This window comes from Paenibacillus jilunlii, from assembly GCF_900102965.1.
Classification (GTDB): Bacteria; Bacillota; Bacilli; order Paenibacillales; family Paenibacillaceae; genus Paenibacillus_AQ; species Paenibacillus_AQ jilunlii.
The window spans coordinates 1-57671 of sequence record NZ_FNGM01000018.1 but is presented as its reverse complement, the minus strand read 5'-3'; the positions used below and the strand labels follow the sequence as shown (position 1 = coordinate 57671).

Annotated in this window: 42 protein-coding genes (1 of these 42 running past the window's edge); 36 read left to right on the top strand and 6 right to left on the bottom strand. The window is 53.1% G+C overall.

What is annotated here, in order from left to right:
- The 5 genes in view from BLQ82_RS24520 to BLQ82_RS24500 are tightly spaced (at most 45 nt apart) and all read left to right on the top strand, a layout consistent with a single transcriptional unit that may run on beyond the window.
- Positions 1-772, top strand: partial view of an ABC transporter permease gene (locus BLQ82_RS24520; protein WP_062522859.1) — the 3' portion only. 32 nt of this gene lie to the left of the window's left edge; only the last 772 of its 804 coding nucleotides appear in the window; its start codon lies beyond the left edge, outside the window; the stop codon is at positions 770-772.
- 15 nt (positions 773-787) lie between these two features.
- Positions 788-1672, top strand: a complete 885-nt coding sequence (locus tag BLQ82_RS24515; RefSeq protein WP_062522861.1) for an ABC transporter permease — start codon at positions 788-790, stop codon at positions 1670-1672.
- Positions 1673-1699: 27 nt separating this feature from the next.
- Positions 1700-3307, top strand: coding sequence for an FAD-dependent oxidoreductase (locus BLQ82_RS24510; protein WP_074648608.1), 1608 nt, complete (start codon positions 1700-1702; stop codon positions 3305-3307).
- Entirely contained in the window at positions 3304-3636 is a 333-nt protein-coding gene (locus BLQ82_RS24505; protein ID WP_062522865.1) for a 4Fe-4S dicluster domain-containing protein, read from the top strand. The genes BLQ82_RS24510 and BLQ82_RS24505 overlap by 4 nt, the downstream gene beginning before the upstream one ends.
- A 45-nt stretch (positions 3637-3681) precedes the next feature.
- A complete protein-coding gene (locus BLQ82_RS24500; RefSeq protein ID WP_062522867.1) occupies positions 3682-4743 on the top strand; it encodes an ABC transporter substrate-binding protein in 1062 nt (353 codons plus the stop codon).
- 134 nt (positions 4744-4877) lie between these two features.
- Here BLQ82_RS24500 and BLQ82_RS24495 read toward each other — a convergent pair whose 3' ends face one another.
- Positions 4878-5441 (bottom strand): PadR family transcriptional regulator, encoded by a 564-nt coding sequence (locus tag BLQ82_RS24495; RefSeq protein WP_062522869.1) that lies wholly within the window; start codon positions 5439-5441, stop codon positions 4878-4880.
- A gap of 169 nt (positions 5442-5610) precedes the next feature.
- Between BLQ82_RS24495 and BLQ82_RS32840 the strand changes: the two genes are divergently transcribed.
- Together BLQ82_RS32840 and BLQ82_RS24490 are read left to right on the top strand one after the other, a co-directional pair.
- Complete coding sequence (locus tag BLQ82_RS32840; protein WP_244280988.1) at positions 5611-5898, top strand: hypothetical protein; 288 nt, start codon at positions 5611-5613, stop codon at positions 5896-5898.
- 64 nt (positions 5899-5962) lie between these two features.
- A complete protein-coding gene (locus BLQ82_RS24490; protein ID WP_244280987.1) occupies positions 5963-6808 on the top strand; it encodes an alpha/beta hydrolase family protein in 846 nt (281 codons plus the stop codon).
- Positions 6809-6974: 166 nt separating this feature from the next.
- Here the strand turns inward: BLQ82_RS24490 and BLQ82_RS24485 are convergent, their stop codons facing one another.
- Positions 6975-7520, bottom strand: coding sequence for a glutathione peroxidase (locus BLQ82_RS24485; protein ID WP_062522870.1), 546 nt, complete (start codon positions 7518-7520; stop codon positions 6975-6977).
- Positions 7521-7736: 216 nt separating this feature from the next.
- Here BLQ82_RS24485 and BLQ82_RS24480 point away from each other — a divergent pair, with 216 nt between their 5' ends.
- From BLQ82_RS24480 to BLQ82_RS24420, 13 genes are all read left to right on the top strand, one after another.
- Positions 7737-8411 (top strand): Na-translocating system protein MpsC family protein, encoded by a 675-nt coding sequence (locus BLQ82_RS24480; protein WP_025705325.1) that lies wholly within the window; start codon positions 7737-7739, stop codon positions 8409-8411.
- Between the two features lie 151 nt (positions 8412-8562).
- Positions 8563-8952, top strand: a complete 390-nt coding sequence (locus tag BLQ82_RS24475) for a response regulator (protein ID WP_074648606.1) — start codon at positions 8563-8565, stop codon at positions 8950-8952.
- A gap of 201 nt (positions 8953-9153) precedes the next feature.
- Positions 9154-11418: a PAS domain-containing hybrid sensor histidine kinase/response regulator gene (locus tag BLQ82_RS24470; RefSeq protein WP_062522874.1), complete on the top strand. Its 2265-nt coding sequence runs from the start codon at positions 9154-9156 to the stop codon at positions 11416-11418.
- A 493-nt stretch (positions 11419-11911) separates the two neighbouring features.
- On the top strand, positions 11912-12988 hold the full coding sequence (locus BLQ82_RS24465; protein WP_062522876.1) for a bifunctional 3-deoxy-7-phosphoheptulonate synthase/chorismate mutase: 1077 nt from the start codon (positions 11912-11914) through the stop codon (positions 12986-12988).
- A 214-nt stretch (positions 12989-13202) separates the two neighbouring features.
- Positions 13203-14654, top strand: coding sequence for a SulP family inorganic anion transporter (locus tag BLQ82_RS24460; protein WP_280140379.1), 1452 nt, complete (start codon positions 13203-13205; stop codon positions 14652-14654).
- Between the two features lie 254 nt (positions 14655-14908).
- Complete coding sequence (gene deoC / locus BLQ82_RS24455; protein ID WP_062522881.1) at positions 14909-15586, top strand: deoxyribose-phosphate aldolase; 678 nt, start codon at positions 14909-14911, stop codon at positions 15584-15586.
- 242 nt (positions 15587-15828) lie between these two features.
- A complete protein-coding gene (locus tag BLQ82_RS24450; protein ID WP_062522883.1) occupies positions 15829-16929 on the top strand; it encodes an amidohydrolase/deacetylase family metallohydrolase in 1101 nt (366 codons plus the stop codon).
- Positions 16907-18010: a DgaE family pyridoxal phosphate-dependent ammonia lyase gene (locus tag BLQ82_RS24445; RefSeq protein ID WP_062522885.1), complete on the top strand. Its 1104-nt coding sequence runs from the start codon at positions 16907-16909 to the stop codon at positions 18008-18010. The genes BLQ82_RS24450 and BLQ82_RS24445 overlap by 23 nt, the downstream gene beginning before the upstream one ends.
- A 1-nt stretch (position 18011) precedes the next feature.
- Entirely contained in the window at positions 18012-18767 is a 756-nt protein-coding gene (gene dagF / locus BLQ82_RS24440; RefSeq protein ID WP_062522887.1) for a 2-dehydro-3-deoxy-phosphogluconate aldolase, read from the top strand.
- Positions 18760-19773: a sugar kinase gene (locus BLQ82_RS24435; RefSeq protein WP_062522889.1), complete on the top strand. Its 1014-nt coding sequence runs from the start codon at positions 18760-18762 to the stop codon at positions 19771-19773. Before dagF ends, BLQ82_RS24435 begins: the two co-directional genes overlap by 8 nt.
- Entirely contained in the window at positions 19760-20506 is a 747-nt protein-coding gene (locus BLQ82_RS24430) for a GntR family transcriptional regulator (RefSeq protein WP_208810724.1), read from the top strand. Before BLQ82_RS24435 ends, BLQ82_RS24430 begins: the two co-directional genes overlap by 14 nt.
- Before the next feature lie 730 nt (positions 20507-21236).
- Positions 21237-22529: a homocysteine synthase gene (locus BLQ82_RS24425; RefSeq protein WP_062522893.1), complete on the top strand. Its 1293-nt coding sequence runs from the start codon at positions 21237-21239 to the stop codon at positions 22527-22529.
- Between the two features lie 386 nt (positions 22530-22915).
- Positions 22916-24040 carry a hypothetical protein gene (locus BLQ82_RS24420; protein ID WP_074648604.1) on the top strand — a complete coding sequence of 375 codons (1125 nt, stop codon included), beginning with the start codon at positions 22916-22918 and terminating at the stop codon, positions 24038-24040.
- 653 nt (positions 24041-24693) lie between these two features.
- On the opposite strand, the gene BLQ82_RS24410 is transcribed toward BLQ82_RS24420, so the two are convergent.
- The gene (locus tag BLQ82_RS24410) at positions 24694-25494 is read right to left on the bottom strand and encodes a polysaccharide deacetylase family protein (RefSeq protein WP_062522897.1); all 801 of its coding nucleotides are present in this window, start codon (positions 25492-25494) and stop codon (positions 24694-24696) included.
- 234 nt (positions 25495-25728) lie between these two features.
- Positions 25729-26595 carry an AraC family transcriptional regulator gene (locus BLQ82_RS24405; RefSeq protein ID WP_062522899.1) on the bottom strand — a complete coding sequence of 289 codons (867 nt, stop codon included), beginning with the start codon at positions 26593-26595 and terminating at the stop codon, positions 25729-25731.
- A 97-nt stretch (positions 26596-26692) separates the two neighbouring features.
- Between BLQ82_RS24405 and BLQ82_RS24400 the strand changes: the two genes are divergently transcribed.
- The 7 genes from BLQ82_RS24400 to BLQ82_RS24370 all read left to right on the top strand — a co-directional run bounded on the left by BLQ82_RS24400 (position 26693) and on the right by BLQ82_RS24370 (position 38856).
- Positions 26693-27358 carry a hypothetical protein gene (locus tag BLQ82_RS24400; protein WP_062522901.1) on the top strand — a complete coding sequence of 222 codons (666 nt, stop codon included), beginning with the start codon at positions 26693-26695 and terminating at the stop codon, positions 27356-27358.
- A 5-nt stretch (positions 27359-27363) separates the two neighbouring features.
- Positions 27364-31395: a glycoside hydrolase family 2 gene (locus BLQ82_RS24395; protein ID WP_074648600.1), complete on the top strand. Its 4032-nt coding sequence runs from the start codon at positions 27364-27366 to the stop codon at positions 31393-31395.
- A 31-nt stretch (positions 31396-31426) separates the two neighbouring features.
- Complete coding sequence (locus BLQ82_RS24390; RefSeq protein WP_062522905.1) at positions 31427-33901, top strand: GH36-type glycosyl hydrolase domain-containing protein; 2475 nt, start codon at positions 31427-31429, stop codon at positions 33899-33901.
- 617 nt (positions 33902-34518) lie between these two features.
- Complete coding sequence (locus tag BLQ82_RS24385) at positions 34519-36474, top strand: heavy metal translocating P-type ATPase (protein WP_062522907.1); 1956 nt, start codon at positions 34519-34521, stop codon at positions 36472-36474.
- A 203-nt stretch (positions 36475-36677) separates the two neighbouring features.
- Positions 36678-37619 carry a thioredoxin-disulfide reductase gene (trxB, locus tag BLQ82_RS24380; RefSeq protein WP_062522909.1) on the top strand — a complete coding sequence of 314 codons (942 nt, stop codon included), beginning with the start codon at positions 36678-36680 and terminating at the stop codon, positions 37617-37619.
- A gap of 424 nt (positions 37620-38043) precedes the next feature.
- Entirely contained in the window at positions 38044-38277 is a 234-nt protein-coding gene (locus BLQ82_RS24375) for a glutaredoxin family protein (RefSeq protein ID WP_062522911.1), read from the top strand.
- A gap of 144 nt (positions 38278-38421) precedes the next feature.
- Entirely contained in the window at positions 38422-38856 is a 435-nt protein-coding gene (locus BLQ82_RS24370; RefSeq protein WP_062522914.1) for a GNAT family N-acetyltransferase, read from the top strand.
- A gap of 725 nt (positions 38857-39581) precedes the next feature.
- Here the strand turns inward: BLQ82_RS24370 and BLQ82_RS24360 are convergent.
- Together BLQ82_RS24360 and BLQ82_RS24355 are read right to left on the bottom strand one after the other, a co-directional pair.
- Positions 39582-39776 carry a hypothetical protein gene (locus BLQ82_RS24360; protein WP_025705012.1) on the bottom strand — a complete coding sequence of 65 codons (195 nt, stop codon included), beginning with the start codon at positions 39774-39776 and terminating at the stop codon, positions 39582-39584.
- Positions 39777-39906: 130 nt separating this feature from the next.
- Positions 39907-41067 carry an ROK family transcriptional regulator gene (locus BLQ82_RS24355; protein WP_062522916.1) on the bottom strand — a complete coding sequence of 387 codons (1161 nt, stop codon included), beginning with the start codon at positions 41065-41067 and terminating at the stop codon, positions 39907-39909.
- Between the two features lie 701 nt (positions 41068-41768).
- Here BLQ82_RS24355 and xylA point away from each other — a divergent pair.
- The 9 genes from xylA to BLQ82_RS24310 all read left to right on the top strand — a co-directional run bounded on the left by xylA (position 41769) and on the right by BLQ82_RS24310 (position 56636).
- Positions 41769-43088 carry a xylose isomerase gene (gene xylA, locus BLQ82_RS24350; RefSeq protein WP_062522918.1) on the top strand — a complete coding sequence of 440 codons (1320 nt, stop codon included), beginning with the start codon at positions 41769-41771 and terminating at the stop codon, positions 43086-43088.
- A gap of 189 nt (positions 43089-43277) precedes the next feature.
- Complete coding sequence (gene xylB / locus BLQ82_RS24345; RefSeq protein WP_062522920.1) at positions 43278-44774, top strand: xylulokinase; 1497 nt, start codon at positions 43278-43280, stop codon at positions 44772-44774.
- A gap of 160 nt (positions 44775-44934) precedes the next feature.
- Positions 44935-46719 carry a sensor histidine kinase gene (locus tag BLQ82_RS24340; protein WP_062522923.1) on the top strand — a complete coding sequence of 595 codons (1785 nt, stop codon included), beginning with the start codon at positions 44935-44937 and terminating at the stop codon, positions 46717-46719.
- Entirely contained in the window at positions 46716-48269 is a 1554-nt protein-coding gene (locus BLQ82_RS24335; protein WP_062522925.1) for a response regulator transcription factor, read from the top strand. The genes BLQ82_RS24340 and BLQ82_RS24335 overlap by 4 nt, the downstream gene beginning before the upstream one ends.
- 662 nt (positions 48270-48931) lie before the next feature.
- Positions 48932-49867: an ABC transporter permease gene (locus BLQ82_RS24330; RefSeq protein WP_244280991.1), complete on the top strand. Its 936-nt coding sequence runs from the start codon at positions 48932-48934 to the stop codon at positions 49865-49867.
- A gap of 62 nt (positions 49868-49929) precedes the next feature.
- Entirely contained in the window at positions 49930-50835 is a 906-nt protein-coding gene (locus BLQ82_RS24325) for a carbohydrate ABC transporter permease (protein ID WP_062522930.1), read from the top strand.
- A 149-nt stretch (positions 50836-50984) separates the two neighbouring features.
- Entirely contained in the window at positions 50985-52721 is a 1737-nt protein-coding gene (locus BLQ82_RS24320) for an ABC transporter substrate-binding protein (RefSeq protein ID WP_208810722.1), read from the top strand.
- A 148-nt stretch (positions 52722-52869) separates the two neighbouring features.
- On the top strand, positions 52870-55254 hold the full coding sequence (locus tag BLQ82_RS24315; RefSeq protein ID WP_074648596.1) for a glycoside hydrolase family 95 protein: 2385 nt from the start codon (positions 52870-52872) through the stop codon (positions 55252-55254).
- A gap of 245 nt (positions 55255-55499) precedes the next feature.
- Positions 55500-56636, top strand: coding sequence for a transglutaminase domain-containing protein (locus tag BLQ82_RS24310; protein WP_062522934.1), 1137 nt, complete (start codon positions 55500-55502; stop codon positions 56634-56636).
- Positions 56637-57671 lie beyond the last annotated feature (1035 nt).

Sequence of the window (57671 nt, the reverse complement as noted above, 5' to 3'; positions counted from 1 at the left end):
CGGAAGACCGGGAAAAGCAGCCATTGCCGGACTTGGCCTGCTGCTGCCCGGAAGCATTCTAATTCTCTGGCAGGTACTGGGGCATTACGGAATGATCTCCGGCATGCTGTTTCCGACCCCCTATACGATTGCCGAATCATTCGTAACGCTGTCATCCAGCGGCGATCTATGGAGCAATCTGCGGATCAGCGCGGTCCGTGCATTGTCGGGATTCCTCCTTGGCGGGGGGCTGGGACTTCTGCTGGGGATTCTGGTCGGGCTGTTCCGCAAATCGGAGAAGCTGCTCGATCCTTCGCTGCAAATGATCCGCATGATTCCCAGTCTGGCGGTAGTGCCGCTGTTCATCCTGTGGTTTGGCATAGGGGAGGAATCGAAGGTGCTGCTGATCGCCAAAGGTGCTTTTTTTCCGGTCTATATCAATACGTTCATGGGCATTCGCGGCACTGACAATAAGCTGTTTGAGGTCTCCAAGGTGCTGGGCTTTAGCCGGATTAAGCAAATTATCCGTCTGGTACTGCCGGCGGCGGTGCCAAACATTATGCTCGGTGTGCGTCTGTCACTGGGACTCTCCTGGCTGGGGCTTGTAGTCGCCGAACTGATCGCCTCCACCTCCGGAATCGGCTATATGATGTCGGATGCCCGCCAATTTGCCGATACGCCTGTAGTATTCGTGGGTATTATTGTTTTTGCGGCTGCCGGTTTGCTGAGTGATACGATAGTCCGTCTGATTGAACGGCGTCTGCTTAGATGGCAGGACAGCTATCAAGGATAGGAGGAGATATACACCATGAGTGAAGGAATTGAGGCGATCGTCAAGACAGCCAAGGGGGTAAGGGAAGCCCGGGATTATAGCGGAACAGCTCCCGTAACTGCATATAAGAACGTAAGAACGTCATCGTCCGATAGGAAGAGGCTTTTGTCCGACTTGGGAACCAGCGCAGCCATTCCCGCCGCAGTCATTGCCGTGTGGCAGCTCGCCGGCAGTGCCGGACTGGTCTCACCGGAGTTTCTGCCAACGCCGCTGTCGATTCTCTCTGCTTTTGCTGAACTCACAGTGAGTGGTGAGCTGGCCCATCATCTGGGTGTCAGCATGGGCAGAGCCGGTACCGGTTTTCTTATCGGCGGCATTCTTGGCTTGCTGTTCGGTGTGCTGACGGGTTTGTTCCGCAGTGCGGAATACCTGCTGGACCCCAGCGTTCAGGTGCTGCGGCTGGTTCCCCATTTGGCGGTTGCACCGCTGATTATCCTGTGGTTCGGCTTTGGCGAAGTCTCAAAGATTGTCATTATCATCAGCGGTTCCTTCTTCCCGCTCTACATTAATACCTTTATGGGTATCCGGGGTGTGGACAACAAGCTGTTTGAAGTAGCTAAAGTGCTGGGCTTCAGTCCGGTGCAGAAGCTTAGGAGGCTGATTCTGCCGGCGGCACTGCCCGGCATTCTGCTGGGGCTGCGCCTGTCAATGGCAGTGGCCTGGATTGGACTGGTTGTGGCTGAACTGATTGGCTCACAGTCCGGCGTGGGGTTCCTGATTAATGAAGCGAAGCAGAATTCCAATACAGAGGTTATCTTTGTAGGCATTCTTATTTTCGCGGTAGTCGGCAAGCTGATCGATACTCTTTTCCGTGCCATTGAACGCACATTCCTGCATTGGCGTGACAGCTATCAAGGGTAAGTTAATGAAACCAAGGGGGCTATGACAATGAATCAGGCGGTATTTAAGGGAACGCTCAATCTGACGGCGGATGTGCTGGTTATTGGCGGAGGACCGGCAGGAACCTGGGCGGCACTTACAGCGGCGGCCAAGGGAGCAAGGGTCGTTCTTGCCGATAAAGGGTACTGCGGCTCCAGCGGCGCAACGGCACCTTCGGGTACAGGTGTCTGGTATGTGAAGCCGGATGCGAAGCTGCGTGAGGAGGCGAAGGCCAGCCGCTATACGATGGGCGGCCAGCTGGCCGAACACCGCTGGATGGACCGGGTGCTGGACCGCACCTATGAGAACATGAACAGGCTGGGCGTGTCAGGCTACCCGTTCCCGCTGGATGAGCAGGGCAACCAGTACCGCAGAGGCCTGCAAGGGCCGGAATATATGCGGCTGATGCGCAAGCTGGTGAAGAAGGCGGGCGTAAAAATTCTCGACCACAGCCCGGTGCTGGAGCTGCTGGCTGATGAGCACGGCGTAGCCGGAGCAGCCGGGGTGCAGACCCAGAGCGGAGAGACCTGGAGTGTGCAGGCGGGAGCCGTGGTGATTGCCACGGGCGGCTGCGCTTTCCTCAGCAAGGCACTGGGCTGCAACGTTCTGACCGGCGACGGGTACCTGTTCGCCGCCGAGGCGGGGGCCAGCCTGTCGGGCATGGAGTTCTCCAATGCCTATGCGATCTGCCCCACCTTCTCTTCCGTCACGAAGACGGCGTATTACAGCTACGCCAGCTTCTATTATGAGGACGGCAGTGTAGTAGAGGGAGCCGGTTCCAAGAAGGGGCGCTCCGTCATTGCCCGAAACCTGCTGGCCGGACGGCAGGTCTACGCGAAGCTGGACGGAGCTTCGGAGGAGCTGCAGCCGCTGCTGCGGGTGGCGCAGACGAATTTCTTCCTGCCGTTCGACCGCCGGGGCATCAATCCCTTCAAGGATGCCTTTCCGGTGACGCTGCGGCTGGAAGGCACGGTACGGGGCACCGGCGGCATCCGCATCACGGATGAAGCCTGCGGCACGGGCGTGCCGGGCTTGTATGCCGCAGGAGATGCTGCGACCCGCGAGCTGATCTGCGGCGGCTTTACCGGCGGCGGCAGCCACAATGCCGCCTGGGCCATGTCTTCCGGTTCCTTCGCCGGAGAAGGAGCGGCGGCGTATGCGGCGAGCCTGGGCAGACATGCGGCGGACCGCACGCCTGCCGGGCTGTCTTCTTCGCCGCTGGTTCACCGGCAGGTGCAGCCGGGTGCGGCTGCACGGGCAGCGGAATATACCGCAGCGGTGCAGGCGGAGGTGAAGCCCTACGACATCAACCTGTTCCGCACGGAGCAGGGGCTGAACGCTTCACTGGAGCGGCTGGACGGGCTCTGGAAAGAGCAGCGCAGCAGGGAAATCCAGCGCACGCCCGAAGGTGTACGGGCCCGTGAAGCGGAGGCCATGACGGCGACCGCCCGCTGGATGTACAGCTCCGCGCTGGCGAGAACGGAGACCCGCGGCATGCACAAGAGGGAGGACTACCAAGCAATCGACAACGGCCAGCATCACCGCCTGATTAGCGGCGGACTGGATCAGGTCTGGGTGAGAACAGAGGAAGTAGCGAAGGAGAGTGTACTGTTGTGATTGAAGTCATCAGCGCTGCCAGGTGTGTAGAATGCAACCAATGTGTGTCTGTCTGCCCGACGAATGTGTTCGACCGGGTGGAAGGCGGAGTTCCCGTTATCGCCCGGCAGAGCGATTGCCAGACCTGCTTCATGTGCGAGCTGTACTGCCCTGTAGACGCCCTGTATGTCGCTCCGGATTCCGAAGCGGTTACGGGAGTGACCGAAGAGGAGCTGGAGCAGCAGGGGCTGCTTGGCGGATACCGTGAAAAGGTAGGCTGGGGCAAGGGCAGACAGCCTGTAGCCAGTCATGATTTCATGTATAAGCTGGCCGCCAGAGCCGGATTCTGAGGCATAATCTATTATTCAGCAAAAGATTGAGGGGAGATCACATCTATGAAACAGACGTACAGAGAGACTCAGAGCGGATGGGCTAAGGGGGGCCGCCTCGCGCTTATCGCGGGTGTGGTTATGGTCATGCTGGTGCTGCAGGCCTGCGGGAATAATGCCAACCCGGCAGGAAATTCCAAGGCAGCAGCAGGGAATACTGCCGAGGCAGCGGGTGCAGATGCAGCCGGCAATGTCCCGGCGGTGCTGAATTTTGGTTTTATCGGCTCCAATAAGCTGAACCTGCCGGGCGGCGCGGAGGGCTGGGGCCTCTACAAAGGTATTATTCAGGAAGAGCTTAAGAAGCATGGCATTACCGAAGTGAAGCTCACCGGTTTCCCGAATGGTCCAGACCAGACGGAGTCACTGATCAGCGGCCGCCTGGACTTCGGCAGTCTTGGTGATACCCCGGCAATTATCGCTTATGCTTCCGGGGCCAAGACAAGATTAATCGCTCAAACCTCAGCCCACACCGTAGGCTATTTGATCGGTAAGAAGGATGGCCCCAAGACAGTGAAGGACCTGCAGGGCAAGACCATCGCTATCCAAAAGGGCTCCTTTATGCACCGCTATATAGTCGGCCTGCTGCAGCAGGAGGGAGTAACCGGTTATAAGCTGGTCCATATGCTTACTCCTGATGCCACTGCCGCATTGGCCCGCGGGGATGTGGATGCTACGACCAATACAGGGGTACCTGCGCTGAAGCTGATTGACCAGGGCTACACCCGTCTGGATGATGCCTCAAGCCATCCGGATCTGCTGGGCTCCAGTGCGACTGTGGTATCGGAGGAATATCTGAAGAAATTCCCGGATTTCCCGAAGGTGTGGAATGCGGCCCGTGAGAAGGCGCTGGCTGATCTGAAGCAGCATGAAGATGAGTATTATCAGTTCCTGGCCGAGATCGGCGATACCACACCTGAACTGGTGAAGCAGGTGAGTCCGATCAGCGACATCAAGGATACGCCGTTCACTGAGGGGGGAACAAAGCTGCTTGAAGGCACGAAGAACTTCCTGGTGGAGGAGAAGCTGGCCAAAAAAGATTTCAAGATCAGCGACTGGCAGCTGCAATAAAGGTCTTGTCAGGTCCAGAGATGAAGAAGCTTAGTGAGAAATTTATAAATTTTTGTAACTGCTAAGTACCCTTCAGAAAGGGTACTTATTTTTTGTAATGGGAAGGAATTTAACGAATGCTGTCCCTTGGGAATTTATTTTTGCTGCTGCAATGAGAGGCTTAATTTTTCAATGAGATCCTCGCACCAGGCCAGGTACAGCCTTTCATACTGAGCCCCAAATTGAATGACGGAAATACTTGAGAAATTGGGGTCGCTGGTATCAAATAACTTGAACTGTTCGGAAAGTTCAACCATTTTTCGTTCATAGATAGCCAGCCGTTCCTCATGCTGGACTTTAATGTCCTTTAGCCGTTCAATCATCTCTGCGGGTGGGATCATCCAGGAATTATAAGCCTTTATCAGAAAATCATCCCTTACTTTTTCCACTTCCTTAGGCTCGATGGTCCATTCGGCTAAGGTTGTTTTTCCTGTTTCCGTAATTTCATATACCTTTCGGGCGGGGCGGTAGCTGTGCTGCTCAACACTTATCAGTGTTACCAGCTCTTCCGACTCCATTTTTGATAACTCAGGATATACCTGGTTGCTTCCCGCTTTCCAGAAGGGGGCAAAACGATCGTTCATTTGCTGCTTGATATCATAACCGCTCAAAGGCTCCCGGGCCAGCAGAGAGAGCAAAGCGTAACGAATAAGGCTCAATAAAAACAACTCCTCTTAACATACTTATGTTCTATTTTAATCGAAAACAGGTTTCAGTCCAGCAAAAATATAGGTTAATTTTAACTTTACATCGACAGTGCTATAGGTTATATTTTCCTTAGGTTAATTTTGACCTATGGAAAATATCATACTTAGGAGGCTTTTTTTGATGAAACTTATTTTTCAGGACTCTACATTTTCTTTTGAACTCTTACGCACTATGAGCTACGCTGCGTTCGGCGGAGCTGATGTCGGCGAGTGTCTGGCTACCGCTTATCGAATTACAGAAGGCGATTTTGAAAGCTGGCATACAGAATGGCATACCACAGCGAACCGTATTCAGGCACTGGCTGCGGAGAGCATGAAGCGGGGAGAGCGGGTAAGTGCAAGAGAAGGGCTGCTGCGGGCTTCTAATTATTACCGTACTGCCGAATTTTTTCCTGCATGGCAATCCTGATGATCCCCGTCTTTTGGATACATGGGGGAAGAGCAGAAAGGCTTTCCGGGAGGCTACTGCATTGATGGATTTTTCAGTTGAGCAGGTGGAGATTCCCTATGAGGGAATCACTTTGCCCGGTTATTTCTATCATTTGAACCAAGAGCCTAAACCTGTATTAATTATCCATGGCGGTTACGATTCTACGGGGGAAGAGCTTTATTTCGGGGGGGCGTTGGCGGCGCTGCAGCGGGGCTACAACTGCCTTACCTTTGAGGGACCAGGCCAAGGCGCAGTTATCCGGGAGCAAGCCATTCCATTTCGCCATGATTGGGAACATGTACTTTCCCCTGTCATTGATTATTTGCAGTCCCGGCCTGAAGTCGATCCTGCAAAAATCGCATTGATGGGGATTAGCATGGGGGGGTATCTGGCGCCCCGGGCAGCGGCTTTTGAGCACCGTTTGGCGGCGTGCATTGCAAATGATGGATTGCTAGACTTTCAGGTCGGCGCCCTGAAAGGATTAGTGGACAAGGAGCAGGCGGAACATCCTGACAGCCTGAACCGACTCATAGAGGATTTAATGAAGAAAAATACCAATATGCGATGGGCCATCGAGAACGGTCTATTTACATTTAAAGCATCAACATTTTCAGAGCTGGCTGATAAGACGGAGCCTTTTACGTTGGCGGGTGTGGCACAGAACATTCAATGTCCGATGCTGGTGTGCGAAGCGGAGAATGATCATTTTTTCCAGGGTCAGCCGCAAAAGCTTTACGAAGCCTTGACCTGCGAGAAAACTTACATGCGGTTTACCGCAGAAGAAGGGGGAGAAGAACATTGTCATTTCGGAGCACTGCAGCTTTTTAACCAGCGGGTTTTTACATGGCTGGATGAGGTTATGAGCCGGATTGAATGCCCGGCAGTGTAACTGCCCGAACGATGTCCCGATGAAGGTTCTGAACAGAACGCCGATAATATTGGCGACCATCAGACCGCCCGGTTTTTCCGGGCGGTCTGATGGTCGTTCTAGAAGGGAATGCTTTCGGCTAGAAAGGGGAAGCTATATGAAAAGAAACCCGATGGAAGAAAAATGATTACAGCAGCCGCTGAATGGCCGGTTCAAGATCCATCGGGTCAACTGGGGATTCGTAGCGTTTCACGACATTCCCTTGACGGTCAATGAGAAATTTGGTGAAGTTCCATTTGATTTCGTCATTATCAAGCGCCGCAGGATCACGCTCCTGGAGCATAGTGTGCAGCAGTTTGCCGTTTGAATCCGTGGTATCGAACCCTTCGAACCTTGCCTGGTCTGTGAGATAGGTGAATAGAGGGTGTTGATGCTCCCCTTTGACATCCAATTTCTCGAAGATTGGGAAGCTGACCCCGTAGTTGATCTGACAAAATATATTAACTTCTTCATTAGTGCCCGGCTCCTGTTCCCCGAACTGGTTGCTGGGAAAACCCAGAATCTGCAGTCCCTGGTCTTGATACTTCTCGTACAGCTTTTGCAGATCTGCATATTGCGGGGTGAAGCCGCATTTGCTGGCAGTGTTGACAATGAGCAGAACCTTATCCTTGTATTGCTCCAGGCTGGTTTCCTTGCCCCGTATGCTGCGTGCACTATATTGATAGACACTCATTGCTGTTTCAACCTCCATATCATACAACATATTAATTTATAGTAATTTAATTGTACGCAACTAAATTTAAATAGTCAATAATCTAGACTAATTTTACTGTATACGAAGTTGTTGGATAATATTATACTTAAGAGAACTAACCGTTTCTTTCAGCAGGAAAGTTCTCCCCACACTAACAAACTCAGACAAAAGAATATAATTGCTGGAGGAAATTGAATGAGCACTACGGAACTTACTAGCCAACTATCCAGTTATGCAGGAAGACTGCTTCGGGAGCGATTCGGGAAGGGACCCGAGTCTATACATGCTTCCATCGGGAAGCAGTGCATAGCACTGCATATACGGAATTTTATCGGCCCTGTAGAGCGGTTTTTGCTTAACAAGGAAGAGGAACAGGCTTTTCGGTATACAAGGGAGCTATTGATGAAATCCCTGCTTCCCGAGCTTTCAGCTTACCTGAAGGACACGATGGCTATTGAGGTCGGCGAGCTTTTTTATGATTGGGGGATACATAACGCTTCAGGAATAATCGTTGCGCTTATCAAAAATGATGATGTAGCCATTGACGATTATGCTGGACGGGATGAGGTTCATGCCCAAATTAACGAAGTAAGCAGAAAGGTGCAGAAGGAGCCGGTACATACCGATTCCTGGTGGCTGGGTCCCCGCACCCTGATAATTAAGCGTGAAGGCATTCTGATTCCTCTGGAGAAGGAACTGATCGGCCTCGGTTATGAGAACACGCTCAAAACAACCAAACGCAAGATGGAAAAACGATACTTGGAGGATACCACCACGATTGCACCGATGCTTGGCAAGGAGCTTGCTGACATCTACGTGGATTGGGATTTCGACAAAGATACCAGCGTAATAGCCTATACTTTTCTGTAATCACCATATATGAGGCGGAAATGAGTCGGACATGCAAATGAGCCGAACATGAGCCGGAGAAGGGGGAATGGTCCCTTTCTTCGGCTTTTTATTTTTTTTTTGCGGCTGTCTCATCAGAGGGTTTACGCTGGACATTTAGGGGGACAAGCTGGTGATAGAATACAAGCAGACAGTGCTATACGTAGAAGATAATCAACTCAACATGGCCTTGATGCATCATATCTTCAAAAAAAACCTGCCTTCTGTACGATTGCTGAAAGCGGAGACGGCAGCGCTTGGTCTGCAGATCGCCCGGCAGATGCTGCCGGATCTGATTATTCTGGATATTGGTCTGCCCGACCTGAATGGATATGAAGCTATGGACCAGCTCAAGAATGACGAATTAACCCGTCCGATACCCGTGCTGGCGATCAGTGCCTTTGCCCAACGCTCGGACATCGAACGGGCCCAAAAATCAGGTTTTTCCGGATATATTACCAAACCCTTTCAAGTGAAGGCCCTGACAGAGGCTGTGGAGAAGCTTTTAGCCGGAATTGCGTGATGCTGTAGACATTTCATGGGAGAGGGAATGAAGCAGCGATAGGTGTGGATCTGGGGAGAACTCCGCCTGAAAAACGGTTTGGTTCAACTGAAACCAAGCTTAGATTACCATTTGACTTTCGCCTAATAATACAAGATATTTATATTGAAGATTTTATATAAAATTCTTGCGTTTGATACTCCACAAACGGGCGGTGACTACATGTTAAGACAGCAAGCACAAGGATATTCCCACTTTGAGCATGCGTGTAAAACGGGAGTGGTTGGAGTAGCGTTCCTTTCCGTTAACGGGCAATGGACCAGTGTGAATCCGGCTGTAACTTCGCTGCTGGGATTTACGGAGGAGCAGCTCCTGTCGCAACATCTCAGAGAGCTTGTATGCGAGGATTCATTGGAATTATATACAGCGATGGTGCGGGCTCTGGATGCTGGAGAAACTCCTTTTGCCCAGTATGCAATCCATTTGTCCTCCGCCTCCGGGACGCGGGTGCCGGTGCAGCTGCATATGACGCTTATCAGCGAACCTTCGACTGGAGAAAAGCTGTATTATTTAATCCATATCGCTGAGCTTGCTGCCGGAGAACCGGCGGATGAGCCGCTTTCGCCTGTGGACAAGCTGTACCGGCAGATTGTGGCCAACATCTCGGATGTGGTCTATTATGCGACTTCGGACAATATCTGCAGATATTGCTCGCCTTCGGTAAGCGAGGTGCTGGGCTATGAATCGGAGCAGCTGGTGGGCCGGGACATCCGCAGGCTGATCCATCCCGATGATTTAGCGGCGCTTCATTTCCCCGAAGCTCAAGACTTTTATAGAGCCCAGATGCGGGTTCTGCATACCGACGGCCGTTATCTGTGGATTGAATTCACGCTTCGGCTGATTGAAGAAGGCACGCAGTACAGTGTGCTCGCCGTAGGCCGTGATGTCACAGAACGCAAGATTGTGGAACAGAAGCTGCAGGAGTCTGTAGAACGGTATACTTCCCTGAAGAAGTATAACCATGACGCGATTATTTCCCTTGATCTCGAGGGAAGGATCATCAACGGGAATGAAAAAGCCTGCCAGCTTACAGGCTACAGCATCCCGGAGTTGGCCGGAATGAATGTGGGCCGGATCATCGGGGCAGAGCATCTTGGGGAAGTCATCACCTATTCCAAAGAAAGCAGCACAGCAGAAGTGAATATCGACCACATTTGGCATCGGGAAGGGTACTCTGTTGAGGTGCTGACGACGATTGCACCAATCATTATCAACCAGGAGACGGTGGGCTTCTATATCATCGCTAAGGATATTACCGACCAGAAGAAGCTGCTGATTGCCAAAGAGGCTGCGGAAAAAACCAACCGGGCCAAAAGCGAATTTCTGGCCATGATGAGCCATGAGATCCGCACGCCCATGAACGGTGTGATCGGAATGACCGACCTGCTGCTGGAAATGAGTGAGCCGGGTTCGCTGCAAAGAGAATATCTGGATATCATCCGTCAAAGCGGGGACACCCTGCTTGCGATCATCAACGATGTGCTGGACTTTTCCAAAATCGAGGCCGGGAAAACCATTCTTCATGAGGAGCCGTTTATGCTTATGCCCTGTGTGGATTCAGTGCTTGAGCTGATGCAGCACAAAGCTGATAAGAAGGGCTTGAAGATTGAGGTCAGCATCGGTCCGGATGTGCCGGAGCAGCTGATCGGCGATAGTGAAAGACTGAAGCAGATCCTGCTCAATCTGGTGGGAAATGCCGTGAAGTTTACCTACACTGGCGGGATCAAAGTGACGTTGCGGGCACTGAGAAGAGCTGAGGGAAGAGTCACGCTGGAATTCACCGTGGCGGATACAGGTATCGGCATTCCCGAGAGCTCCCGCGGCCGGCTGTTTGAGCCCTTCTACCAGTTGGATCATTTCATGAACCGGCGGCATGAAGGGACGGGTCTGGGACTGGCGATCACCAAGCAGCTTGTGGAGATGATGGGGGGAACAATCGCTCTGGATACTACGGTAGAAACAGGGGCGTCTTTTGTGTTCACAGTGAAGCTCCGGGAGGAAAGCGGCGGCTTACCGGATGCCGCAAGCGGCAAGGCGGGGGACGAAGCACCCGCAGGGGAACGGTCCCTGCGGATTCTGGTCGCGGAGGATAATGAAATCAATCAGATTGTGCTGCGTAAAATTCTGGAGAAACGCGGTTATTCCGTCGATGTTGCGGGAGACGGGCTGCAGGTGATGGAGATGGCCCGCGACCGGAGCTATGATCTTATTTTTATGGATGTGCAGATGCCGCGCATGAACGGTCTGGAAGCTACGCAGGCGATCAAAGAAACACTGCCGCCGGACAAGCAGCCGGTCATTATTGCCGTGACGGCCAATGCCCTCAAAGGGGACCGTGAGCTGTGCCTGGCCGCCGGTATGGATGAGTATATCAGCAAGCCGCTTAGAAGCGAAGCGATTACGAATATCGTCGGTAAATTTTTCTGAGGCAGGTTATGTTGTGCCTGGTAAAAGGGAATTCACCGGATGCTTCGGTAATTCACTGTGTTAAAGCTGGGGTGCGGTGAATAAATATCTTGCATGTGGTTCCTATTTTGATTAAGATAGCAGAAACTGGTGCATTTGAGGTGCCAGCCATAATGAAATGACGATGACGGAGAGAGTAAGCGCGGGGAACGGATCTTAACAGGGAAGGTGTGCCGGAGACTGAGAGCACCCTCAAGAGACGGTTTGCGCTGAAGTTCACTTCCGAGTCGGCCCCTGAAGTACACTGCTGCAGCAGGTATGCGTAGGGAGGCCCGCGCTCCGCGTTAACGGGTGTAAGACAGAGTTGATTCCTGCCTGAAGGGTTTGATTTGCCTAACCCTCAGAAGTGATTGATTTCTAAATTAGGGTGGTACCACGGCTCCTCGTCCCTTGCGACGGGGGGCCTTTTTGCGTTCATGTATCAAATACATTTTATAAAAAGGAGTGGAAGGTAATGAGCAACGCGGAATTGGAAGGGCTGAGAGCCCGCCTGGATGAAATCAATGGACAACTGCTGGAGCTAATCTCCGAGCGGGCCCAGGTCGTACAGGAAATTGGAGTTGTAAAAGAAAAGCAGGGTGTGCCGAAATTCGATCCCGAACGGGAAAAACAGATGCTGGAGAAGCTGGTGGCAAGCAATAAGGGGCCTTTCACAAGCGGGACCATCCGCACCCTTTTCAAGCAGATTTTCTCCGCATCGCTTGATCTGCAAAGTACGGATCATAAGAAGTCCCTGCTGGTGGCCCGGAAAAACCACGCCGAAGATACAGTAATCGTTCTGCCGGGGGGTGTAACCGTTGGTGGACTATCTTCGCTGATGGTTGCCGGACCCTGCTCGGTAGAGAGTGAATTGCAGACCCGTACCGTTGCCGCAGCGTTGCAGAAGGCCGGGGTAAAGGTTATGCGCGGCGGAGCCTTCAAACCCCGCACCTCTCCTTATGACTTCCAGGGGCTGGGAATGGACGGCCTGAGAATTCTTCGGGAAGCGGCCACAGAATACGGTCTTCTGACCATTAGTGAAATTGTTGACCCCCGGCATATTGAAGAGGCGCTTGATTACGTGGATGTGATCCAGGTTGGCGCGCGGAATATGCATAACTTCGAACTGCTCAAGGCCGTGGGGGAAGTGAACAAACCGGTACTGCTGAAGCGGGGATTGTCCGCGACGCTGGATGAGTTCGTTCATGCGGCTGAATATATTATGTCACGGGGCAATATGGAGATTATGCTGATTGAACGCGGCATCCGCACCTATGAGAAATCGACCCGCAATACTCTTGATATTTCCGCTGTGCCTATTCTCAAGCAGGAATGCCATTTGCCGGTGCTGGTCGATGTGACTCACTCTACCGGACGTAAGGACATTCTGATTCCATGCGCCAAGGCTGCGCTCGCTGCTGGCGCTGACGGCATCATGGTGGAGGTGCATCCCGATCCGGCCACCGCGCTGTCTGATGCTGCGCAGCAGTTGAATATTGATGAATTCAATACCTTCTTCAATGAAGTCAAGGCTTCGGGACTATACCGCTGAATCCGCTGAACCCAGAAAATTTCAATATATAGAATTTGGACGGATAGGACAGAAAAAGCGAGAATATCGTCATAAATAACGCTTACAACACCAGATTGAACTTTTGTGGAGGGTATGGCCGGTCAAGTACAATGAGTAACATTGGCGTTGCACCGGGCCCGGACTTTTGTAGAAAGTCCCGAATACCATACCCAGACACAGGAGGAATAAGGTTTTGAAGCAGCTTAGTTTGAAGCACGTGTGGTTTTCCAACACACGAAGCGATGTTCTATCGGGGATGACCGTGGCCATTGCCCTGATCCCGGAGGCGATAGCCTTTTCCATTCTTGCCGGAGTCAGCCCGATGGTGGGTTTATATGCCTCATTCTGCATTGCAATTGTTACGGCATTTGCCGGAGGAAGGCCCGGCATGATTTCGGCGGCCACCGGGGCTATGGCTCTTTTGGTCGGCAGCCTGGTGCTGAATCACGGCATAGAGTATTTATTCGCAGCCACGGTACTGGCGGGAATCCTGCAAATTGTAATGGGGATGCTGAAGCTGGGGAGATTTATCACCTTTTTGCCGCAGCCGGTCATGACCGGGTTTGTCAATGCGCTGGCGATTCTGATCTTTATGGCGCAGCTGACTCATTTCAGCGGACAAGGCTGGGTGATGTATGCGCTAGTGGCGCTTACGCTGCTCATTATCTATACCGTTCCGCGGTTCACCAAGGCGGTGCCTTCGGCGCTTGTGGCGATTATAGCAGTGTCCGTGCTCAGCATCGTGCTTCAACTGGATGTGAGGACCGTTGGCGATATGGGAGACATCTCCTCGGCACTGCCGGTATTCCATCTCCCGCAGCTGCCGTTTACCCTGGATACGCTGCTGGTTATTTTGCCCTACTCCCTGTCGCTTGCCGTTGTCGGACTGCTGGAATCGCTGATGACCGCGACCCTCATTGATGACATTACGGGCACCGGAAGCGACAAAAACCGTGAAGCAAAGGGACAGGGGCTGGCGAACATTGTCACCGGCTTCTTCGGAGGTATGGCGGGCTGTGCAATGATCGGCCAATCCATGGTCAATATGAAATCGGGCGGACGAACCCGGTTGTCCACTTTTGTATCGGGGATATTCCTGCTGTTTCTGATTCTGGTCCTGGGCGATGTGGTGAAGCAGATCCCGATGGGAGCCTTGGTCGGAGTGATGTTCATGGTTTCGATCAGCACCTTTGAATGGAAGTCGCTCACTTCATTGCCGAAGGTTCCTTTAAGCGATGCTCTGGTGATGCTGGTCACCGTCGTTACAGTGGTTGCTACCGACAATCTTTCGATAGGCGTGCTGTTTGGTGTCCTGCTCAGTGCTCTTGCCTTTGCCTGGAAAATCGCCTCCATCCGCATGACCGTTCATACGGCGGCGGTTTCCACCCAGTATATGGTGCATGGCCAGCTGTTCTTCGGCACGACAAGCCAGTTCATCCATCAATTTATGGTGGATAGCGACCCGGACCAGATTATCATCGATTTCACCCATTCGCATATATGGGATCAGTCGGCGGTAGGCGCAATTGCTAAGATTATGTCCAAGTATGATGCGTTAGGCAAAAAAGTAACCCTTACCGGACTGAACGAAGAAAGCGCGCAGCTCATGAAGCGGATCGGGCTGTCGCCGTCCGGCGGCCATTAAATTAGTTATTGTGAGGAAAAGGGGCTGTCCCAAATGCCGGAAAAATGGCTGCTGGGGCGGTCTTTTTTATGATTTGGAAATCATGATTTCTTAGGTGAACAACTGCAAGTTGGGAAAAGGGAACTTATTCCCCCTACAAATCAACAAACCGGAGAGCAGCGGGAGGGTGCCGTACAGCTTTCCAAAGGGTTGTACTATTGGTATGATTACAAAGAATGCGAAGTCTACTACCGATTATTATGGAGGAATTCACAATGAGTACACACACACTATCCGGGATCATTGACCACACCCTGCTGAAGGCGGATGCCCGTAAAGAAGATATCATCAAGCTGGCGGAAGAGGCCAAGACCTATAAATTTGCTTCGGTCTGCGTGAATCCGGCCTGGGTTGCTACAGCCTACGGAGTTTTGAAGGACACGCCTGAAGTGAAGGTCTGCACCGTTATCGGGTTCCCGCTGGGTGCTTCGACACCGGAAACTAAGGCATTTGAGACCACGAACGCGATTTCGAACGGTGCGGGGGAAGTGGACATGGTTATCAATATCGGCGCACTGAAGGACGGTGACAATGAGCTGGTGAAGCGGGATATCGCTGCAGTTGTCAATGCGGCCCGCGGCAAAGCGCTGACCAAAGTGATTATTGAAACCTGCCTGCTTACGGATGAAGAAAAAGTCCGTGCCTGCAAGCTTGCTGTAGAAGCCGGAGCCGACTTCGTAAAAACGTCGACCGGCTTCTCCACCGGCGGCGCAACGAAGGAAGACATCGCGCTCATGCGTGCCGCGGTTGGCCCTGACATCGGCGTCAAAGCTTCCGGCGGCGTGCGCAGCGCAGAGGATGCGCTGATCATGGTTGGCGCAGGGGCAACCCGCATCGGCACCAGCGGCGGGGTGGCTATCGCCAAAGGCGAGCAAAGCCAGAGCAGCTACTAACACCATACTTTCCATAAAAAAGCGGCTGCGGCCTCCTTGTATCAAGGATGGGGCAGCCGCTTTTACTTTAAATATAGCAGTCTCTCCAGTGTTAAAATGTGCGGATTTCTAAATCACTGTTCTCAGCTGGTTCATATTTGTGCTAATATAAACTTAAACATTATAACATTATAATCTTTAAGTTGAAGCAATCTCAGGTTTGAATTTTCTTAATCCGGGGATGAAGAAGGAGATGGGAACAAGTGGGCACAGAGAATGTGCTGCGCAATTTGCAGCTGGTTGACGGGCGGACGGTTGACATCGCCATTCGGGACGGAATTATCAGCGCGATTACACCGGCAGGCCAAGCTGAAGGAAAGACAGTGCTGGACGGCTCCGGGCTATACGTATCCAGCGGATGGATTGATTTGCATGTGCATGCCGTGCCGGAGCTGCATCCTTATGGCGATGACATTGATGAAATTGGTGTAAAACAGGGAGTAACAACCCTCGTCGATGCCGGGAGCTGCGGTTCGGACCGAATCGGGGCTTTTTATGCTGAAAGCCTGCTCACTGCTACCAATGTGTTGGCTTTTCTGAATATCTCCCGCATTGGTCTGGAGCGTACGGATGAGCTCTCGCAGCTGAAATGGATTGACCGGGACAAGGCTGTGCAGGCGGCAGCGGCTTATCCTGATTTCATTGTGGGGCTGAAGGCGCGCATAAGCCAAAGTGTTGTCAAAGAAAACGGCATTCAGCCGCTCAAGCGGGCCCGGGCGCTGTCGGGTGAGACGAAGCTTCCGCTGATGGTGCATATCGGCTCCGCTCCGCCGGATATCTCCGAGGTGCTGGAGCTGCTGGAGCCGGGGGATGTCATTACCCATTATCTTAACGGCAAGTCCAATAATTTGTTTCATGCGGATGGTACGCCGCTGCAAGGGCTGCTGGATGCAGCCGCCAAGGGAGTTCATCTGGATGTGGGTCATGGCACCGCGAGTTTTTCCTTCCGGATTGCGGAGCAGGCCAAAAAGGCAGGCATTGCGCTGAATACGATCAGCACCGATATCTACCGGGGGAACCGGCTGAACGGGCCGGTGTACAGCATGTCACATGTGCTGTCGAAATTTCTCTATCTGGGCTACAGCCTGGAGGAGGTAATCTATGCGGTCACCCGGAATGCGGCATTGTGGCTTAAGAGGCCCGGGCTTGCAGACATCAGTGTAGGGCAGCAGGCGAATCTGACATTGTTTGCCCTGGAAGAAGGCCGGAAGGAACTGACGGATTCGGAAGGCGATGTCCGGGTTGCGGACCACTATATTGAGGCTAAAGGAGTCTTTGCAAATGGGTCACTCATTACATGCTAGATATGGACTGAAACGCGTAATTAACGCCAGCGGAAGAATGAGCATCCTTGGAGTCTCTGCTCCAACGGATACTGTCATGGAAGCGATGAAGCGAGGCGGACAGCAGTATGTGGAGATCGCGGATCTCGTGGATAAATCGGGGGATTACATTGCCCGGCTGCTCGGGTCGGAGGCGGCGGTTGTCGTGAATTCGGCATCCAGCGGCATTGCGCTGTCGGTGGCGGCGGTCGTAACCGGCGGTGATCCGCGGCTCAGCCTCCGCCTGCATCAGGAGCCGGTGCTGAAGAATGAAATCATTCTGCTGAAGGGCCACAATGTGCAGTACGGCGCTCCGGTGGAAACGATGGTTTTCCTGGGCGGCGGCCGGGTGGTGGAAGCGGGATATGCCAACGAAGGCCGCAAGGAGCATATTGAACAAGCCATCTGTGACCGGACTGCAGCCATCCTCTATATCAAATCCCATCATGCCGTCCAAAAAAACATGATTTCCGTGGAAGAAGCCTGGGAGGTTGCCGAGCGCAGTGGAGTTCCGCTGATTGTCGATGCGGCTGCGGAAGAGGATCTGCGCAAATACGTCCAATATTCCGATCTTGCCATCTACAGCGGCTCCAAAGCCATTGAAGGCCCAACCTCGGGAATCGTCGCCGGCAAAAAGAAATATGTCGAATGGGTAAAGGTACAGCTGCACGGAATCGGCCGCAGCATGAAAGTCGGCAAAGAGACCACCTTCGGGCTGCTCCAGGCGCTGGAGGAATACCAGGATAAGGCTGACAACAGTGAAGTGGAGAAAAAAGCGCTTGAGGCGCTCCAGCCGCTGGCCGCACTTCACGGAGTTTCGGTCCGCATCGTGCAGGATGAAGCGGGCAGAGCCATATTCCGGGGACGCATCCAGATCGATGCCTCCGCAGCTGGAGTGGATGCAAAGACCGTCAATGACCAGCTGCGCGAGGGTGAGATCGCGGTGTATACCCGGGACTATGGGGTGAAGCAGGGATATTTCGATATCGATCCCCGGTCTTTGCAAGGGGATGATCTTCAGGTGATCGTAAGCAGAATACATGAAATTGTGGAGGGCAAATAGAATGAGTCAAATTCAGCAGCGTTGGTACAGAAACAGAGCCGCACTTAACGTGCTGGCAGGCAGTATTGAGAATGCCAGGGAGGTCTATGCGGCTGCGGAAGGGCATGTTCTGGTAGGCGTGCTCTCCAAAAATTACGCGACAGCGGAGGAAGCCGCAGCAGCCATGACAGAATACGGCCAGGCCATTCAGGATGCCGTATCCATCGGACTGGGGGCCGGCGACAACCGCCAGGCGGCGGTTGTGGCGGAGATTGCGAAGAGCTACCCGGGAAGCCATATCAATCAGGTGTTTCCGGCGGTAGGGGCAACCCGCGCCAATCTTGGGGCCCGGGACAGCTGGATTAACAGCCTCGTTTCTCCCTGCGGGCAGGCGGGTTATGTGAACATATCAACCGGTCCTGTCAGTTCGGGGATAACACCGCAGGCGATTGTTCCCGTGGAGGCCGCCATTGCCCTCGTGCGGGATATGGGCGGCAATGCGCTCAAGTATTTTCCTATGCAGGGTCTGAAGCTGGAGGAGGAATACCGTGCCGTCGCCAAGGCCTGCGGAGAAGCCGGATTTGCCCTGGAGCCTACAGGCGGCATTGATCTGGATAATTTCGGGCCGATTCTGGAAATTGCCCTTCAGGCAGGGGTGCCGCAGGTCATTCCGCATGTCTATTCCTCCATTATTGATGCCGGCACAGGTAATACGAACGTGCAGGATGTCCGCAAATTGCTTGGTATCATGAAATCGCTGGTGGACCAATATGCCTAGGATTGCTGCTTTTGGCGAAGTGATGATGCGGCTGCAGGTGCCGGGCTATGAAACGCTGGTTCAGAGCAGCAGGCTGGAGTACTCTTTTTCCGGGACCGGGGTTAATGTTACGGCAGCGCTCGCCAGATACGGTCATAACGGAGCAATTATTACGACCTTGCCGGAGACTCCGCTAGGCGATGCGGCTGTCGCTTATCTGCGCAAGCTGGGGATCGATACATCTCTGGTCAGCCGGGGCGGCAAACATCTGGGGATGTATTTTCTCGAAAATGGCTTCGGCGTCCGCCCCGGCAGGGTCACCTATACAGACCGGCTGGGGAGCAGCTTCAACACCGCAGCGGTGAGCAATTATGATATGGCTGCTCTGGCTTCCCGTATAGATGTCCTTCATTTGTGCGGCATCACGCTGGCTATGAATGAGGATGTGCGCAAGCAGATGAAGCGGCTCGCTGGAGAGGTGAAAAGCGCTGGGGGAAAGGTCGTCTTTGACTGCAACTACCGCCCGTCGCTTTGGGGTGCGGACGGCTATGCTCTTGCCCGCCCGCATTATGAAGAGCTGCTGCAGCTGGCGGATACCGTGATGATGAATGAGCAGGATGCGCAGTTTATTCTTGGCATCGGAACGGGAGAATATGATAGAATAACACAGTTGAAGCATGCCATTCCCGAAGTGGCGGAGCGCTTCGGCATCGGAACAGCAGCGGGAACCCACCGCGAGATTAACGATAACAATACGCATTCTTTAACCGGATATATTTATCATCAGGGCAGGTTCGAGTTTTCCCGGAAGCTGGCCTTTCCCGTGCTCGACCGGATCGGCGCCGGAGATGCTTTTGCCAGTGCCGTCATCCATGGGGAATTGCAGAAGTATCCGCCGCAGCAAACGGTCAATATGGCCGCGGCGGCGGCAATGCTGGCTCATACCATTGTAGGAGATACTGCACTTTTTACAGAGGGTGAGGTGCTCCGGGCGCTGTCGGAACATACCCTGGATGTTGAAAGGTAGTGAACGGCCCGTGTCCCTGAAACGCAAGCAAGGTCCTTTATATCAGCAGATCCAAAAAATCCTCAAAGACCGGATTCTGCACGGCATCTATCCGCTGGGCAGTATCATTCCTTCCGAGCCGCTGCTCGAAAAGGAATTCGGGGTCAGCAAAATGACCGTCCGCGGCGCTGTCCAGGCGCTGGCGCAGGAAGGTTATGTGCAGAAACGAAGCGGCATCGGCACGATAGTTACCCGCAATACCTCTTATCAAAAGCTTTCCAAGGGCAAGAGATTTACGGAGCTGCTGGTAGAGGAGGGCCATAGGCTTGAAAAAAGACTGCTGTCCTCCGAGTTCATTGTGAACGAAGCCGGGACGGAGGAATACAACCGGTATGGACCCTACTGCCAGCGGATCGAACGTCTGTATATTCTGAACGGACAGCCGTATATTCATCTGATGCACTTCCTGACTGCAGCTGCGCTGCCAGAAGGCGGGGCCAACGAGATGGATACGGATATCCAATCGCTCTATGACTCCCTGGAGGAGAACAACATCGTGCTGGAGAATTTTAAAGACCGCTTCTTTGTGGAGCCGGCTGCTGCCGAAGCCTGTCTGCTGCTGGAGCTGCCTCCGGGCACACCAGTGCTCAAGCGCCTGCGCAACTCCTACGACGGGGAAGGCCAACTGATCGAACACAGCATTGGCAGCTATAATACCGCGCTTCATCATTACCTGGTCAGCTACGATGCTTAAGGCCGGTTGTGAACAGATAGACTGGTCAGATAGATGGGTTTCGAAGACAGACAGCTAAAAAATAGGCAAGTTGAAAAGAATGACGAATTAAGCGTATGACGAAATAAGCGTATGGCAAAACAAGCGTGACGAATTAAGCGTATGACGAATTAAGTGTATGGAGAGATATGATGTGGGGCAATGCTTCCTGTCAGGCTCCCGCCATTTGCGGCGGGGGCCTTTGTGTGCGAAAATTAGCAGATAACGTTCGGTGATACATAAACGCGTGTGAGGAAATGAGAGGTAAAAGTGCCTTGGAATTCGGCGGAAGCGAGGGTATGGTGAAACAAGAGGTAAAGTACCTTGGAACGGTGGATACGGGGATATGGTGAAACAAGAGGTAAAAATAACTTGGAATTCGGTGGAGGGCGGGCTACATCGCTCGTTTCAAGGAGTTGGTGTAAATGAGTAACATTTCTTCTCGGGGCTTCGCTAGCGGGCTAAGTGGATAGTTACAACGGGAGGAATTTGCAGGAGCCAGTGAAGGTTAAGGGGAGACGTTCATTCAAACCAATTTTGCAAGCGGTTTCCTAAATGTTTAATAAGCTTAATTGACTGTTTTGACTAAAATAATAAATCACATTGGATTAATGAGAATTTTTTCTTCCCAAATGACATGGTTTGTGAGAGAATAGGTACAATTCTTAGTTGTTAAGGTTTACCATTACACATTTAAAGGGAGGAAAACCCATTGTCAGAAGACCGCAAGCTGTCCTTTGAAACGTTAGCCGTGCATGCAGGCCAAGAGATTGATCCGACTACCTTTGCACGTGCAGTGCCGCTGTACCAGACCACTTCTTATGGATTCCGAGACGCCGAGCATGCGGCCAATTTGTTTGGGCTGAAGGAATTCGGCAATATTTATACGCGTCTTATGAATCCGACCACCGATGTGTTTGAGCAGCGGCTTGCCGCGCTGGAAGGCGGAGCGGGTGCGCTTGCGACAGCTTCCGGGGCAGCGGCGATTTCTTTTTCCATCCTTAATATTGCCGGGGCCGGAGATGAGATCGTCTCTTCAGCAAGTCTGTATGGCGGCACTTATAATCTGTTCTCAACAACACTTCCCAAGCTGGGAGTTAAGGTGCATTTTGTGGATTCCGACAACCCGGAGAACTTCCGCAGTGCAATCACGGACAAAACAAAGGCGCTCTACGCCGAAACGATCGGCAATCCACAGGGAAACGTGCTGGATATCGAAGCTGTCGCAGCCATCGCCCATGAGCATGGAATTCCGCTGATTGTGGATAATACGTTCCCGAGTCCGTACTTGCTCCGTCCGATTGAATTTGGGGCGGACATCGTTGTCCATTCAGCTACTAAATTCATTGGCGGACACGGAACATCTATCGGTGGCGTGATTGTGGACAGCGGCAAGTTCGATTGGAAAGCGAGCGGCAAATTCCCCGGCCTGACTGAGCCGGATCCAAGCTATCATGGTGTGGTGTATACGGAGGCTGTAGGGCCGATTGCCTATATCATCAAAGCACGGGTGCAGTTGCTGCGTGATTTGGGCGCAGCGATTTCGCCGTTCAACTCCTGGCTGCTGCTGCAAGGGCTTGAGACTCTGCACCTGAGACTAGAGCGCCACAGCCAGAATGCGCTGAAGGTGGCTCAGTATCTGGACCAGCATGAAGCAGTGGAATGGGTCAGCTATGCCGGATTGCCGAGCCATCCTTCCTATAAGCTGGCCCAGAAGTATCTGCCCAAGGGACAAGGGGCAATTCTCACCTTTGGGATCAAGGGTGGAGCGGCTAACGGTGTTAAACTGATTGAGAACGTAAAGCTGTTCTCCCACCTGGCCAATGTCGGTGATTCCAAATCGCTGATTATCCATCCGGCGAGCACCACGCATCAGCAGCTATCGGATGCGGAGCAGATTACAGCAGGGGTAACCCCGGAATTGATCAGGCTCTCCATCGGCACGGAAGCCATCGACGATATTCTCTATGATCTGGAGCAGGCTATCGCGGCCAGTCAACAGTAATCAACACGTCAATAACAAATGACATTAACTAATAGCATCTAATAGCTTCTAATGCCAGACATATACAAGCAGGATTACGTCTGGCGGTATAAGATTTTTTTACCCGGATTCAATATCAGTATCAGGAGATCCGGATTCATCGCATCGTGCAGTCCACTGTTCATATACACAACCGTTCACCGGAAGAGGAGCGGGGTATTTGGATAGTGGCTTTTTGCTGATCTGCTGCAATACTAACTCATATCGCTTGCCCTGTAAGCATATGCCTAAAAAGGGTGGAGCGGCGGCAGAACGTCATTGTTCTCCTGATTTGTTGCCCCTGTTTAATTGGTAACGCTTGCATATTTTGCTTAAGGTTCCCGTATTTATAAAATGAGTGTTATCCCATGCCGGCGGCAGCATCAAGCCAAGAGAACACCGGCAGTAATCCAAAGCTAAAAAAGGTGGGTGCGGAGATGAAGGGTGAACGTGAGCAGGATCAAAACCGGAGTAAGGATGAGCGCCCGTTCAAGTATCTTGCCGGGGACCGGACCATTGGGGTGGAGATGAGCCAGTCAGCGACAGTGGCTTCTGCGGCTGCGGAGTTTATTGCTGAAGGAGAACGCGCAAGTGTAAGGGAGCCGCTGAACCGTGCTTATTTCAGACGTCCGGGAGAACGTCCGGCTTTTCTTGTGCTGCGGGATGGGCGTGAGGAACGGCCAACTCTGCGGGAGGATGCCGGAGCCATGCCGGCAGGCCCCTGTCTGATCCGCAGCGGCGAATGGCTGCTTGCTCCTGAGGTGAACGGGCTCTATGCCAGCTGGCTGTTCAGCGAAACTGTGGAGCAGGAGGAGCGGATTCTGCAGCGGATCTACTACCGGCTGCGCGCATCGGCTGCGGCGCTGCTGGATTCGGCGGACGGTCTCTGGGCCGCCGTCATGCTGCCCTTTATGCCGGAGCTGGCCGATCAACCGGCCAGGCTGGCTGCGCTGCAGGATGCGCAGCTTGAAGCGCTGTTCGCGGCGGTCGCTGAGCGCCAGCGCCTGGGCGGCGACTGCCGCGTGGACCTGCTGGCGCCGTATCCCGCCAGCGCAGCCGAATTCGCGGCGCAGCGCGAATTCATCGAGGGCGTGGCCGAGCAGACCCTCGGCCACGCTTACGCGGCGGCGTGCCGCATCGGGGCGGTGATTCCGCCCGATGTGGAGCGCACCGCTGCCGGGGAAATCGCGCGCATCGCCGATTTCCTGGTGCTGGACGGCGCGGCGGGCGAAGCCGCGCCGGAGGACGCCGCCGGAGGCTTCGCCCAGGCGGCTGAAGAGATCCTGGCCGCCGCGCGCAGCGTGAAGCCGGCGGCGGCACTGCTCGCCGCGGGGGCACCGGCGGCGTACGCGCTGGCCGATCTGTACCGGATCGGCCTGAGCGGGATCTTTTGCAGCGCGGGCCAGCGGACCGAGGCGCTGCTGAGGGCAGCCTGCCTGACGTGGATCGCCCGGCAGGATCATGCGGATACTGCCGCCGGAGGAAGGCTGTAGCGGCCTGGCCGTCCACCCGTCGCCCGATCGTCCATACGTCTGCGGCCATGCACCCGTCTGCCTGTCCGGGTGGGATGTTCTGCTCCGAACGGAACAATAGTAATGGGACTATTCCTCTAGCCTGCAGTCCGGAAGCTTTTCATAAAAGCCAAAACCCCGATTTCTCCTGCATTCAAAGCAACGGAGAAATCGGGTCTCTTTTTATTTAGAAGTATGATTTTTGTTTTTGTGAGTAACGCAAATCGGTCTAAGGACGAATTTTTATAGAAACAACGGCAGAAATGCCGTTGTTGAAGCGCCAGCGGCACGGTTGCCTCGAAACAACGGCAGAAATGCCGTTGTTGGAACGCCAGCGGCACGGTTGCCTGGAAACAACGGCAGAAATGCCGTTGTTGAAGCGTCAGCGGCACGGTTGCCTGGAAACAACGGCAGAAATGCCGTTGTTGGAACGCTAGCGGCACGGTTACCTCGAAACAACGGCAGAAATGCCGTTGTTGAAGCGCCGCAGGTCGCTTTGTTCGTGTGATGGGGCTATGAGGGATAAACAGTACTTATTTCGAGTATCAAAAACAGCAACGCTCCTCTTGCTTATACATTCCTGTTTAAGTATTTCTACCGGAGACCCGCTCCTATGTCCCACTCCCAGCTCTGCTCTAGCCCAACTGCACAGTAGCGCCAGCGGGAATCCGGCGGGCTTGATCCTCTGCCGTAACCCATACATCCACTGCGGACGGATTATAGACGAAGGACCGGGAAGCGGAGAAGCGCAGCCCCCGGACAGCGGCCAGATAGTCGGCGATCTCGATATTTGTGGCATACCAGATATCTTTACGGCCGCCCATCATGCTGGCGAATTGCTCTAATTCCCCCCAGTTATTGTTATCGTTGAATTCATAGCTGTGCCCCCAGACATACAGGAGCTGCATTCGCGGGTATTTAGGCTTCTCCTCCAGGAATTGCTGTCCAAGCGCCAGCATATCGCGGTGATGACAAGTGGGATGCCAGGCCAGCAGGTTGTCCGGCAGGGTGAAGCCGCCATGGGACCGTACGGTTCGTGAATACTCGATACCCAGTGCAGGAAGCAAGCTCAGCACATCGTCATTGTAATCACCGAACGGATAGGACATGCCCCTTACGGGATACCCGGCGATTTGCTCCAGCTGCTCACGGTCCTTCAGAACCTCACCGGCAATGCCTTCACGGGGGGTCATGGAAAGAAAGGGATGAGTGCTGGTATGCGCGGAAATTTCATGCCCTTCATAGAGGGAGGCCACTTCTTCCCGGGTGATATAGCTGTCCTTGCCAAAGAATCCCGAATTCAAATGAAAAGACCCTTTCAGGCCATGCCGGTTCAGGATCGCAACCAGCTGTCTGTCATAGACTCTGCCGTCATCCCAGCTTAGTGTGAGCGCTTTCGCAACTCCGCCCGGGAAAAGATCAAGTTTGATTTTCATAACATTGTGCCCTCCTGATTATTCAATAGCTTTCATTATGAAGAATGCCAGAGTCGGCAGGGATTGGCAAGTCTTGTTCATAGAAGGAAAACCGTCGCTTAACTTCAATGAGGTCACAAAATAGGCATTTCAGGCAGCAAAGAGCTTTAGACAGCTGAAAAGATGAAATTTGTTCCTTAAAACGGCAGGAATGCCGTTGTTAAGCCTCAGCATAGCTCTGCTTCCAGCCTGCCTTCACAGCCCGGCCTTATGTGTCCGGTATTCGGAAGGCGTGCAGAGGAACACTTTTTTGAATTGTCTGGAATAGTAATTATGGTCCCGGAATCCGCTATCCATGGCTACTTGAGAGATGGATAGTTCCGGATTGCGCAGCAATGTGCAGGAGTAGTCCAGCCGTTTGCGGATGATGTAATCCATAGGCGTCGTATGATAATTCCGGGTGAACACGCGGAGGAACTGGCGCCTGGACATATAGGCCAGATCGGCCAGATCCTGCAATGAGACAGGCTGCAAAAAATGCTCCTCAATATAGGTAATCGCCTCTCCGATCCGCAGCGCCTTGTTCTCCGTCCCGCCGCCATTCTGCCGGTAATACCGTGACAGGGTGCCGACGAGCGCGGTGAAATAGGTACGGATCATCAGCCGGTACCCGTCCGACTGCCGGTCATGCTCCTCCAGAATCCGGTCCAGCAAAAGATTCACCTCGTCCAGCTGCCTTGGCTCCAGCGAGAGCATCCCTTTGAAGAACATTTCCTTGCGGAAGAACGGCTCCAGATAGAACAAGGCCTGAAATCCCGGCAGGAGCTTCAGCTCAGGCAGCTGCAGCAGCTGATCGGGATGGAACATTACATTGACGTATTGAATATTCTGCACATTTTTGTAGCCGTGGGAGATATCGCTGTGAATAAAAAATACCTGCCCCGCAGAAACGGGATACTCCCTTCCTTCGATGATATGAATCGCACTCCCCTCCAAAATGACCACCAGCTCCGAGAAGTCATGGGAGTGAACATAATAGTCATGGGTAAGCGGGCATTTCTGAATACGGAACGTAAAGCCGGGCTCCAGTCCCAAATCCCGGGCATAAAGTTTTTTTGTCATGTCGTTATTATGCTAAATAAGGGCCTGATCGTCAAGGAACCGGCCGGCCGGATGCGCTAATCTGAAGAGGTAGATGACACAAGGTTGGAGGGTGCTTATGCAGCGTTGTTTGTACAGGGGCGAGTGCAGGGAAGGCGGAGTTCCGGAGTCTTTTTTCCGCTCCCGGCTTCCACTGCTGAATGAACGTATGGAACTGCTGGCCGTTACCCGGCTCAGCATATTTAAGGACGGCAAAGATCTGTTCCTTTATTATGAATGCGGCGGAGAGCTGCATGAACCGGAGGAGCTGTTGGCGGATACCGGGGAACTGCTCAAGGTCTGGCCGGGAGGGGAACAGCCGAGAGGGTGGGTGCCCATGATGGATATTTTTCATTATCAGCAGCCCGTTTCTGAGCAGCATTGGAAGCGCAGCCAAAATGGCAGCACACCTTATGGAAGGGTGGCGGTTTTGAAGCCGGAGCAGGTTTCAAGCTATGTCTATTACCATTATCAATATCAGGAGGAGCGTCCCGGAGACGGGGACAAGTATGGAATCATCGGGCTTCATGAGAATTTGCTGTTCTTCTATTCCGAGCTGCCCGCGACGGTGGAACCTGTGCCGTATTCCGGAAAGCTCTCAACGAATCTCAGGCCGGAGCATTGGGGGGAAGTTATGGAACCGCATTTTATCAAGTGGGGGGATGCGCTGCCTGACCAGGAAATTTGGAAAAAGCTCACTATGGTGCTAAACGCAGCCGTTCCCGCAGGTAAAAAGGAGGAGTGAACAGGATGCGCACATCGATATGTTTGAACGGGGAATGGGATTTCATGCCGCTCTATGACCAGCCCCTCTGCCGGACTCTTCCTGAGAGACTGGTGTACGAAGCACGTAAGGTACAGGTTCCTTCCAGCTGGCGCCACAGCTATCCGCAGCCATCCGGCACAAGATTCGGAGAGGTCGCAGAGCATGGCTTCGCGCCGCTGGATGTATACGGCTATCCGAGGGAATGGGATACGGCGGAGGCTGGTGTGCTGCACCGGACTTTTCAGGTGCCTGAGGTTATGCTGGGGCAGCGGGTTGTCCTGCGGTTTGATGGGATTATGCAAAAGGCGGCTGTTTATCTGGACCGCGAGCGGATCGCTGTCTGGGAGGACGGGTACCTGCCCCTGCGGCTGGATATCAGTTCATGGGTGAAGCCGGATGAGGAGCAGCACCTGCATGTGGTCTGCGGAAACTTCGATCAGACGGTGCTGCCCTCCGGGGACAGGAAGATTACGGGGCTTGTAGGCTCCTGGTTCGGCAGAATCGCAAGGGGAATATGGCAGGATGTATTCCTTGAAAGCTATCCGCTTGTAACGCTGGAGGATATTACGATCCGCACCTTCTTCCGCCAAGGCCTGCTGGAGGTGGACGCGCTTATTGGCACGGAATCCGGCAGCTCTTATACGGAACCTCTGCAGGTATTCCTTAAGGTGAACGACCGGAAACCAGGGTCGCTGCCGGTGCTTGAAGCGGAAGCTGGTGCAGAAGCCGCACCTCTGCAGGCAAGGGACGGCCGGCAATTATGCGAGAACGCGGACAACAGGGAGTGGCAGGAAGCCCGGTTTGTGCTGTCGTGGCCGGATGCCAAGCTGTGGAGCCCCGAAACTCCTAATCTGTATGAACTGGAGCTTGAGCTGCGGGCAGGAGGGGAAATTCTCGACCGCCGCACCGAAACGTTCGGCTTCCGGGAATTCTGGTGTGAAGGCCCGCAGTTTATGTTGAACGGAATTCCGATTAATCTGCGCGGGGATTCCTGGCATTTCCAGGGTGCGGCCCAGCAGACAGAAGGCTATATCCGCAATTGGTACCGCATGTGCAGACAGGCGGGTGTGAACAGCATCCGGCTGCATGCCGAGCCGTACCCCTCCGATTATTTGCGGATTGCCGATGAGGAAGGGATGCTTATTGTCGATGAAACCGCGATTTATGGCTCCAGCAAATCGATGGATGCCAATCATCCGGATTTCATAGCCAACTGCCGTGCACATGTGCAGCGGCTGGTGCAGCGTGACAAAAACCATCCTTCCGTCATCCTGTGGAGTGTGCAGAATGAGATGCGATGGGTCGACGGCCGGGACGGCTACAAGCAGCATATTCCCGGCCTGATGAAGCTGATGCGGGAGCTGGATGCCACCCGCCCAATCATGGTCGAAGGGGATAACCGGCTGCTCCCCAAGGAGCTTACGGAGGTAGAGAGCCGGCATTACAACATTGACGGCACCATCTCCCAATGGGACCGCAGCGTTCCGCTCACCTTTGGCGAGCATGGCGGCTGGTGGTACATCTGTCCGCAGAACAGCAGCATGTACGTGGGGCTTGGGGCTTACCGCGATACGGACGCGAGTGCTGCCGGTCTTGCGCAGAAGGAGCGGCTCTTCGTGGAATATGCGCGGCGCCAGGGGGTATCCGGCATCTCCACCTTCAACTTCGTCCATTATTTCATGCGGGCGATGCCGGACCGGGATATTGTTCTGCCGCCTGCCGGTCTGACGGCACCAGGACCCAAGCCTGGGCTTATTCCGGCATACTCGCTTTCACTGAACAACGGACTGCTGCCGGAGGAATATCCGGCGTATCGGGTCAACCCATCCTTCGCTATCATGGCGGAGGCGTTCAAACCGGTAACGATGATAGCTGCCGAGTATAACCGCTGCTTCTTCGACGATTCGCTGATCCGCCGGAGCTTCGATGTGTACAACGATACGCTGGCCGAACAAGCAGTGACTATAGAATGCACCGTTCAGCAGGGCGGACGTGTGGTTCACACGCTAGCCTTCAACTTCCGGCAAGAGCCTGCTGAACGGCGGTGTATCCGGCTGGAGTGGATGCCGGATTCCGTCAATGGCGAAGGGGAAGCTGTACTCGAGGCCAGGCTGTTCCATGGGGGGCAGCTGAAGCATGAGCTTAATCTTAGCTACAGGCTGCTGTCCGGCAGCTGCAAGACTGCTCCGATAGCACTTGAGCTGCCCGCTGTGTATACAGGCTCAGATAGGGACTTTGAGGTGATTAAAGCTCTGGTTCCTGGCCTGGACCGCATAGAACCTGAATCCATAGAGCAGCTGCCCGGCGGCGTTCTGCTGATTGCCGGCAGCAAAATGCCGGATAAGGACGGGGGGCTGGACCGGAAGCTGAGAGGTTTTGTGCAGCAAGGAGGCAGGCTGCTGCTGCTGGAGCAGCTTCATCTCTCCCCCGGCAGGCTTCCGCTGGTCCGCAGAGAGTTCATCCGTGCCCAGGCGGGCAGCTATGAACATCCTGTACTTCAGGGTCTTGGGGACGAGGACCTGATGTTCTGGCATGAGGAGCTCCGCGAGGAAGGGCCGCTGCCGATCATTAAGGCAGCCTTTGAGAAGCCGGTAACCGGGGATTTCACCCTGCTGCTGGAATGCAGCAGCGGTGATTTTGGTGACGGCGGTGATCTGTGGTCGCCGCTTCTGGAATACCGGAACGGTGCAGGAATGTTCCTGGCGAATCAACTGGAGATTATGGATCATCTCCACCGGATTCCCCAGGCCTGCCTGCTGCTGCGGAACCTGCTCCGCTATGCGGGCCGCGCGGTCCCCGCGGCTGCGGCACCGGTGCCCGCTGCGGTATGGGTCCGCAGCGGCAGTGCGGCGGAAGCCTTGCTCGGCAAGCTTGGCCTCAAGGGCACTTGGCTGGATAGCGCCGCCGGCTTATCCAGCCTGAGTCCCGGCCTCCTCGTGGTGGAGGCCGGGCTGCTGAACGGACCGGGCGCGGCTGAGGCCGTCCGGCAGGCTGCAAGTGCCGGCAGCAGGGTGCTGGTGCTGCCGGCAGAGCCCGGCGGGCAGGAGGCGCTGGCCCGCCTGCTGGACCGCCCCGTGCGCATCGCGCCGCACGGGACGTACCATCTGGAGGCGGACTACGCGCACGCCGCCGTCCGCGGATTCAGCCCTGTCGACCTGTTCGGGTTCGACAAGGTGTTTCTCTCGCCCCGGGATGTAGTGAACCGGGAGCTGGCCCTGCACAGGCTGGAAGTGCCGGACGCCGAGGTGCTGTGCACCAGCGTGGAGGGAACAGCCTGGAAGGACTATTTTGCCGGGCAGCACACGGCAGAATACAGCAGACTGGCGCTGGTCGAGCTGAACCGCGACAAGGCGCGTGAACCCGGAGATTTCCTGATCCGGATCGCGACAGGCGGGGGGGAGATCCTCTGCTCGCAGCTGCTCACAGACCCGGACAGCGACAAAAGCCAACGGCTCTACACCCGCCTGCTGGGAAATATGGGCGCCGCCTTCGCGGATGAGCTGCTGATCCGTGATAAAGGCGATGCGGAATGGGCAGTAGAAGCGGTAATGACGCTGCCTTGTCCGCCGTATGTGGACTATCAGGCCATGAGGGATTATTATACCGACCCCGAATTCTCCTTGAACAATCTGGGTGAGGGGCTGTACGGCTGGATGAAGAAAAAAGAACGCCGTGCAGACGGAACCCTGCTGATCCCCGGCTCGGCAGGCTGTCCGGTGTTTCTGAGCTGCTTTGTGCATCTCCCGGCACGGTCTGAGGACAGCCGTACTGGAAATGCCCGTACCGGCAGGCTGCGGGTGAAATCGGACAACGCCTTCGAGATTTATATGAACGGGGAACAGGTTGCAGCCCCGGAGAAGGAGATCGTGCTGAACAGCGGAATCAACCGGCTGATTGCCATCGTGCAGGGGGGCCGGGAGGATTTTGCCTTCGGCATGGTGTTCTTGAATAGCGACGGTACGTATATGAACGATTTGGAGTACCGGCTGACAATGGATGAGGTAGAGCCCAAGTGAGCATTTTCCAACCCTGAGAGGAGCCAAACTTATGATGAAGCAACCCGGACCCCCAAGTCCTGCCGGCCTAACCGGCTCTGAAGAGCACAAGAAGGCCGATGTGAAAACTGCAGGAGGAGCAGCGTTAGCCCGCGAACAGCAGCTTGACCAGTATTTCACGTTCCGTGATGAACTGAAGGAAGTTGAGTTCAAACGCCATGACATGCCGACACCATGGATGAACTACCTGTCCAACGGCACGTTCCACACCATGCTGTCCCATGCAGGCGGCGGGGTCGCTTTTTATAAATCGCCCCAGATCTGGCGGATTACCCGCTACCGGTTTTTCCATCTGCCGACAGACCGTTCCGGCCCTTATATTTACCTCCAGGATGCCGGAACGGGGAGCTATTGGTGTCCTACGTATGAGCCTGCCTTTCAGAAGCCGCAGGAATGGAGCAGCAGCCACGGCCTGGGGTACACCCGTTTCGAGGCTCAGGAGGATGAGGTCGCTGCGAAGACTGTCTATTTTGTCGGACCCTATGAGAACTCGCTGATCTGGAATCTGACACTGACGAACAACAGCCCGGCGGTGAAGGTGCTGAATGTGTATGCTTATGCCGAGTTCGGAATGATGGAATTTATGCGTGAGCTGCAGTGGCAGTGTTATAACAAGCACCAGGTATCCGTGCAGTATCACCCCAAGGAAGCGTTAGTCTACAAATACGGTGTCGAGAATCAGCCGAAGCCGGAGGAGACGCCGCTGGTGTACATGATGTCCGATGCACCGCTGCACAGCTATGACGGCGACCGGGAAGAATTTATCGGCAGCTACCGCAGTGAATCGAATCCCGCCGCCATTGAGCAGGGAGGCTGCACGGGCTCAACGCTCCTGGGCGGGGATCCCTGCGGTGCCCTTCAGGTACAGGTGACCCTGCAGCCCGGTGAAACCCGGACCGTGAACTTTTTTCTGGGGACGGCAATGGATGAAGCGGAGGTGGAGCGGGCCGTTGAGCATTCGCGGGAGGCGGATTTCGTCGCCCGTTCCTATGCGGCCCTTAAGGAAAATTGGGACAGTTATCTGGGCGCCTGGAATTGCGAATTGCCGGATGCGGATGCGCAGCGGATGCTCAACATCTGGAACCCGTATCAGGCCCAGCGGAACTTCCTTTTCTCACGCAATATTTCCTTTTATGCCACCGGCACCTTCCGGGGTGTAGGCTTCCGCGATACCGCGCAGGATATATTGGCCGTGGCCCCGTTTGATCCGGAGGCAGCGAAGGAGAAGGTCCGCCTGCTGCTGGGGCAGCAGTATCAGGATGGGCATGTGAACCATTATTTCTTCCCCAATGAGGGCTGGGACCCGGTGACCAGCATTCATTCCGATGACCACCTGTGGACCGCGCTTGCGGTGTGGGATATTCTCGCGGAGACCGGTGACGCCGGATTTCTGCAGGAGAGCCTGCCCTTTTATGACGGCGGCGAAGGCACACTTTATGAGCATTTGAAGCGGGCCATCGATTTTACCGCCTCCCGGCTGGGACCGAACGGCTTCCCGTTAATGCTGCGTTCGGACTGGAACGACCAGCTTTTCCGTGTATGCCGCCAGGGCAAAGGGGAGAGCATCTGGACTGCGATGCAGCTCGGGACGGTACTGCTGCGCATGAAGGATCTGGCAGCAGCTTCCGGCCATCCGGAGCATGCAGCAGGTTATGAAGCTATGTATGAGAATCAGAAGGATCTGGTGAACACTCTGGGCTGGGATGGGCAGTGGTTCCGGCGGGCAGTGATGGATGACGGGCGTTTCCTCGGCACGGACGAGCATGACGAGGCCAAAATCTGGCTCAACGCGCAAACCTGGGCCACCCTGTCCGGCATGGCCGAGCCAGACAAAGCCCTGCAGGCTATGGACAGTGTGCGTGATATTCTGGACACGGAGCTGGGCATCAAGAAGCTGCACCCTTCCATTACCACCTTTCCCGATCCTGCCGACCCGCTGACCAATTACAACAAGGGTACGGGTGAGAATGGAGCAGTCTTCTGCCATGCCAATACCTGGGCTATTATTGCGGAATGTATGCTGGGAAGAGGAGATCAGGCCTACAAATATTACCGCCAGCTGATCCCGAACGTCGCTATGGAGCGGGCCGGAATATGGCGCTATAAGGCAGAACCGTTTGTCTATGCCTCCAATCTGTTCGGGCCGGAATCCGATAAGTTCGGACTGGCCAACGTATCCTGGCTGACAGGTACGGCCGCTTGGATGTATATTGCCGCTACCCAGTATATTATGGGCATTAAGCCTGTCCTGGCGGGGCTGTCCATTGATCCGTGTATTCCCTCGGAGTGGGAAGGCTTCAAGGTGACCCGGAGATTCCGCGGCTGCCTCTACGAGATTTCTGTAACCAACAGCTCACATAGCTGCAAAGGTGTGAAGGAAATCCGTGTTGACGGCCAGCGGCTGGAAGGCAACGTAGTGCCTGCCTACCCGGAAAAAGCTACGGTTAAGGTAGAGGTTATCCTGTAGTCTCATAAGTTAAAGAAGATATTTAAGCATAAGGTAACGTGAGGTATCCCGGCAGCCATCTATCTACTGTCCGGGATGCTTTTTTGGTGTTTAATAATTTTCTACTATAGTGGACTATGGGGTGTTGTAGGGAAGTCAAGTGGAATTAGTAGACTTAAAATGGCTGCAAAAGCTTTCTGAAGACAGAATAGTGGAAAAAGTATACTTAATTCAAGCGAAGTCAGCGTTAAGAGTACGAATCGGCCAGATTAAAGCTACTTTTTCCAACTAACGCTTGTTCGGAAGAGGGAAGTGGAGAAATTAAGTTTATTTTTTCCACTAGGGCTAGTCCCCTGTTTACTTTTTCGCGGATCATGGTATATTATAGCTACAAGTTGCACTGAGGAAATAAATTTGTACAATTGCAACAACGATTATCATTCTCATTTACCATGCTGTCCCGGCTGAGCCGGGGCAGCATGTGTCATTTTAAGGGCCTTAATAATGGCTCTCATTATCAGTCGGGACATGGTTATTCCCAGTCAGCATGTATTGTCATCAGGAGACAATACGAAGTATTTCTCAAGCATTTGTTTCCCCAAGCAATTTCCGAAAATGAATCAGGAGAGTGATTACCTATGCATGCTACATCCAAACAATTGCCTAAATCCCTGGCGCGTGAAGGCAGCGCCCAGCAGCCTCGCACGCCGCGTCCGCGCCGGTTCGATCCCAAGGCAATGCTCAGCAATTCCGAAATGCAGGCAGCACTTGGCAGTGGGCTGCTCCTGCTTATTGCCTGGGCTGTCAGCGGCTGGTCGGAGATTTTCTCCATCGTGCTGTACATTGTTTCCTACTCGGTAGGCGGCTGGATCAAGGCGAAGGAAGGCGTCGAGACGCTGTTCAAGGAACGGGACCTGGACGTGAACCTGCTGATGATTGCCGCCGCGCTGGGCGCAGCTTCAATCGGGTATTGGAACGAAGGTGCAATGCTGATCTTTATCTTTGCACTGAGCGGAGCACTGGAGAGTTATACGATGGAACGCAGCAAAAAAGATATCTCGTCGCTCATGGCCCTGAAGCCGGCCACCGCTGTGCGGATTGAAAAGGGGGTCATGAGCGAGGTTGCGATTGATCTGCTCGCGGTCGGCGACCAGCTGCTTGTGCGTCCGGGAGAGATTATCCCGGCAGACGGCACCATCTACCGTGGGGAATCCGCAGTTAACCAGGCCTCCATTACGGGCGAATCCCTGCCTGTAGAAAAAAGTGCCGGCAGCGAAATGTTTGCCGGAACCATCAATGGAGAAGGCCCTTTGTATATAGAAGTGACCAAGTCGGCGGAGAACACTCTTTTTGCCAAAATCATCAGGATGGTTGAAGAAGCGGAAGCCGAGGTGCCGGAATCACAGCGCTTCATCAAGCGGCTGGAGTCGGTTTATGCCCGGGTAGTGGTTGCCGCGACAATAGCTCTGATTGCACTGCCGCCATTTATGCTGGACTTGAGCTGGAGTGCAGCTTTTTATAAAGCAATGGTGTTTCTTGTAGTGGCTTCACCCTGTGCATTGGTGTCTTCCATCATGCCGGCCATGCTGTCGGCCATCTCCAAAAGCGCGCGTAAAGGCATTCTCTTCAAAGGCGGCGTCCATTTGGAGAATATGGCGAAAACCTCGGTGGTGGCTTTTGACAAGACGGGGACACTGACGGAGGGACTTCCGCAGGTGACTGATTTTATTGCCGGCAAAGGATATGACCGGAATGAACTGCTGGCAGTCAGCGCCTCGATTGAGAAGCTGTCCCGGCATCCGCTGGCGGAAGCGATCGTGCGCAAGGCCGGGGAGGAGCGCCTTGTGCTGCATGTAATTGAAGAAAGCACATCTGTTACTGGCTGGGGGATTGAAGGGCTGATCGATGGGCGGTTGTGGAGAATCGGCAAGTCCAATCTTCTGGATGAACGGAATGAGGGCGGTGATGAGCAGTGGAAATCGCTGCGGCAGCAGTTGGAGAAAGAAGGCAAGACGGTGTCGCTGATTCTCGACGGCGGAAATATTGCAGGAATGATTGCGTTGCAGGATACGGTGCGTCCGCAGGCCATCGCGGCGGTTCACAAGCTTCAGGAACTGGGTGTAAAAGTAGCCATGCTGACCGGTGACCGCGCGGCGACGGCAGAAGTGATTGCCGGGCAGACCGGTGTAGACTTGGTGTTTGCAGGACTGCTCCCTGAGGATAAAGTAACACATATCAAAGCGCTGCGTGAGCAATACGGGAATGTGGTTATGGTGGGCGATGGGGTGAATGATGCCCCCGCACTGGCCACAGCGACAGTCGGCATAGGGATGGGCATGAAGGGCAGCGGTGCAGCCCTGGAGATTGCCGATGTCGTGCTGATGAACGACAATATTGAAGAGATTGCCTCCACAATTACCCTGGCCCGCCGCTCGCAGCGGATCGTGAAGCAGAATATGATTTTTGCCGTGACGGTGATTGCAACATTGATGCTGAGTAACTTTTTGCAGGGGATTGCCCTTCCGTTCGGTGTTGTTGGCCATGAAGGCAGCACGATCCTGGTAATCCTCAATGGACTGAGACTATTGCGGTGAGAACGCAGGTTCCAATACTTTTTGACGATTTTGCAAATTTAATTGTTCAAAATTGAATTGTTCACAAAATGGAGCGATTACATTGTGTCTGGCGTATTGACAGATTCGCTTGAGGTGAGCATAATTAGTACTACATTATAATAATTTTAATTAAGGAAATATAAACCGGCATCATAGCCGTTCATCTCAAGGAGGATATAGTCATGTATAAATCAATTATTATCGGTACCGGACCTGCCGGATTGACTGCAGCCATCTACTTGGCCCGGGCCAATCTGAACCCGTTGGTTATTGAAGGTCCTCAGCCGGGAGGCCAGCTTACCACAACTACTGAAGTAGAGAACTTTCCGGGGTTTCCTGACGGGATCATGGGCCCGGAACTGATGGACAATATGCGCAAGCAGGCTGAACGCTTCGGCGCCAAGTTTGTGACAGGCTGGGTCAACAGTGTAGAACTGGGCGAGCGTCCATTTAAGCTGAATGTGGAAGGAATGGGCGAGCTGACTACGGATACCTTGATTCTGTCGACGGGTGCAACGGCTAAATACCTGGGTATTCCAGGTGAGCAGGACAACATCGGACGCGGTGTCAGCACTTGTGCGACCTGCGATGGCTTTTTCTTCCGCGGCAAGGAGATCGTAGTGGTTGGCGGCGGCGATTCAGCGCTTGAAGAAGCAGGCTTTCTGACCCGTTTTGCTTCCAAAGTAACCCTTGTTCACCGCCGTGAAGAACTGCGTGCCTCCAAAATCATGCAGGACCGCGTCCGCGACAACGAAAAGGTTGCCTGGAGCCTCAACCGCACTCCGCTGGAAGTGACTTCCGGCGACAGAGGCGTGAACGGCATTAAGGTGCTTAACAATGTGACCGGAGAAGAAGAGTTCATTGAAGCCAGCGGTGTATTTGTCGCTATCGGGCATCACCCGAACACAGCCTTCCTGGGCGGACAGATTACAACAGATGCGAATGGCTATATCGTGACGAATCCAGGCACCTCGGAAACCAATATTCCCGGCGTATTCGCCTGCGGAGATGTGCAGGATACCCGTTACAAACAAGCGATTACCGCAGCAGGCAGCGGATGTATGGCTGCTATGGATGCCGAGAAGTACATTGAGAGCCTGGAGCACAGCGCGGTTATTCTGTAACCCTTGCTTGGTATAGCAGGCACTGCGGTGTTACAATATAAGGAACAGAAGCGAAGTGGAAAAAGTAAAACTAAATCGCTGAAATCCGGGCTACTGAAGGTTTTAGTGGGATTTTGTACATCTAATTCGTGCATATTTATCCCATGTGGCCGCTTTCAGCCGGATTAGTGGTATTTTTTCCCGCATAGGATACTCCATAAGCTGAATGAGTCCGATTAGTGATCCTTTTTCCACTAATGATGGCTGCCCTCTTCATCAAATTTACAAGTTCAATCTGTATAGCTATGCTTCCGAAGCCGGTTTTGCACGAAGCTGGGTGCTGGAAGTAACGCTCACGAAACTTAGAGTATGCTTCCGAGGCGAGTTTTGCACGAAGCCGATTTAGGAAGTAACGCTCACAAAACTTTTAGGAGGAGATTTTACTATGGATAATGTAATTGTGTACACTTCAACCAACTGTCCGCATTGCCGTCAGGTCAAAAGCTTCCTGAGCGAAAAGGGCATCTCCTACGAGGAGCGCAACATTGAACAAAATGATGATTATGCCCAGCAGGTGTGGGATATGGGGATGAGAGCAGTGCCGGTCACCGTCATTGGCGACTTCAAGATTGTCGGCATGAACAAAACTCAATTCGACAAGGCATTGGCGAACGTATAATCATTCCACTATATAGCATGCATTGGGAAAAAGGCTGCTTCCTACCGGAAGCGGTCTTTTCTTTCTCAAAATATAAGAAGCGGATTGCTTCATGCTGTTTAGTATTCCTTGTATTTTTGCTGAAAGGAGCTGGGACACTTGTTAATGAGCTTAAAGAATTATTGGGACAGAGATGCGGTAGAACGGCTGCTGGCAGAGTGTATGTGCGCCGGGGCGGCAGAGGTCGCAGAAGAAGTGGACCGGTATCTTACCGGGGGCTCCCGGGATTTGCTGGGCACCTTTGTAAATGGCGAATTGGCCGGTGTGGTTGGCATCCTTCATGAACCGGGAGAGGCGATGGAACTCCTGCATATAGCCGTACAAGCGCGCTTGCGGGGCCGGGGGATTGGCCGGGCGATGGTTGAAGAGCTCCGAAGATGCAAAGGGAATGATATGCTGCGGGCGGAAACGGACCTTGATGGCGTGGGCTTTTACAGAAAAAGCGGATTTGTGGTCACCAGCCTCGGCGAAAAATATCCGGGCGTGGAGCGCTTCAACTGTGTTCTGCCGGTCAGCAGCCAAGCGGAATATGCGCTTTGATTTCATGTAGTTAAGTTTTATATACTCTGTACTCTTACCGTTGTGAACATTAATTGTCATAGGATTGCAAACTTGGCCGGTGCTCATCGCCGGGATGAGGAATGGAGACAGCTGCGGAGTGGAAGCGGACAGAGAAGACATTATTTTGTGAAAAAGCTGAGTTCCCGGAGTTTCCGTAATAATTCGGACTCGTTATATCATTGATTCAAGATAGAATGAGGCAGAATTGGTCATTTAGCGGATTCTGTGTCCGGTTGAGCTGCTGAATCGCCTGATTGGCCTCAATAACGGATCTCTTGTCCGCATCACCTGCGCAACGGGATAAGCATCTTTTGAACATAACGGCAAAACTGCCGTTGTTGGGACCCCGGCGACAGGTAAGCTCTGAAACAACGGCAAAACTGCCGTTGTTGGAGCCCCGTCGGCAGGTAAGCTCCGAAATAACGGCAAAACTGCCGTTGTTGGAGCCCCGTCGACAGGTAAGCTCTGAAACAACGGCAAAACTGCCGTTGTTGGAGCCCCGTCGGCAGGTAAGCTCCGAAATAACGGCAAAACTGCCGTTGTTGGAGCCCCGTCGGCAGGTAAGCTCTGAAACAACGGCAAAACTGCCGTTGTTGGAGCCGTCAGCCTCAGTGGTGCTGAAGCCTTGCGCCCTTGCTGCCCAGACCTTTTGACTGAAGCGTTGGGCTTCGGTCTATTTGTGCATAGGTGATGTATTTGCAAGCTTAAGTAAAGTACATAATGATTTGAAAAAGGGCATACACGGCAATTCCGCCGGCAATGAGCAGCAGTCCCGATTTCTTCCTCGACTGGAACAGCCGGAGAACGCCGAGGCTGATGAGTGGAGCGATGATGAGCAGCAGCAGCAGCACAGTGATGAACATCTGCGCCGAAATATCAGACGTATCAACATAGGTCATGGACTCTCTCCGTTCAGAAAAAGGGGTATGGTGACATTTATCACACTTTTATCCCTTATTATATAGGATTGATCTTCCTTTGACTGTACCTGATTCTTCCGTAATTGCGGCGAATTTACGTCAATTTGCTCTAGAGCGTCACGCGGATGTTCCCAAGGAAATGCATCACTGCCGAAAAGCCTGCCCCAATCATGGTTCCCCGGCTCCCCAGCCGGGAGAAGGTGATTTCGAGCTGCTGTTTATGATATGGAAGCGTCCGCTCGGCAACCACTCTGCGCAGTGGCTCGCCGAGCCAAGGCTCGGCTTCGGACAGGGCACCGCCGATCACAATCAGCTCGGGGTTGAAGCTATTGATCAGATTGGTTACCCCAATACCGAGATATTCACCGATGGTTGTGAAATGGCGCAGCGTGTCCTCCTGTCCCTCGCGTGCATACCGGACCAGCTCGGTTGTACTGCGGGCGGGGAGAGCCAGCCCGGGATTGTCATAGGTTCTCTCCGAGGCGTATAGCTCCCAGCATCCCCGGCTGCCGCAGCTGCAGGGTTTCCCTTCGGCCTCTATGGTCATATGGCCGGTCTCCCCGGCATAGCCCCGTGCCCCCTTGTACAGCTCTCCGCCAATAATAATTCCAGAACCAATCCCCGAACCTGCACTGATGTAGAGCAGATGGCGCACATCGCGCGCTGCGCCGAAATTCAGTTCCCCTTGTGCTCCCGCGTTAGCCTCGTTGTCAATGGTGACCGGGACCGCGAATGACTGCTCCAGAATGGCCCGCAGATCAACCATTTCCCAGCCCAGATTGGGCGCGAACAGCACCATGCCGTGCTCATCAACCATTCCCGGCACACCTACCCCAATCCCAACAATGCCGTAAGGCGAGGAGGGAGCGGATGCAATCAGCGCTGAAATAATCCCCTTCATTTTCTCCAGGACATAAGGCAGATCGTGGACTTCCAGCGGGCAGTCCAATTCCAGAAGAGTGCTGCCCCCCAAATCGCACAGCACTGCCTTCAACTGCTTCACCTGCAGCTCGATGCCGATTACACTGCCCGCCATGCTGTTGAAATGCAGCATCAGCGGCTTGCGGCCGCCGCTCGATTCTCCCGGTCCGGCCTCGGTAACCAGCTCCTGTCCGCAAAGCTCAGCGACGAGATTGGAGACGGTGGCCTTGTTCAGCCCCGTCATTTCGGATACCCGGGCCCGGGATACCGGAGAGTGCTTGCGAATCGTATGTAAAATAATCGATTTGTTGATTTTTTTGACCAGGGCCTGATCACCGGTAACCTTCACGTATTACACTTCCTTCTTGGCAACGTTCTCATGTACAGTATGCCACTTAGTCTAGTGTGATGTTCGGCAAAATGCAACAGGCAAGCGCTATATGAATTGAAATAGTGAACTTGAAGGCTTGTGAACGCAATGAAGCTCAGAAGGAGCTGAGGCTAAGTGGAAAAAGTAAAACTAATTCGCTGAAATCCTGGCTACTGAAGGGTTTAGTGGGATTTTGTACACCTAATTCAGGCTTATTCATCCCATATGGCCGCTTTCAGCCGGATTAGAGGTACTTTTTCCCACATAGTATCCTCCATAAGCCGAATAAGTCTGCTTAGTGAACCTTTTTCCCACTTTGATGACTGCCCGCTTCATCGAATTTACAAGTTCAATCTATATATAGGCATCTTTAATCTGCAAGGGTTCCGTAACTGGACACGGTGAGGGAGAAGCACAATTGAGAGTCTACCAGCCGCCGGACTGCAAGTCTTGTTGCAGCAGACGCATAGCGAGCGGTGCTCAGGGGTACTTTATGTTCATGATTAGCAGGCAGTCTGAAGAGAGAATTGCGTAATTGAAGGAACTGGCCGGAGGTCATACCAGCTGAAAATAAAGTTGCAAAAAAACTTTGTTTAACCAATATACAAAGTCAAAAAGATGTGTTAAGATGATGCTGTAAACGCTTGCGGGCGAAGCAAAATATCGAGGAGGATAACACAATGGCTTATTTTGAATCAGTAGGCAAGATCTCTTACGAGGGAAGCCGTTCCACCAACCCTTATGCATTCAAATTCTACAACCCGAAAGAAATCGTAGCCGGCAAAACGATGGAAGAGCACCTGAAGTTTGCAATGGCTTATTGGCATACACTAACCGCTGGCGGTTCCGATCCGTTCGGCGCAGAAACTGCAGTCCGCACTTGGGATAAGCTCGGCACTTTGGACAAAGCGAAAGCCCGTGCAGAAGCAGCTTTTGAATTCATGGAGAAGATGGACCTTCATTACTACTGCTTCCATGATGTGGACATCGCTCCTGAAGGCGCATCTTTGCGTGAATTCTACAGCAACATCGATACTATCGTAGATATCCTTGAACAAGGCATGAAGGCTTCCGGCAAAAAATTGCTGTGGAACACTGCCAACATGTTCACCAATCCGCGCTACATGCACGGTGCAGGCTCCACCTGCAATGCTGATGTATACGCACACGCTGCTGCACAAGTGAAGAAAGGCCTGGAAGTGGGTAAACGTCTGGGCGCAGACAACTATGTATTCTGGGGCGGACGTGAAGGCTACGAAACACTGCTCAATACCGATATGAGCCTTGAACAGGACAACATTGCCCGCCTGTTCAGCATGGCTGTAGATTATGCCAAGGAAATCGGCTTCGACGGCCAATTCCTGATCGAACCTAAACCAAAAGAGCCTACCAAACACCAATATGACTTCGATGCAGCAACAACGATTGCGTTCCTGCAGAAATATAATCTCGACAAGCACTTCAAGCTGAACCTTGAAGCCAACCATGCGACACTTGCCGGCCATACTTTCGAGCATGAGCTGCGCGTAGCCCGCATCAACGGCATGCTGGGATCCCTGGATGCCAACCAGGGCGATCCATTGCTCGGCTGGGATACCGATGAATTCCCTGCAAGCATTTATGATGCTACCCTGACGCTGTATGAAGTGTTGAAGAACGATGGGCTTGGCAAAGGCGGAATCAACTTCGACTCCAAAGTACGCCGTCCTTCCTTTGAGCCTGAGGATCTGTTCCTGGCGCACATCTCCGGTATGGACATTTATGCCAAAGGCCTGAAAGTGGCTGCCAAGCTGCTTGAAGACCGCGTATTTGAGAACTTCATCGATAAACGCTACAGCAGCTTCACTGAAGGCGTTGGCGCTGACATCGTATCCGGCAAAGCCACTCTGGCTTCACTGGCTGACTACGCGCTGAACAATGAGAATCCGCGCAAGAATGAGTCGGGACGTCAAGAACTGCTGAGAGCTACACTCAACCAATATATCCTTGCTGAGCAATAAGAGTGGGACTTAGGTCAAGCCTGAACGATTAACGCGGGCGGGGGTTGCTGAAGAGAGCATTCTTCGGCAGCCCTTTTTTGACGAATAGAGAGGCAATGCTTCATATAACTAAGCAAATGCTTACGAAGCGAGTTTTGCTTGGAGTCATTTCAGGGAGCAGAAGCTCGCAAAACTTTTAGGAGGATAACTATGAAATATGTAATCGGCGTTGATCTTGGGACCAGTGCGGTAAAGACAGTATTGGTAGATCCGCAGGGAAAGGTGGCCTTTGAGCATTCCGAATCGTATCCCTTAAGCCGCCCGCAGCCGAACTGGAGCGAGCAGAATCCTGAGGATTGGGTACAGGGCACGCTGGTCAGCTTGCGCCGTCTGATCGAAGTATCAGGTGTGGACCCTTCACAGGTAGACGGCATCAGCTTTTCCGGACAGATGCACGGGCTGGTGCTGGTGGACCGCGAAGGCAAACCGCTGCGCCCAGCCATTCTCTGGAACGATACCCGGACTACGGCGCAGTGCCGGAAGATTGAGAAGACACTTGGCAGCAAGCTGATTGAGATTGCCAGAAACCGTGCACTGGAAGGCTTCACGCTGCCTAAGATTCTGTGGGTGCAGGAGAATGAGCCTGAGGTGCTGGCACAGGCTGAGCTGTTCCTGCTGCCGAAGGATTATGTGCGCTACCGGCTGACGGGTGACTATGCCATGGATTATTCCGATGCGGCAGGCACGCTGCTGCTGGATGTGGGCGCCAAAACCTGGAGTGCGGAAATTGCAGAGGCCTTCGGGTTGCCTGTCACACTCTGTCCGAAGCTTGTGGAATCATTTGATCTGACCGGCACCCTGCTGCCCGAGATTGCCGAAGCCTCCGGCTTGCTGCCTTCTACCAAAGTGTTCGCCGGCGGCGCAGACAACGCTTGCGGCGCACTGGGTGCCGGTATTCTTGGCGAAGGCCGGACCATGTGCAGCATCGGCACCTCCGGTGTGGTGCTGTCTTATGAGAGCAATAAGGACCTGAACCTTGAAGGGAAGGTGCACTTCTTCAACCACGGGGAGAAGGATGCCTATTATATTATGGGTGTTACGCTGGCTGCCGGTTACAGCCTTACCTGGTTCAAGGAAACCTTTGCCGGGGACAAAAGCTTTGATGAGCTGCTTCAAGGCGTAGATTCCATTCCGGCCGGCAGCGGCGGCCTGTTGTTCACGCCGTATATTGTCGGTGAACGCACCCCGCATCCGGACCCGAATATCCGCGGCAGCTTTACCGGCATAGATGCCGGCCATACGCTGGCCCACTTCACCCGTTCGGTGCTGGAAGGGATTACGTTCTCGCTGCGTGAATCTATTGATATCGTGCGTGATTCCGGCAAGGAAATTACCGAAGTGGTAGCCATCGGCGGCGGTGCCAAAAATGAAGCCTGGCTGCAGATGCAGGCGGATATCTTCAATGCCTCGATCATCAAGCTGGAGAGCGAGCAGGGACCGGCTATGGGTGCGGCAATGCTTGCAGCTTACGGCAGCGGCTGGTTTGCCTCCCTGAGTGAATGCGCAGAAGCCTTCATCCGTACTGCGGAAGTGTACAAACCCAATGCGCAGCAGGCTGAAGTCTATGACGGATTGTTTCATCTCTATCAGCAGGTATACGGCCAAACCCGTGAACTAAACGACAAACTGGCGGCTTACCGGAAATAGTTTCCCGCGTGCTGTAATGGCTGCTTCACTTTATCCCCAAGAGCCTTTCGCTACGCGCGGAGGGCTTTTTGTTGCCGTTTTCATCGAATTTCTGTAATGTATGTGTATTCCAAGGGAGTAGCCTTACCGGGAAAAAGAGGGTCAGGGGAGGCGTAAAGCCATGTTTCGCTGGTTCGTCAAATTGATGAATGATATAAAAATCCGTAATAAGCTGCTGCTTGCCTTTTTGGGGGTGACCTTGCTGCCCGTGCTGCTGGTAGGTGGGTATCTGACTTTTGAGATGAGGACGATGGCCTTTGACAATGCCTTGGAGCAAGCCTCCACTAACGTAGACCGGGTCCGCAAAAGAACGGAGGAGGTTATTGGTGTCTCCCAGGATATTTCCTACCGGCTCAACAACGATACCCGGCTGAAAAGACTGGCGGTCCGGAAATATGAGAGTGTTTATGAAGTGGTGAAGGCTTACCAGGACTATACAGATGTGCGGGAATACTTACGGCTGTACACGGAGATCAGCAATATTCGTCTATATACGGACAACGCTTCACTGCTTAATAACTGGGAACTGATTAACCCTTCTCCGGCGATTAAAGAGAGCGAGTGGTATCAGCGCGCACAGCGGTATGAGGGGATGGTCGGCTGGGAATATATTGAAGACGAGCGGGATCATCATAAGTATTTAAGTCTTGTCCGCAAAATAGAGCTGGAGGGGTCCAGCAAGACCGGAATGCTGGTCATCAATGTCAACAGCAGCAAGCTGACGGCGATTTTGAACCAGGAATCATTTGATACGATGATTGTGGATGACCAGAACAATATTATTGCCTCAAACCGGAAAGAAAGGGAAGGCAAGACATTGGCCGATATCTCATTTGATACCAAACTGCTGGGGCAGGGGAGCGGCAGCTATGAGGCAGTAGTGGATGGGGAGCCGTCCCAAATTGTTATTGATGAGCTGAATCCGCAAGCCAGCCGCAACGCGCTGCGGGTCATCTCAGTTTTTTCCATTGACAGCATTGTCAAAGAACCCAACCGGATCATCAGGCTGGCGCTTTCGGTCATCACCATCAGCGTAGCATTGGCTTTCCTGCTGATTTTCAGCTTTTCTTCGCTCTTCTCCCGGCGTCTGCTGCATCTCAGCAAGCATATCAACCGGGTGGGCACCGGGGATTTTGACACAGCACTGCAAATCGACGGCAAAGATGAGATTGCGCTGCTCGCGCGGCAGTTCAATTCCATGGTGCGCAGCATCCATGATCTGATGCTTGAGGTGCAGGTATCCAATGAGCAGAACAGCCTGCTGCAGCAGAAGCAGAACGATATCCGCTTCAAAATGCTGGCGAGCCAGATCAACCCCCATTTTCTATTCAATGCGCTGGAGTCGATCCGTATGGAAGCCCACATGAAGAACCAGCAGGAAATTGCCAGAGTTGTCCGCCTGCTCGGCCAAATGATGCGAAGCAGCCTTGAGGTCGGGCGCAGCAAGGTTACACTGAAGCAGGAGCTGGATATGGTCAGATGTTATCTGGAGATTCAGCAATTCCGCTATGAAGAGCGGTTAAAATATCATTTTATCGTCGATCCCGCCGTAGAGTCTCTCTCCATGCCGCCGCTGATCATTCAGCCGCTTGTGGAGAATGCGGTCATTCATGGATTGGACAACACCCTGGAAGGGGCAGTGGTGACAGTGGAAATCCGGTATGAGCAGGATCATGCCATATTTACGATTACGGATAACGGAGCAGGAATTACCCGGGACAGGCTGGAGCAGATACGAATTACGCTGGAGACTCAGGAGGAGCAGGAAGGGGCCAGGATTGGTCTGCGCAATGTGCATGACCGCTTAAAACTGTCCTATGGTGAGAAGTATGGACTGACGATCGAGAGCCCTCCGAACGAAGGAACCAGGATCTCTTTCCGCATCCCAATGGAGGTTGCAAAATGATGATTAAAGTACTGATTGTGGATGATGAGCCAAAGCTGCGTGAAGGCCTGAGAGCATTGATTCCATGGGAACAGCTGGGATTTACGGTAGTGGCTACGGCGGCTAATGGCTTGCAGGCCCTTGAAAAATACCATATCCATTATCCCGAGCTGATTGTGGTGGATATCCGCATGCCCGGAATGGACGGGCTGGAGCTGATCGGCGAGCTTCGGAACGAAGGCTCGACAAGCCATGTGCTGATCTTAAGCGGGCATGCCGATTTTGATTATGCGAAGCGGGCGATTGGCTACCGGATCGACGGGTATTTGCTAAAACCGGTAAATGAGGAGGAGATGATCTCTCTCCTGGAAGAGCTGCGGGAAACCATTGACAGGGAAGACCGTTTCAGCCGCTGGAACGAAGAGGAGCCCACCCGCAACCGGGAGAGTCTGCTGCGTGCATTGCTGCAGCCTTCGGCAGATGAGTCCGGAGAGGATGATCCGGGCAAGCAGGCCGCTGCGCTTGGTTTGGCGCCCGACCGTGTGGAGGTGGTTCTGATAGAGCTGCTTGCGCCTGCCCATGCCACCGAAGACGAAGAGCGGAAGATCATTGCTGCTGTGGAGCAGCATTTCGCCGGGAGTGAAGACCGGCTGTTTTTTACGCTGCCGCCGTATATCGGCCTGCTGCTGAAGGAGCCGCTGCAGGATGGGCTGTGCCGGGAGCACCTGATGGAAGAGCTCGCCGGGCTAATCTGCCCATGCGGGTTCAACTTCACCGCTGCTGCGGGCGGGGCGGTTCCCCGGCCCGGAGAGGCAGCGGAATCGTTCAATAAGGCGCGTGAATTATTGCGGCGGGCCTTCTTTTACCGCAAAGGGATAATGATCACTGCAGATCCATCAGGCATGTTGCTCTCTGGTTCCGGGGAAGCGGATACAGAGCAGGGGACGGATGCGGAGAGCCGCCTGCTGCTGGCCGTCGAAACCGGAAGCCGCGCGGCCATTGAGCCGCTGGTACAGGCGGTCAGCGCCGAACTGATCGCTTCTGGCGGAGAGGAGCAGCAGATCAAAGACACCTTCGTGCGGATTCTCAGCACGGTGTTAGCCAGGCTGGAGCCGGTATATCCGGAGATCCGCAATAATACAGCCAAGCACTTTCCGCCGATTGGAGAGCTATACCAGAGCCGCTATCTTGAGGATCTTCAGGAGCAATCCGTTGCCTTTCTGGCTGAGATCGCAGGGCAGATGACCAGCGGCGTCAAGGGGAACGAAATCAAGAAAATTACGGAGTTGATCCAGCGCAGGTATAACGAGAACCTGAAGCTGGAGACGTTATCCGAGCTGTTCAGTTATAACAGTGCCTATCTGGGCAAGATGTTCAAGAATACCACCGGCGAGTATTTCAACACATACTTGGATAAGGTGCGGATTGAGAAAGCCAAAGAGTTTTTGGCGCAAGGGATGAAGGTGTATGAAGTGGCCGAGAAGGTTGGCTACATGAACTCTGATTATTTCAACGCCAAGTTCCGTAAATATGTCGGGACCTCCCCAAGTTCCTTCCGCAAAAATAATTGAGTGCGTTTGCACTGGATACACTGGAAAAAAAGCAGTCCGGCTATTTCAGCCGGGCTGCTTTTTTTGAGAGATAAGAATTTATATGTTTTGTTGCTGGAGTGTTGAAGGCCGAGTTCTGAGGGATTCGTCGGTCTATATAAGTTGAACTTAAAAAATTCATAAAAAGGGTAGAAGTGCGGAGGGGAAGTCTGGATACTTACAGAGCGGTAGCGTCGCCTGAAAGCTTTCCGTAGGAAAGCTCGCTATCTTCAGCATAATCAGTCACCGGATTTCAACCGCAAAAGGCGGTTCCAATCAAGAATAGATATCCTAATTTCAACTAACACTTGTTTATCGGCTTCTACGCAGGTGCTAGTTGGAAAAAGGGAACTTATTTTTCCGGAAATTAAGAAATACTGAGATTTAAGTGGAAAAAGTAAACCTAATTGGGCCACTTTTCTTGTCCAATGGCGAAATGAGCTGAATTAGTCTACCTTTTTCCACTTAAAGAGTTGCAATAGGATTCATGGGGAGTCGTTCTCAAATCTCTAATTTCCATCTGATTTTAGATCAAATTTATAGGGTACTGCAATCGCTTACAGCACTCTAGAATATAGACATAGAGAGGAGGGGGCTTTATGAAAGCGGACACAGTAACTGCTCCAATCCCGCCGGATACCCGAATGCGCAACAAAAAGCCTGCTTCAGGAGGACGGTTTTGGAGAAACTTTAAGAATCAAAAGTATTTATGGATGATGTCGATCCCCTTTGTAATCTGGGCATTCGTCTTCAGCTATCTGCCGTTATGGGGATGGACGATGGCGTTCCAGAAGTACAAGCCCGCACGCGGCTTTTTTGAACAAGAATGGGTGGGCTTCGACCACTTTAGGACGCTGTTCAGCGATTCGCAATTCCTTCTGGCGCTGCGCAATACGCTGGCGATGAGCGGAATGGGCCTGGTGGCAGGCTTTATTTTTCCGATAACGTTTGCAATATTGCTTAATGAGGTCCGCCTCGGCATTTTCAAACGGTTTGCTCAGACCGTCTCGTATCTGCCCCACTTTGTATCATGGGTGGTTGCGGCCGGTATTGTAACCAAAATGCTGTCCAGTGAAAATGGTCTTGTAAACGATATCTTGTTAGGAATAGGATTTATAGACTCACCTATCCAGTTTATGGCCCAGGGCCATCTCTTCTGGGGAATCGTTACCTTATCGGATGTGTGGAAAGAAACCGGATGGAACGCGATCATTTATCTTGCGGCTATTTCAGGTATCGGACCTGAGCTCTACGAAGCGTCCCGGGTGGACGGTGCCAGCAGGCTCCGTCAGATATGGCATATCACACTGCCGGGTATCCGCCCGACCATTATCGTTCTGCTGATCATGTCGATCGGGAACTTGCTTAATATCGGCTTTGAAAAGCAATTCTTACTTCAGAACAACCTCGTTACCGATTATTCGCAAGTGCTCGATCTGTACTCTCTGAAATACGGGCTGGGCATGGCGAGATATTCCTACGGTACCGCGATCAATATATTCAACTCTGTGATCAGTGTAATTCTGCTGTTTACGATTAACGGAATCTTCAAACGCACAACCAAAGAGAGCCTTCTGTAATATAAGGTCCCTTTAACCAATCGTGGCAGCAAATTGCCTTTTCGTGAAAGGAGAATATTATTGTGGGAAATACAGTACTTACAGGAAAGTCCTGGGCAGACCGGATTTTTGACTTCATCGTGTATCTGGTGGTATTAATCGTGATTGTGGTCACGATATACCCTTTTCTAAATGTGCTTGCCATCTCGCTGAATGATTCAGTGGACAGTGTACGCGGCGGCATCACAATCTATCCCCGAGAATTTACCTGGGACAATTATTTGAAGATTTTCACCTTCTCGGGATTGATCACAGGGTTCAAGATATCCGCTTTACGGACAATAGCCGGAACCCTGCTCGGGTTGCTCAGCGCCTCCATGCTGGCATTTACCATCAGCCGTCCTGACTTTCATGGCCGCAAGTTCGTCTCGACATTTCTGGCGATGACCATGTATATATCCGGAGGTCTGATCCCGGTTTACATGCTGGTCAAGGATCTGGGCATGATGAACTCTTTTGCAGTCTACATCGTACCCGGTCTGGTCAGTGCCTTCAATGTGTTCGTTATCCGCTCCTTTATCGACGGCTTGCCTTATGCGCTGCAGGAATCAGCGAAGCTGGACGGGGCCAATGACTTCACGATTTACTGGCGTGTCATCTTGCCGCTTTTGAAGCCGGCGCTGGCCACCATCTCGCTGTTCCTGGCTGTGGGCCAATGGAATGCCTGGTTTGATACGTATCTGTATAACGGGTCCAGCCCTCATCTGACCACGCTGCAATATGAGCTGATGAAGGTCCTGCAGACTACTACCAGCGGCAATAACGGTGATTACCGCTCCAATATTGCTTCAATGGCATCCAATCAGGTCTCGCCGGAGTCGCTCAAAATGGCGATTACGATTGTTGTAACGGTGCCCATCCTGATGGTCTATCCGTTTATTCAGAAATATTTCGTCAAAGGCATGACGCTTGGAGCCGTGAAAAGCTAGTCACAGCTTCAGTTGCAGGGGAGCAGGTCTCCCCTGTCATTTACTCCGGGATGTATCCGTTTTCTTGCAGCCAGCCGCACTTGGACAAAGTATTAACAGGCATTTACCTGTGATACGATAGATTAACAATTTTAAGGAGGGTTTCATTCATGGCAAGTAATAGACAAATAAAAGCCAAAGCATCGGCGATTACGCTCACTTCTGTTATGCTGCTCGGCTTGCTCGCCGGCTGCGGCGGTAATAACGGGAATAACGCAGCCGGAAATGCCGCGAATACGGGAAACAACGCTAACAAGGCTGAGGATACTTCTCCGCTGACCATGACTTATTTCAGTGCAGACCCTAACCCGAACTGGACAGGAATGCAGGATGAAGTAGGTAAGGTTCTTACCGAAAAAACGGGTGTAACCTTAGAAGCTGAATTTGCAGTGGGTGATCCCCAACAAAAGGTAGCCCTAATTGCTGCCAGCGGTGAATATCCGGATCTGATCAGTGCCAAGACCGACATCAACAAGCTCGTAGATGCAGGCGCAATGCTGGATCTGACGGACCTGATTGAAAAATATGCCCCCAACATCAAAAAAGTGCTTGGCGAGGAAGGCCTGAAACGTTCACGTTACAGTGATGATGACCATGCGATTTATGCTATTCCTACCTACGCAGGTGTGGATAACAAATATTTTGATGCGGGCGGCGGATTCGAGCTTCAGCACCGTGCCGTCAAAGAAGCCGGTTATCCGGAAATCAAGACGGTTCAGGATTATGAAAACGTCATCAAGGCTTATCTGGAAAAACATCCGACCGATGAGAACGGCAACAAAAACATCGGTATGACTCTAAATGCAGATGACTGGTACATGTACATTACAGTGACCAACCCGGCATTCATTACTACAGGTTCACCTGATGATGGTGAGTATGCGATTGATATTGACACGCAAGAAGTGACCTATCACTTCCGCCGTCCGGCTGAGAAAGAATATTTCCGCTGGCTCAACCATATGAACGACATCGGTTTGCTTGATCCGGAGAGCTTCGTTCAGAAGTATGACCAGTACAAAGCCAAGATTGCTACAGGCCGTGTCATTGGTCTGATCGACCAAGACTGGGGTTATGGAGACGGAGAAAAAGCACTGAAAGCCGAAGGCAAGCTGGATCAAGGATATGCACACTTCCCTGTGACTTTGTCTGAGGAGTATAAGGATACCTCCTTCTGGCCTACAGGCTTCATGGCCGGCAACGGAATCGGAATCAGCGTAGATGCTAAAGATCCGGTGCGCGCCATTAAATTCCTGGACTACCTCGCTTCCGATGAAGGTCAAGTGCTGATCAACTGGGGTATCGAAGGCAAGCACTACAACGTCGTTGACGGCAAACGCGTTATTCCTGAAGATGTAAATAACCGTAAATATAATGACACCACTAATTTCCAAAAAGAAACCGGACTTGGAAATGTCGGCTCTAACTACGCACTGCTTAGCGCTCACTATGGCGACGGCGTATTGGACCCAACCGGCAGCTACTATACAACCCGTTTCCCTGAGCAAGTCATAGCAGGCTACAATAAAGTAGAGAAAGAAACACTGGCGGCCTACAAAGCCAACACCTGGAAAGATTTGTTCCCCAGCGAGGATGAATTCAAGGTTAAGCCTTGGGGCGCTGCCTGGAACATCACCATTCCTGGCGACAGCGAAATTGTTGTGCTCGACAACAAGCTGAAGGATATTACCTGGAAACGGATTCCAGAAGCTATCCTGTCCAAGCCGGCTGATTTTGATAAAGTCTGGGATGCCTACATGGGAGAACTTGATAAAGCCGGCGTAGAGAAGGCAGAAGATTTACGTGAAGAGCTGGTTAAAAAACGTGTGAAACTGTGGAATGAATAATTAGTCGTTATTCTTTTAAAAAAGTATGAAGACGGCGGGAAGTCCTGATGCAAGTCCTGGACTCCCGCCGATTGCTGTTTACCCTGCAACATCAAACATCAGGAAAATGATCGTCTATCATTGAACCCTAACTAGACAGACAGGAGGCATGCACGTGGGAGAGAGCAGGAATACCGGTCAGCATAAATTATGGTACAACAGGCCAGCCGCCATATGGGAAGAGGCCCTGCCGGTGGGCAACGGCCGGCTTGGGGGGATGGTCTTCGGCGGAGTGGAGGAGGAGCTGATCCAATTAAATGAGGATACCCTGTGGTCGGGCTTCCCGCGCGATACAACCAATTATGAAGCGCTGCGGCATTTGGCTCCGGCCAAGCAGCTCGTAGCGGAGGGGAAATATAAGGAAGCGGAAACGCTGATTGATGCCACAATGCTCGGCAGCCGTACGGAATCCTACCAACCGCTGGGAGACTTGAAGATCAGGTTCGGCCCCGCAGGTCCGGTAGAGGATTACCGCAGAGAGCTCGATTTGGAGCAAGCATTGGCTGTTGTGTCCTATACTGCCGGAGGCGTTAAGATCGTTCGCGAAGTATTGGCCAGCAGACCCGATGAGCTTATAGCGATCCATATCCGTGCGGAGGGCCGGGGAGAACCGAACGTATTGCCGGATTTCTCGGCTGAGCTGAGTTCGCCTCATCCTTCCCGTTTCAGGATCACTACGGACGGAATACTGATCATGACCGGACGCGCCCCGTCGCATGTGGCCGATAATTATGCGGGTGATCATCCGCGCTCCGTCTTGTACGAAGAAGGCCTGGGTATAAGTTATGCGGCAGCCTTGGAGATCCGTACGGATGGCGGCGTTTGTACGGCTGAGAACGGAAGACTGTCGGTTGCCGGTGCGAATTCCGTTACCATCCGGATGGCGGCGGCAACTGATTATGCGGGGTATGACCGGATGCCGGGAAGCAGCGGCACAGTGCCTTCGGAGCTGTGCCTCAAGCAGCTGGCTTCAGCCTCCAAAGATTATGCAGAGCTAAGGCTGCGCCATATCCGGGATCATCAAGCCTTGTTCCGGCGTGTGAAGCTTGCGCTCGCGCCTGCTTCTTCCCAGGCCGGGCTGCCAACCAATGACCGGCTGGCACTGTACCGTGAAGGGCGGGCAGATCCGGCCCTGGAAGTGCTGCTGTTCCAATATGGCCGCTATCTGATGATCGCAGGCTCCCGGCCCGGCACGCAGGCCCTGAATCTCCAAGGGATCTGGAACCCGCATGTTCAGCCGCCATGGAACAGCAACTATACCACGAACATTAATGCAGAAATGAACTATTGGCCAGCCGAGCTGTGCGGATTAGGTGAATGCCATGAACCATTAATGGATTTAATTACAGAGCTCAGCCTGGCCGGGAGCCGCACCGCAAATATTCACTATGCAGCGCGCGGTTGGAGCGTTCATCACAATACCGACCTCTGGCGGATGACCACCCCCTCCGACGGACTGTCTATGTGGGCTTTTTGGCCGATGGGCGGCGTGTGGCTTTCACGGCATCTGTGGGAACGCTACGCCTTCTGCCCCGACACGGCCTTTCTGCAAGACACTGCATTTCCTGTACTCAAGGGGGCAGCTATGTTCTGTCTGGACTTTCTGGTAGAGCTGCCGGATGGCCGGCTGACTACGGGCTTGTCCACCTCACCGGAGAATGTCTTTCTTACCGCCGAAGGGGAATCCTGCAGTGTGTCTGCCGGGTCAGCTATGGATATGTCGCTGATTGCCGAATTGTTCTCCCACTGTATTCAGGCTGCGGAAATTCTGGACACGGAGCCTGAGTTCCGCGCGGAATTAACCGCTAAGCGGGCGCGGCTTGCACATCCGGGAATCGCTCCGGACGGGCGGATACGGGAGTGGAACGGGGATTTTGCCGAGAAGGAGCCGGGACACCGTCATGTCTCCCATCTATATGACCTGTATCCAGGTAATGTGATCAGCCTTGACAAGACGCCGGAGCTGGCGGCTGCAGCGGCCTTGTCGCTGGAGAAACGTCTCGAATCCGGCGGCGGACATACCGGCTGGAGCGCCTCCTGGCTGCTTAATCTGTATGCCAGGCTGCAAGATGGCGAGAAAGCCTACCGCTGTGTGCGGAGGATTCTGGAGGCAGCCACGCTGCCGAATCTGTTTGGCAACCACCCGCCATTCCAGATCGACGGCAACTTCGGCGTTGCGGCAGGGATAGCCGAAATGCTGCTCCAGAGTCATCAGAACGGGCTGAAGCTGCTGCCGGCGCTTCCCGGGAGCTGGAGCGAGGGCCGGGTCAGCGGGCTGCGGGCGCGCGGCGGTTTTATCGTTGATATGGAGTGGAGCGGCGGCCAACTGGTCCGGGGAGTGCTGGTGTCTACGCATGGCTATCCGTGCAGCGTGTCCAGCAGCCTTCCTCTATCGCTGCAGAAACCGGATGGGACGTTTTGTGATGCTGGCGCTGCTTTTGAGACCATTTCCGGAGAGACTTATATTCTGATCCCGCAGCATACAAAAAATTAAAGCACAGCGCATCCAGGCGGTTTCCGCAGTAGAGAGCTACTCTACGCGGAACCGCCTTTTTTGCCTGCCGGACTTATCCACCAGGCGTACTGGACCGATAATAATAACCAGGAGGGCGCAGCCGGTCCTTTGGATCTTCCTGAAATATTATAGTCGTGTAATGCTGGTTTTCCGCATTTAATAAAATAGAGCATAAACGTGGAACTTAATCCATATCCATTGCAGCAGAGAAAGCAGGGGCATATATGAAGAAACGATATACACTGGCCAAAGCCATGCTTGGAGGAATGCTTGTGTGCGCCGCTCTGCCGCCTGCACTGTACTGGGGCTGGGATCAAGCCTACGCCGCCAGCACTTCAGCCGTTCTGCAATCGGGAGCGGAGATGGCCCAGAAGCTGACCGCAGCCATGAATAACCGCAGAGAGAACATTACGTTCGTATACGAAGGCAAGACAGCCAGCCTGAAATCCCAGGTGCAGAAGGCGATTGACCAGGCGATGGGCAGTGACCCTTACCTGTATTATATTATCGACAGCTACGCTTTTTCTTATCGTGGAAGCAGCCGGTCGGCCAAGGTAACGGTGCAGGTGGCATATAGGGAGACGCTGCAGCAGACGGCACTGGTGAACAAGCAGGTGAAGACTATTTTACAGCAGATCATTTCCCCAGGAATGAACCAACACCAGAAGGTAAAGGTGATCCATGACTGGGTGGTGCTGCATTTGAAATATGATAACACATACCGTAAATATACCGCCTATGAAGGCTTGCAGAGCGGCAGCGCTGTTTGTCAGGGGTATTCGCTTCTGACCTACAAATTGCTCCTGGGCGCAGGTATCCCGAACAAAATTGTGGAGGGGACGGCAAAACCTGAGGGAGGCGTTGCCCAGTCACATGCCTGGAATCTGGTGCAATTGGACGGACGCTGGTACCATTTGGACACAACCTGGGATGATCCGACTCCCAGCCCGGAAGGGGGCATCAGCACGGTCTACTACATGAGGACAGATGCCCAGATGCGCCGTGACCACAGCTGGACCAAATCCTACCCGGCAGCGTCTGTCGGCTATGCCCAGACCCTGTCCGAGCTGGTCAGCCGGGGCGGGCAGAGCGTACCGGTATACCAGGAGCTTCAAAAGAAGCTCGATTACCGGCTGTATGAGGAGGATGAGGTGATCACTTCTGCGGCAGAGCTGAATACGCTCGTGCGAGAGGCGGCTGCTTCCGGCAAGCAATCCCTTTTATTCCGTTACCGGGGCAGCGAAAAACTGCTCAAAATAGATCTGCAGGGACTTTACAGCTTAGGCCTGGAGAACTTGGCCTACACCAGCTCCCCGTTTGACAACACCGGGGATTTGAGGGTCTATGTGACCTGGAAGTAGGCAGCTGGCGTGTTTTGTGGCTGTCTGCCGCTTGGTGTGCGTCTTACGGCCGGACGTTTCACCTCAATAACGGGATTGTGTGTCCGGATCACCTTGTATATTGCCCGTTTACAGAGAATAGCGGAACGTGAGTCTGCATAGATACGCTTAACCGATGGGGCTGAAGGAGGGGCTGCTGCCTACAGAACAATGGCGGCACTGGGGACTGGCAACCATCCTGTCTGTGCGGGCAAGCATCCTGGTCACCTTGGCAGAAAGGCAAGAACGGCAGTAGGATACTGATTAGAAAGATAAGCAATGGCAGTAGGATACTGATCAGAAGGTTAAGCAATGGCAGTACGATACTGATCATCAAAAGGGATGCACCTGGAGCTGTTTGGCTCCAAATGCATCCCTTCTTTTCTTGTTTGCGTGCCCAGAAGTACGCATTATCTAGTTGGTGAAAGTCCAACCAAGGGAGGGGCCAAGCCACCTTGGTAGCTAGGATGCTTGCACATGGCGAAATCTGTGTGTAAAAGCGCATCGACAAAAGTACCGGTCAGAGACCGGGCGAGCAACAATCCAGGCCGCAACATCAAGTGAATCCTGCCGCGTCGTCAAAAAGGCCTTGCAAGAGGGAGAAGGGGAAGCCGAGTCTCGAGATAATAGACGAAGGCCATGGAAGCTGCGTAGAACTTGGAACAACAGCGAAGAATCCTCCGGCGTATAGGGAACGGCATGGATTGAAAGATAATGCAGTGAACTGGGGAGACCCTCCCCCACACGGAAATTTTTTTTTTTTTTTAGAAAGCCGTAAAAAGACGCTCTATAAGTCCAGAAGATGAAGTGAATCGTCTGTGGGAAGGGAGTCCGAGGGGCTCATAGTACCAAAGAACCTAAGGACAACATAACCTTAGGGAGGGAAGGAGCCCTGCTTTGTTTATGCTTTTTGGAGGAGGTACGAGTGAGTGAATGCCAATCGGCTAATGACACCTAAGGAAAAAGTTCAAGAACTCCAAGAAAAGCTAGGTCATGCGGCCAAGGAGAACAAGAAGC

Bases quoted from the DNA above. Each gene is read 5' to 3' on its own strand.
- xylA (WP_062522918.1), top strand. From the start codon at position 41,769: ATGGCTTATTTTGAATCAGTAGGCAAGATCTCTTACGAGGGAAGCCGT.
- BLQ82_RS24430 (WP_208810724.1), top strand. From the start codon at position 19,760: ATGTTGAAAGGTAGTGAACGGCCCGTGTCCCTGAAACGCAAGCAAGGT.
- dagF (WP_062522887.1), top strand. From the start codon at position 18,012: ATGAGTCAAATTCAGCAGCGTTGGTACAGAAACAGAGCCGCACTTAAC.
- deoC (WP_062522881.1), top strand. From the start codon at position 14,909: ATGAGTACACACACACTATCCGGGATCATTGACCACACCCTGCTGAAG.
- BLQ82_RS24315 (WP_074648596.1), top strand. From the start codon at position 52,870: ATGCACGTGGGAGAGAGCAGGAATACCGGTCAGCATAAATTATGGTAC.
- BLQ82_RS24420 (WP_074648604.1), top strand. From the start codon at position 22,916: ATGCCGGCGGCAGCATCAAGCCAAGAGAACACCGGCAGTAATCCAAAG.
- BLQ82_RS24405 (WP_062522899.1), bottom strand. From the start codon at position 26,595: ATGACAAAAAAACTTTATGCCCGGGATTTGGGACTGGAGCCCGGCTTT.
- BLQ82_RS24480 (WP_025705325.1), top strand. From the start codon at position 7,737: ATGAGCACTACGGAACTTACTAGCCAACTATCCAGTTATGCAGGAAGA.
- BLQ82_RS24335 (WP_062522925.1), top strand. From the start codon at position 46,716: ATGATGATTAAAGTACTGATTGTGGATGATGAGCCAAAGCTGCGTGAA.
- BLQ82_RS24410 (WP_062522897.1), bottom strand. From the start codon at position 25,494: ATGAAAATCAAACTTGATCTTTTCCCGGGCGGAGTTGCGAAAGCGCTC.
- BLQ82_RS24485 (WP_062522870.1), bottom strand. From the start codon at position 7,520: ATGAGTGTCTATCAATATAGTGCACGCAGCATACGGGGCAAGGAAACC.
- BLQ82_RS24400 (WP_062522901.1), top strand. From the start codon at position 26,693: ATGCAGCGTTGTTTGTACAGGGGCGAGTGCAGGGAAGGCGGAGTTCCG.
- trxB (WP_062522909.1), top strand. From the start codon at position 36,678: ATGTATAAATCAATTATTATCGGTACCGGACCTGCCGGATTGACTGCA.
- BLQ82_RS24390 (WP_062522905.1), top strand. From the start codon at position 31,427: ATGATGAAGCAACCCGGACCCCCAAGTCCTGCCGGCCTAACCGGCTCT.
- BLQ82_RS24330 (WP_244280991.1), top strand. From the start codon at position 48,932: ATGCGCAACAAAAAGCCTGCTTCAGGAGGACGGTTTTGGAGAAACTTT.
- BLQ82_RS24510 (WP_074648608.1), top strand. From the start codon at position 1,700: ATGAATCAGGCGGTATTTAAGGGAACGCTCAATCTGACGGCGGATGTG.
- BLQ82_RS24445 (WP_062522885.1), top strand. From the start codon at position 16,907: ATGGGTCACTCATTACATGCTAGATATGGACTGAAACGCGTAATTAAC.
- BLQ82_RS24490 (WP_244280987.1), top strand. From the start codon at position 5,963: ATGGATTTTTCAGTTGAGCAGGTGGAGATTCCCTATGAGGGAATCACT.
- BLQ82_RS24515 (WP_062522861.1), top strand. From the start codon at position 788: ATGAGTGAAGGAATTGAGGCGATCGTCAAGACAGCCAAGGGGGTAAGG.
- BLQ82_RS24370 (WP_062522914.1), top strand. From the start codon at position 38,422: ATGAGCTTAAAGAATTATTGGGACAGAGATGCGGTAGAACGGCTGCTG.
- BLQ82_RS24500 (WP_062522867.1), top strand. From the start codon at position 3,682: ATGAAACAGACGTACAGAGAGACTCAGAGCGGATGGGCTAAGGGGGGC.
- BLQ82_RS24470 (WP_062522874.1), top strand. From the start codon at position 9,154: ATGTTAAGACAGCAAGCACAAGGATATTCCCACTTTGAGCATGCGTGT.
- BLQ82_RS24435 (WP_062522889.1), top strand. From the start codon at position 18,760: ATGCCTAGGATTGCTGCTTTTGGCGAAGTGATGATGCGGCTGCAGGTG.
- BLQ82_RS24385 (WP_062522907.1), top strand. From the start codon at position 34,519: ATGCATGCTACATCCAAACAATTGCCTAAATCCCTGGCGCGTGAAGGC.
- BLQ82_RS32840 (WP_244280988.1), top strand. From the start codon at position 5,611: ATGAAACTTATTTTTCAGGACTCTACATTTTCTTTTGAACTCTTACGC.
- BLQ82_RS24340 (WP_062522923.1), top strand. From the start codon at position 44,935: ATGTTTCGCTGGTTCGTCAAATTGATGAATGATATAAAAATCCGTAAT.
- BLQ82_RS24375 (WP_062522911.1), top strand. From the start codon at position 38,044: ATGGATAATGTAATTGTGTACACTTCAACCAACTGTCCGCATTGCCGT.
- BLQ82_RS24465 (WP_062522876.1), top strand. From the start codon at position 11,912: ATGAGCAACGCGGAATTGGAAGGGCTGAGAGCCCGCCTGGATGAAATC.
- BLQ82_RS24310 (WP_062522934.1), top strand. From the start codon at position 55,500: ATGAAGAAACGATATACACTGGCCAAAGCCATGCTTGGAGGAATGCTT.
- BLQ82_RS24320 (WP_208810722.1), top strand. From the start codon at position 50,985: ATGGCAAGTAATAGACAAATAAAAGCCAAAGCATCGGCGATTACGCTC.
- BLQ82_RS24360 (WP_025705012.1), bottom strand. From the start codon at position 39,776: ATGACCTATGTTGATACGTCTGATATTTCGGCGCAGATGTTCATCACT.
- BLQ82_RS24395 (WP_074648600.1), top strand. From the start codon at position 27,364: ATGCGCACATCGATATGTTTGAACGGGGAATGGGATTTCATGCCGCTC.
- xylB (WP_062522920.1), top strand. From the start codon at position 43,278: ATGAAATATGTAATCGGCGTTGATCTTGGGACCAGTGCGGTAAAGACA.